Genomic DNA, 57671 nt, shown 5'->3' with positions numbered 1-57671 from the left:
AGATGTTTTATTTCATTGGATTTTAATTTTATTTCCCAGATCCCGTTTTTTAATTTTTTGAAACGATACATTGCTTTCTCTTTCCATTCAGAGAATGTCCCAATTAAATATATTTCGGTTGCATTAGGTGCCCATTCTCGTATGACCCATCCGTCGGATAATTTATGCAATCCGAAATAAAGATATCCAGTAGCAAAGTCTGAGAGCGTTTCAGCTCTTCGTATCAGGTCTTTTTCTTTATCGTTTGCTTGTTGATACCGACGTTCTATAACGCTGCTGTAGGGGGCCAGCCATGGATCATTTTTTATTAGATTGAGAAGCTTCATAGTACACAAGATTAAGTTGATAAGTAAAATCGTGAAAAGCTCTCGTATATTTACTTTTCACGATTTGTTGTTTATTTATTATTAAATCCGGACTTTTACAATGACCTTTCTGAATTTTCCTTCGGCAATACCGGGGGCATGTCCGTCTTCAGGGAAAAAAATAGCAAATTCTCCGGGAGAAACTTTGATGAAAGTCGTAGCTTCATCTTCGAAGAAAGTAATATCATTTTTTTCGTTATAAGGCTGTGATATTTTTTTTAAGTTTTTTCCTGCCTTCCACCCGATGGTTTCTGTCGTAGTTAGAGGCATTTGGATGTCAATATAGTGATTGTGGGTCTCTAATTTGGCTGCATCTTTACTTTTTCCTGTCGGTTCAGCTACCGAAATATAAAGATTGTCTCCATCCAGAACTATTTTCCCAGCTTCTTTTTTAGAAAAGTCTGTAGATTTAAGATAATCAAAGGCTTGTTTAAATAATGGATGCAATTGCTCTATTGAGGCTGAATTGCTTAAAGAATCTAAAATCATAATAATATTGTTTGAAAAATGTATTGAATCTTTATTGTAATATTGAGATATTTTCTTGCAATAAAAAATATCTCCATTCATTGCAAATTTAAAAAAAATAATTGTTATTTCTGTTATGATAAATGATTTAAAATACAAGAGTTTGTATTTCTTTTATAGAAAGAGTATCTCTTATTAAGAGATAATAACAAATAGCCGAGGTATATAGAATTTTTGGTATGTAAGTTAAGTTATTTGGGAGATTTGAAATAACTTTATAAATTCTTGTTTATTTGCATAAATAATGATTTTTGTTATTGTTTTTTTATCCAAGGTATGTTTATTAATTTGTCTGGCAAGTGTTTACTTCGTATACGCCATTCTTGAGGATATAGATTATTGGTTCTGTTTCCTATATTTTTTATCCACCCTAAAGGAATATTCTGATAGGTTACTAATATATGACCTCGAGGAATATTACCGGAGATTTGTATAGATTCTCTTTTTAGATAAGTAATTGCGGTAGAGTGACTTATTTCGATACAATAAAATGCGTTTCTATTGAGTTCGAGGGATGTGGCTAAAGCATGTTCGGGAATATAATCTTTACCTCTGAGATAACATAAAGGGATACCTGAGTGCAAAATATTTAGGCGAGAAGATAATAACCATAAATCATCTTTGTAGTGTAGAGGGAATGCTTGAATTCTATCAGAAGATGTCCATATATAAAAAGTTTCAGGGTGATTTATCCATGTTTTTATTTCTGGTAGAATAGATATTTTTGAGTCTTTTTCTGTTTTTTTTCTGTAATTATGCCTATCATAAGAGAAAGAGTTCTCATGTCTTTTTTCTGATGTTTCAGGTTTACGAACGACAGCCATAAAAAATCCTTCTCCTTTAGTCATATGAGGCATAAAACGGTATACGGGAAAATTTCCTTTAATAGCTTTTTTTATATACCAATCAGGAAGTGTTTCGACAGGTAGGATTTCAGCGGCATAGTTTTGATGTAAGAACTCAATCATTTCTTCATCCTCTTCTACATTATAAGTACATGTGCTATATATCAATAATCCTCCGGGACGTAAAGCTTCCCAGATATGACGTAAAATTTTTTTTTGGCGTTCAACACATTTTTGAACATTTGCAGTAGACCATTCATTTATGGCATCTGCATCTTTTCGAAACATACCTTCTCCAGAACATGGGACATCTGTTAATATTACATCAAAATAATTTTTAAAAAAACTGAAGTCTTCAGCGCTGTTATTGGTGACAATACAATGGCTGTTTCCCCATTTTATAACATTTTCTACTAAAACATGAGCACGATTTTTTAAAATTTCATTGCTAACTATTAAACTTCCTTCGGGTAATGTAGAGATGGCATCTGTCGTTTTTCCTCCTGGTGCAGCACATAAGTCAAGATAGCGAACAGGAGTTTTTATATATTGTTGAATGACATGTCCAAGAAACATAGATGAAGCTTCTTGTACATAGTATACTCCAGCATGAAAAAGAGGATCGAATGTAAAATTGGGGCGTTTATCTAAATAAAAACCATTTATTGACCATGGTACTTGTTTACTTTTATTTAAAATACCGGGAGCTTTTGATGGATTTAGTCGAACGCTTATAGGGCTCTCTTCATATAGGGCTCTTTCAAATGCGGGATATTCATCTTTTAGTAAATCTTGTGTTCGAGAGATGAAAGCTTTCGGTAAATTCATTTTGTTTCGTTATTTTTTAAACAAAAATACGATAAAAAGTGCAATAAAGAAAATAGCTGTGGTTTTGAACATGAACTTTGTAATAAAATATTGATATATAGGTTTGAAAATTCGTATATTTTATTAATCTTGTTTTATGATTTTTCAATTACTTATTTGAAAAACGGATTCACTGATTTTGCTATCTTGCCGTGTAGATGTTTATATTTAGTGAATCTATAAAAATTGAATACTCCCATAAATTCTTAACTTGCCGTTTATCTGTTATTTTGTTACTTTTGCAAGTAAATAAAAATACGCAAATGAGAATACAACTTCTTACATTTTTAATGTTGATATTTATCAACTATATAGTCGATTTATATATTTATTATAGAGTAATATGTGCGTGGTGCAACCGACGGTGGATGAAGTGGAGTTTTTGGACAACAAATGTCCTTATTTTAGGAATGGTATTGGTTTCTGTAAATGCCATTAAAAGCGGTTATAATGAGCGGTGGGACTATCTCTTGTTCTGGTTTTTGTTTCTCTATTTTGCTTTGTATATGCCTCGGCTTATCTTCTTTGTCATATCTTTATTTGATTATTTACCATTACTATTTAGGCATAAAATTACTCGGTGGGGTTCAAAAGTAGCTTTGGTAATATCTTTTATTGCATTTGTGACAATGTTGTCCGGTGCATTTTATGGGAGATTGCATCCTGTTATAAACGAAGTCGAAGTTGTATCCGATAAGTTGCCAGGAGCTTTTGATGGTTATCGTATAATTCAGATTTCAGATTTGCATTTAAGTAGTTTTGGTACCGATACGGCATTTGTATCACAGATTGTAAACCAAGTGAATGGATTACGTCCAGATATGATTGTTTTCACAGGAGATTTGGTATCTCGAAGAGCCGATGAGGCCGATGCTTTTACTACTGTATTATCACGTTTTCAAGCAGGAGATGGAGTTTGGTCAATCATGGGAAATCATGATTATGGTGATTATGTAAATTGGAATACTCCGGAGCAAAAAATAAAAAATTTATCGGATATTAAACGTATGCAAACCGATGCAGGATGGAAGATGCTTAATAATGCATCCACTTTTATTTTTAGGGGAAATGATTCTATTGCATTGATTGGTGTGGAAAATTGGGGTGAGCCGCCTTTCCCACAATATGGTAATCTTAAGGTAGCTTATACAAATCTTAATGATAATAATTATAAAATTCTGCTTACTCATAATCCTATTCATTGGGATAAGGAGGTTGTTCCTGAAACTAATATTGATTTATCTCTTTCCGGTCATACTCATGCTATGCAGATGAAAGTGAAAATTGGTCGTTGGCAAGTATCACCTTCATCTTTACGTTATCCGCGTTGGAGTGGCTTATATCGAGAGAGTAATCAGTATTTGTATGTGAATGAAGGGATTGGTTGTGTTTTCTATCCGATGAGAATAGGTGCAAGACCTGAGATTACAGTGCTAACTTTGAAAAGTAAATAGATACAAGATGAGGAGAATCGTATGTTTGATTCCTGTTATTTGTTTAACTTTAACTGTAATAATCGGAGGTTGTTGGCAGAAAAATGATAAGACCTCAACAAGTAGTTTGCGGATAGCTTTGTTGAAAGGGCCCTCTGCAATGGCTTTTATATCGTTGTCTGACAGCGGTAGATATCTGCAAGATAAATTATTAGATGTTGATTTGTATGATTCCCCGGCACAGATACAAGCATTGATGACTCAAGGAATGGTCGACATCGCGGTGCTACCTATGGCCTTAGCTGCTAACTTGTATAATAAAGGGGTGGACTATTCTTTATTAGGTTGTCCGGTGTGGGGAAACTTATTTTGGATATCGAAAAAAGGTACTCTATCGGCAGACAAGAAAGAGGTGTATATATTCGGACAAGGAAGTACTCCTGATTTGATTACTCGTTACCTTCAGTGTCAAGAATCATTGATTTCTGTAAAAAATTATCATATTGTATATACTTATAACACTCCTCAGGAGATTGTTCGAGGGTTATGGGGTGGGATAGTTACAGATGCAGTTTTACCAGAGCCTTTTGTCTCTATGTCATTGCATAAAGATAGTTCTTTGTATATACGCTATGATTTAGCGGAGTTATTTTCTCCAGGAGGCTTTCCTCAAACCGCAGTCCTTTTACGAAATGGGTTGAGAGATGATACAGTTCTTATACGTAGTCTCGACAGCTTATTTAAAGAATGTACAGTAAATATTAATGAGTATTCTCCCGATTTAGTAAATAGATTGGTCGAGAAAAAATTGATATCAGATACGGTTGGAGTAAAATCGTTGATACGACATTGTCGTATAATTTATAGACCGGCATCTTTTATATGTGAAGATATAGCAGATTTAATGAATTTACTATATCTTTACCAACCGAAGTCAATTGGAGGAAAAATTCCGGATAAGGAATTTATAATTTATCATTAGACCTGACCTTATGCGGATAAACGTTTTTAATAGGCGAATGCAAAACCACAAGGAAACGAATGTGCAGAATAGATACTGGCCATTGTCGTTTGGGGGATACTGCAAGCATGTTGCAATAGTGTTTTCGATTCTTACTTTGTTGGGCTTATGGGAAATCCTTGCTCTTTATTTAGATAATTCGTTGTTATTTCCTGGTATTCCCGATTTGTTCTCGGCAATTTCGGGATTATTTTTTTATTTTGATTTTTGGACAGATATATATGTTACTCTGATAAGAGGGATATCAGGTATGGTTATTGCTTTATTTATTTCTTTTGCATTAGCTTATCCGATGGCCCATAATCTGTTTTTTAAATCATATATTCAGCCTTTTCTTTCAATATTCCGAGCGACTCCTATCATATCTATTATACTGTTGTTGCTTATTTGGCTTCGCCCGGAGCAGATACCTTTTGTTATGGCATTGATAACGATGATTCCTATAGTCACAGAGAATTTGATTGCTGGCTATGAAAATTTTGATATACAAATACGAGAAATGATGGCGCTTTATCGTATACCTGTTATCATGCGTGTGAAATATTTTTATTATCCATCATTAAAACCATATTTGTTTAGTGGGCTTATTTCTGCTTCTGGATTGGGGTGGAAAGCTATTATTATAGGAGAGGTATTAGCACAACCACAATGGGGTATCGGTGTTTCTTTAAAAGAAGCTCATGGATTTATCGAGATACCAGTACTTATAGCATGGACGTTGGTTGCTGTATTTTTGAGTTATTGTATAGAACAAATATTGCGTTTTTTGAGTAAAAAGGAGTTTCCCTTTCATTTTTCTGGAGTTCCTGTTCGAAGTAATAAATTTGTTGCGTATGTGTCTTTTAAGAACGTTACGAAAGGATATGGTAATCATGTAGTATTTCGAAATTTGTCTTTAAAAATTCCTCGAGGAAAAATAACTTGTATAACAGGTCCTTCTGGTTGTGGAAAGACTACTTTGTTGCGTATGATTGCTGGTCTTGAAGCACCTCAATCTGGCATTATAGAAAGGCCGGGGAACAATGTTTCATATTTATTTCAGAAACCTGTTTTTGTGTCACAATTAACTGTATTGCAAAATATACTATGGCCATTGTCTAGATATATGAGTATAATGGAAGCTACGGATTTAGCTGTATCGGCTTTGGAACGTATGGGAATTGAAGATAAAGCCCATTGTATGCCGGAGACATTAAGTGGTGGAGAGCAGCAAAGAGTAGCATTGATACGAACTTTTTTATATCCTGCTTCTATAATTTTGTTGGACGAGCCTTTTACCGGGTTGAGTCAGACACTTAAAGAAGATATTATGAATATGATAAAAGTGTGGCATCAAGAACATGAAACGACACTTCTTTATGTGACACATCATGACGATGAAATCGGCATGGCACAGAATCATATAATACTAAATAACATGTGTGCAAAAGAATATGAGTATACTATTTAATAAAATTGTTTCTTCGGCTTTAAATATTTCCGAGAAACAAGTTGAAAATACAATTCGACTTCTTGATGAGGGGGCAACTATACCCTTTATTAGTCGTTACCGAAAGGAAGTAACTGGAGCTCTTGATGAGGTTCAGATTGGTAATATTAAAGAGCAGTATGACAAATTACGGGAACTGGAAAAAAGAAAGCAGACTATAATTACTACAATTGATGAGCAGGGCAAATTAACTCCTGATTTACGAACTCGTCTCGAAAATTCTTGGGATGCGATGGAGATTGAAGATATTTATTTGCCGTATAAACCTAAAAGGCGTACTCGTGCTGAGGTAGCTCGTGAAAAGGGTTTGGAGCCTTTGGCAAAAATCCTGATGATACAAACCGAGAATAATTTAGATATAAGGGCTCAAGCTTTTGTCAAAAATGATGTTGCTGATACGGAAGAAGCATTAAAAGGTGCTCGAGATATAATAGCTGAATGGATAAGCGAGAATGAACGTGCCCGTAACATGGTTCGCTCTATTTTTAGAAAAGGAGCTATTATATCTTCTCATGTGGTGAAAGGTAAAGAGGAAGAGGCTGCTAAATACCGTGATTATTTTGATTGGAGTGAACCTTTGCGTCGATGTTCCTCACATAGGCTATTGGCTGTCAGGAGGGGTGAATCTGAAGGGTTTCTGAAAGTTTCTATCGAACCGGATAGTGAACTTTGTATTGAGCGGCTCGAAGGTCTGTTCGTAAAGAATGCAACAGCATCCGCAGCACAAGTAAACGAGGCGGTGCGTGACGGATATAAACGTTTGCTTAAACCCTCGATAGAAACGGAGTTTGCCGCATTGTCGAAGGAACAGGCAGATGATGAGGCTATACGGGTATTTACCGAAAATCTTCGACAATTATTATTGGCTGCTCCGTTGGGACAGAAAAGGGTTATGGGTATTGATCCCGGATATAGAACCGGATGCAAATTAGTTTGCCTTGATGAACAAGGGAATCTTTTGCATAATGAGACAATTTACCCACATCCTCCTAAACAGGATGTGGTAGGGGCTTCTCGGAAAGTTACTAAATTGGTTGAGGCTTATAATATACAAGCTATTGCCATTGGGAATGGCACAGCCAGTCGAGAGACAGAACGATTTATAGCTAATTTGCGATATGACCGTAAATTACAGGTATTTATCGTTAGTGAAAATGGAGCATCTATTTATTCGGCATCAAAAGTTGCTCGAGAAGAATTTCCTAATTATGATGTTACCGTTAGGGGGGCGGTTTCTATCGGCCGTCGCTTAATGGATCCACTTGCTGAATTGGTGAAAATAGATCCTAAATCTATAGGAGTAGGACAGTATCAGCACGACGTTGACCAGATGAAATTGAAAAGAGCACTTGATCAAACAGTAGAAAATTGTGTCAATCAGGTGGGAGTAAATGTAAATACGGCTAGTAAGCATTTACTTACTTATGTTTCCGGGTTAGGACCGCAGTTGGCTCAGAATATTGTTGATTATCGTCAGAAGAATGGGGCATTTACTCAGAGAAAACAATTGATGAAAGTACCTCGTATGGGAGAAAAAGCTTTCGAACAATCAGCAGGTTTTTTGCGTATACCGGGAGCGGAAAACCCTTTAGATAATTCAGCAGTGCATCCGGAAAGTTATGCAGTTGTAGAACATATGGCAAAAGATTTGAACTGTACTGTACGTGAATTGATAGAGAATAAGGATTTAAAGAAAAAGCTTCATCTTGAAGATTATATGTCTGGTACAGTAGGGATGCTTACCATAAATGATATTATAAGTGAGCTTGATAAGCCGGGGAGAGATCCGCGGCAAACAGTAAAGGTGTTTGAATTTGATCCAACAGTGAGAACGATTGAGGATTTAAAGGACGGACAGGTATTGCCAGGTATAGTAACGAATATTACTAATTTTGGATGTTTTGTGGATATAGGTATCAAAGAAAATGGGTTGGTGCATATCTCTCAATTAGCCAATAAATATATTTCTGATCCCACAGAAATAATTTCTTTGCATCAGCATGTGACAGTCAAAGTAATTGGTATAGATTTAGAAAGAAAGAGAGTGCAATTGTCGATGAAAGATATATAAAAACAGATATGAACAAAGCGATTATAGGATTAGGATCAAATGTAAAAGGCGGATTGCTCTTGTTGAAAAAGAGTTGTATGGAGATAGCTGCTATGGCTGTATCTGCCCGTTTTTCATCTTGTTATGAAACAGTGCCTGTGAGCAGTATTCCTCAGCCTAATTATCAAAATTGTGTAGGAATTATTGAAACCGAATGGGATTATGACCGATTATATCAACATTTTAAAGCGATGGAAAAAGCTGCTGGTCGTTTCCCTCAATCAAAACTTTCCGGAGAGGTACCTCTTGATATCGATATTATTGTTTGGAATGATGAGGTCAAACGTCCTCGTGATATGGTCCAGGATTATATGCAAATAGGTTTGTTGGAATTGAAATAAGGTTGTTTATTTTCTTTTAAATCTGAATTTTTAAGTGATATTCTAAACTGTGATTTTTTATGAAATAGGAATAGTTTAAGAGTATGAATTGTTTTATTGTTTTTATATAAATAAGGTTGACAGATAATATATTCTTTTGTATTTTAATAATTTGAAAAAAAGTTCTTTTATTTAATTTATCATATCCAGTACGATTAGATGTAAAAATCCTATTTTTATCTATTTGTTTGTTCTTTGGATAGACGATTTAAAAAGATAAATATTTTAAGAAAATGAAAAATTAGTTTTGAAAATTATAATTTTTTATTTGGTAAAGTTGATGATTCCACAATCTTTCGAATAGATTTGTTTTTGAAACTGTCTTTTAATTTATGTATTTTTACCATTTTAAAAGATGCCGTAATGTTTCATTCATTTACAAAAAGAATTTCTCATATAGCTTTGCCGGAAAGGTTCACNTGCATAGAGGCTGCTAATGAATTGCAAGAATATATAAAATCACATATATTGTGGGCAGAGGAGTTGAATCGAGGTAAAATGTTTGGAGTATTAGTTGTACGAACAGATACTGGCGGAATTGGGTATTTGGCTTCATTTTCAGGAACTTTGGCGGGGAGTTATAGACATTCGTATTTTGTTCCTCCAATATATGATTTGTTACAACCAAATGGATTTTTTAAAATAGAAGAGGAAAAAATATCCACTATTAATGCTAAAATTGAGCAGATTAGGGCTGATGTTTATTATCAGGAGTACAAAAATTTATTGGAGAAAGAGAAAACTTATTCATTTCAATTATTGAATGATGCTAAAGTTTCTTTAATAGAAGCAAAAAAGAAGCGCGAAATTAGGCGAAGCGTCTATCCGGAAGAAGCAGAATTGCGGGAGATGGTACGCGAAAGTCAATATCAGAAAGCAGAATATAAAAGATTGGAAAGATATTGGAAAAAAAGAATCTCAGATTTATATGAGCGTGTAGATATATATGAAAAGGAAATAGAAAAACTTAAAGTAGAAAGGAAGAGACGGTCGGCAACTTTGCAGCAGCAACTATTTGCTCAGTTTAAAATACTCAATGCCCGGGGGGAAATAAAAGATTTATGTACTATTTTTGAAGAAGAAGTCCACAAAATTCCGCCAGCTGGAGCGGGGGAGTGTGCAGCACCTAAGTTATTGCAATATGCATATTTAAATCATTTGGAACCTGTTGCGATGGCAGAGTTTTGGTGGGGTGATTCTCCTAAAACTGAGATACGGCGTCATGGGTATTTTTATCCCTCGTGCAAAGGAAAATGTGGACCGATATTAAAATATATGTTACAAGGCTTGAATGTAGAGCCGAATCCCTTGTCGAATGTATGTGGAGTTGGAACTGAACTGGAAATCGTGTATGAAGATGAATATCTGCTTGTTATAAATAAACCCGAAGGATGGCTTTCTGTACCCGGAAAAAATAATGCAGACTCAGTTTTTCGACGGATACGAGAACGGTATCCCGCTGCGACGGGGCCCATGATTGTGCATCGGCTCGATATGTCGACTTCAGGGCTGTTACTTATTGCGAAGACCAAAGAAGTACACCAGAATTTACAAGCCCAGTTTAAAAAAAGAACGATAAAAAAGAGATATGTTGCTTTGTTGGATGGTATTGTTCCGTATGACGAAGGCATCATAAACTTACCTATATGTGTAAATCCCGACGATCGGCCGAGGCAAATGGTCAGTTGGGAATATGGGAAACCCGCAATAACGCGATACGAAGTTCTTGACCGTTCCCGAAATCGTACCCGTATCGCTTTTTATCCGGTAACCGGACGGACCCACCAATTGCGGGTACACGCAGCTCACTCCCAAGGTCTCAATTGTCCGATAGTAGGAGACCGCTTGTATGGCAGAGAATCTGACCGGTTATATTTACATGCCGAATATCTCGAATTCGAACATCCAATTTCTTCCGAAATAATTCGAGTGGAAAAATCTCCTTCATTTTAAGTTTTTACAATTGTTATATTTTGAAAATTATTTTATAAATTTGAGAATATCTGAATAATATTCAAAATAAGAAAATGAGATTCAAAATAACTTTACAAGTAAATAGTCGGGCATTCGGACGTTCATTACCATTGAATTATATGTATGAATTGTCATCTGCCGTGTATCGTATTCTTTCTAAATCGAATGTTGATTATTCTTCGTGGTTACATGGAAATGGTTTTGAAGCAGACCATAAGAGATTTAAGTTATTTACTTTTTCTCGGTTTGTTATACCTCGATATGAAATCGATAAAGAGAATCAGAGATTGAATATTTTATCGGATGAAATTGATTGGTATATAGCCTTTTTACCGGAAAAAAGCACACGTCAGTTTATTGAAGGTGTATTTCAATTTCAAAAAATGCAAGTTGGTGATAAACGAAGTATCGTAGAATTTATGGTTCGGAGTATAGAAATTCTTCCATCATTACAATATAAAGAGGAGATGTTTTTCGAAACACTTTCTCCTGTATGTATATCGCGTAGAGGAGCTGAAGTAAGGACAGAGTATTTGTCCCCCGATCATCAGGATTATGAACGTGCGATTATTACCGGAGTGTTGGCTCGTTATAAAGCTTATAATGGAGAGTCTTATACCGGGCCCCTGTTTTGTAATTTTAAATTGCTGAATACGCCTCGTTCAGTATTGGTGAAAATGAAATCCGATACACCTGAGCAGACCTTTGTCAGAGGATATAATTATAGGTTTAAGATACACTTACCCGAGCCCCTTATGCACATCGTTTACAATTGCGGGTTAGGGGAAAAAGGAAGTCTCGGCTTTGGTATGTTGAAGGAAATACCCCCAAAATTGAAATAAAATCGGGGGATTCTGTAAAGTAAGATTAAAATAGTCTCTTTTCTAACTTGATTCTATTACAAGTGAAATGTCGATTCTATAAAAAATACTTTAATCTTTTGCAAAAGTAGGAATATTATAAGCCGAATAGAAATTTTTATTATTAAAGTATATTATTTATATGTTTAAAAAAGAGTTTTATCGTATAGTAGATAGTTTATCGAAGAATATGTGAAAAAATCGATCTTGTGAGCTTTAGACAAGAAGTGGAATAAATATTTTTAGTATATTATAGAAATCAGATTTATAATAAAAACAATAGGAGATAAATTTTTATTAAATTTACATTTTAAATTTCTTATTATGCAAAAAATAGATTGGAATGAGATGTTTAAATATACTGGCGATCCCTTTGTAGATGCTGGTGGATTTGTTCTGCAAGAGTTGATGGAATGCTATCCGGATGCTGATATTATGACGTTGATTATGATGGTGACTGATATATATGTAAAACTTTGGGATGCAAAAATCAACACATTGTTTCTAAATTCGAAGATTACGCAACCTGCTTTTAAAGGTGAACGGAAAAAAGAGGAAGCTAGGCGATATTTCGAAAGTCTTTTAGATGAAACTTTATCGTATCGAATAGGGTGCTGTCGGATTATGGGGAATAATACGAAGTTGTTTCCAGTAGGAAGAGACCTGTCGGTTTTGACAGGGTCGGGAACCTTTGTGAATTTTCATCATGCTTTTCAAGAAGGCATAATGTTGTCTAAGGAAGCCATTATACGATACTATTTTCTTCCGTTGGGATGTGAATTGTTGCAAGGAAAAATAGCTGTAATTTGTAGTAATAATCCTAAAATTTCGGAATGGTATGCTAGAGATTGTTGTAGCAGAGTTTTGGCGGAGGTGGGACAGAATGTATCTACTGGGGTATTGAAAAGTTCTGCTCATTCGCTGGGAACGGCTGTTTTCCGGTATCTTGATTCTGTGTTGGCGAGATATACCGAAGATAATGGAATGAGTGATTCTGTTGCATTATATCATCTGACAAATTTCGGGGCGAGTCCGGAGGTACAGATCTATACTCTCCCTTTTCAGGCTTTCCGTTTTTATCAGAGAACGCAGAGTAGTCGATTTAGAGAACGTTGGAACATTTTTGTCGCAAGTCATTATTTCAATTCCGATTATAAAAAAGCGAAATACGATGATGAAAAAAATGTGTTTTGTGTCGAAAATAAGAAAGATAATATTTATATCGATGAAGAGAAATTCAAGTATTGGAGAAATGCCATATATGATAAATTATTGAAAGGAGCAAGTATTCTTGGTGATATCAGAAAATGGAGTGTGCACCACTTTTTCGATGTGGATTTATTGAATTTGTATTTAGTCAATTTACAAAATATGAAAAAAGAGACGATTGCGAAATTAGACAAGATTTCGAATTATATTCTGGAAAGTACGAGTGAATCCGGAATGAAAAAAGTAATAATTACGTTGAGTGGAACGAAAAGTGCGTATGTCCTGAGACGTTTTATTATCGGTACGATAAGAAAATATTATAATGAGGGACATGATCAACCTTTGGTAACTGTCGAAGAGTATGTTGATTATTTATTCCCGGATTCGAGTTCATGGATGGAGATTCGAGATGTATTATTGATATCGATATATCAGAAACTTCATGAAAGGAATTTACATATAGAGGTCGATATGGATGACTTCGATGATGAGCAGATAGAATATGAAAGTTAAATTTAATGTTATGTGTTATGGAAAATAATTTGAAAGTTCAAGGATTTTTTTTGATTGATGTAGATGTCGTTGCATTGAACAATGCCGGTAAAAATGTGATGTCGCATTTCGATAATGGAGTAGCAACGAAGAGCATTATTAAGAATGGACGTACTTATACGTATGTATCAGGGCAGGCTTTTCGATATTGGTGGCGCGAGGCTTTACAAAAGAATTATGGTTGGAGGCTGTCGCCTATTGTAAGAGAAAATAAAATTGCATATACTAATGCTAATCCTATAGAGTATCCCGACGATGATATATTCGGGTATATGAGGGCTGCTTCGGAAGAAGAGACAGACGAAAAAGGTAAGATAAAGAAAAAGAACATTACGGTAACGAGAGTGTCTCCTTTGAAAAATTCGGCAGTCGTTTCGGCATGTGCCGTAAGACCGGTAGAAAATTGGTCGAGTATGGCTCGGCAGGAAGGTGATTCTGTACCTTATGGAAAACAGGAATATAGTGCTGTGATGAAGGGCATGTTCAGTCTTGATTTGAATATGGTGGGGACGTTTTCGAATTATAATAAATCGGGTTATCAGAATCTTTCGGATAAGTTAAAGAAAGAGGCACTCGAAAAAGGGGCTGTAGAAATCAATGATATTTTCGATTCGGAGCGTAAATTGGTGAGGCTTCCTGTAAAAACTCGATTACAGAGAACATTGGATACGATAAGTGCTTTGAAAAATATTGTGGGAGGAGCTATGCAGACCAATAATATGGCAGATGTAACACCAAAATTTATTATTTTGGCAACGACGAGCACAGGTAATCATCCCTTCTCTCATATAGCGACAAGTTTTGGGGAAAAGGATGAAAAGGTAAAACTTAATATTTCAGCTTTGAAGGAAGTAATCGAAGAGTATCGTCGAAATTATGTGGGAAAAATATTTATTGGTAAACGAGCCGGTTTCTTTGATGATGATACGAATGAGTTGTCGGAATTACAAAAAGAATATTCTGATATAGTAGAATTCGGACCAGTGAATGCCATGATTGATGCTTATTGTGAACAATTAAAACAACAAATGAAGTAATGGAAGCTTACCGTATTTTGATAAGTTCGTGGACATCGAGTTTTAGATATCCGAATATTATTTCAGGATATCAGCCAACACTGCATGTTCCGCCGATTAGTACGGTTTTGGGAATTTTGAATGCTTGTGCTGGAAAATATATTCGGCATAAACATTTATCTTTAGGTTATTATTTTGAATATGGGGCGGAAGCCGTTGACCTTGAAACGATCTATCAGATAAAATTGAACGAAAGGAATGTTCCGGTCAATCAAGTGAAGTCTAATGTTATACCCCGTGAATTTCTGTTTGATAATAGGCTTTTTTTGTACTTGAAAGATAAAGAGTTAACCGATTTATTTCTATCACCTTATTATCCTATATTATTAGGGAGAAGCTCGGACCTTGCATCTGTGGATCGTATCGAAATAGTAGAGTTATCGGAAAAGACGAATGCCGATAAAATAAAGGGACAGATCATCCCGATTGCCGGAAACTTTTTGCCGGGTATGGTACAGGCTTTACCTAAATATTTTACCGATACATTTCCCCGAAGTAATATAGGTACGGAAGCGTATTCTGTAATATCGTATCGAAGTAAAGATATACCTACCGGTATAACTGCATATCGGGATATTATTGATGGAAACGAAGTTGATATTTATTTTCATCAACTTGATTTTGAAGATGATATATGAAATTTGATTCGAAAGAATTTTATCTTTTGGCGAAATCGGAACCCGAGATTCCTTTAATATGCCATATCGAAGATTGTTTGAATATTCTCGAACAGTTGATAACTGGGTTTCCCAATCTGCCGGTTGTTAAAAAGGATTTGTTTTGGCGAGTATTAGCGGCTTGTATTATATTTCACGATATGGGTAAAGCTCATGATGAATTTCAGAAATTGTTGCATAAAAGTCGAAATAAATGGTTGGGACAACGGCATGAACTCTTTTCGTCATATTTTATTTATCAGTCGAGTTTGGAGAAAGAATGGAAAGATAAGGTATGTTATGCCGTTGTCGGGCATCATAAAAGCGTGTCGGATTTAAATGAATTTGTTTCGGCAAATTATTTGTGGATGGAAGATCCTTCGTGGGCATGTGAAGGTGATCTTGATTTTCAATCTGAATGTGGAAAACTTTTGCAAGATGAAGTTTGGTATATATTAAAAAGGTATGGCTATTTTAAAGAGAATGAAGATTGTATAGATATCGGAAAATATTTGAAACAGGAGATGGGGAAACAACATCGGGTTGCGCATTCCGATTATTTTTTCATTTTATTGCTCGTCGGTTTTTTGAAACAGTGCGATCATTTAGCTTCAGCCGGTATTCGAAAAATATTGAATATTTATCCGGAAGATTTCGATTTTGTTTATAATAACGAATTGTATGACCATCAGAAAAAGGCTTTGTTATCGACTGGGAATGTCATTCTTTCTGCATCGACAGGTTCGGGCAAAACTGAAGCCGCTTTTCTTTGGTTGGTAAATCAACTTCATATAAGAGGACAGGGCAGAGTATTTTATATGCTCCCGTATACAGCATCGATCAATGCTATGTATGAAAGAGTTGATACAGCGATAGGGCATGACAAACATCGGGTAGGTATGTTACATGGTAAATTAATGCAATATATCGAACAAAGAATGTCATCGGATAATTCGGTAAATATAGAGGAAAAATCGAAGTTAATAGAAGATTTCAAAACCTTGGTAACACCCTTTAAGATTGTAACACCATTCCAATTATTGAAACATTTATTTGGGCTGAAGGGGTTTGAGAAGGGTATTGCTGAATGGTCGGGGGGATATTTTATTTTTGACGAAATTCATGCTTATGATTCGAAGACTTTTGCCCAGATTATAGCTCTTTTACAATTTGTAACTCGATATATGGATGTTCGTGTCTTTATTATGACTGCAACATTGCCTATGTTTATGCGTAAAATTTTGGCCGATTCTATAGGAAAACATATAAATATAGTTGCCGAAAAGTCTTTATATAGAAAATTTGAAAGACATCGGATAAAACTTCATGAGGGATTATTATCGGAATCTTTAGATTTAATACAAAGAGATATAGATCGAGGTAAAAAAGTGCTTGTCGTATGTAATACGGTAGAGCAATCTCAAAATGTATATCAAAATTTGTTTATACCGGTCAATCGGCGAAAATTATTGTTGCATGGAGCTTTTAATGCAAATGATAAAAATCGAAAAGAGATAGAATTGCAAAATGGGGATATACAGTTGTTGGTAGGTACACAGGCCATAGAAGTGAGCTTAGACATCGATTATGATGTGATCTATACCGAACCAGCACCATTGGATGCTCTGATTCAACGCTTTGGACGTGTGAATAGAAAACGACTAAAAGGATTATGTTTGTGTCATGTATTTAAAGAGCGAAATAAGAAAGATCTGTTTATCTATGATGAAAATGTTATCTGCCGAACATTGGATGCTCTGTATATAATCGAGCAAAGACATGATGGAATAATTCATGAAGACGAGTTGCAATCGTTGATAGATGAAGTATATCCGATGTGGGAAAAGAAACAACAAGATGATTATGATATGACATTGAAAACACTTACTTCGTTTATCGATAGGGCACTTTCACCTTTGGTATACGATGAAAAGAGCGAGAAGATGTTTTATCGACAATTCGATGGAATAAAGGTTCTACCGGTAGATTTGATAAAAGAATATCGAGCTTGTTTAGAACAAAAATCATTTATCGAGGCAGATGCACTTTTGGTATCGGTGAAGGAAAGTCGGCTTTGGGGACTTTTGAAAAGTGAAGATGCCTATGAAGATTCTTTCTATTTTGAAAATATAAAAAAATTAGGTTGTAAGAATGTCTATATTATAAAGAGAGTGTATGATAGTGAAATAGGCCTTCGAATGAATGAAATTAAGAATATAGATTCCGATCAGTTATGTCTTTGAATATATTTATATGATACAGATTACAGGGACACATTTTAATTATTATCAGATTTGCCATCGAAAGCTTTGGTTGTTTGCTAATGGTATAAATTTTGAACATACTTCGGATTTGGTATATGAAGGAAAACTGATACATGAAAGTTCGTATCCTCAGAGATCGTCGAAATATGAAGAAATAGAAATTGATGGCATTAAAGTTGATTTTTATGACACGGTGCACAATATTATCCATGAAATAAAAAAGTCTGATAAGATAGAGATTTCACATGAATGGCAACTAAAGTATTATTTGTATGTATTTGAGAGGAATGGAATCTTGGGATGTAGGGGTATGTTGGAGTACCCTGTATTGCGTAAAACGAAAGAGATCTATCTTAATGAAGAAGATCGAAAAAATATAGGTAAAATGGAAAAAGATATCGAATCGATAATATATTCTGATGTTTGTCCATCTATTATAAAAAAATCGATATGTAAAAATTGTAGTTATTATGATTTTTGTTTTATAGAGGAGATCGAACCATGAAAAAAACATTTTATTTATTTAATCCAGGAGAATTGGACAGGAAAGATAATACCTTGAAATTTACACCGATTGTTGGCTCAGAGAGTAATGAGGTTTCGATGCCCCGGTATTTACCGATAGAAGATATTAGCGAATTTTATGTGTTTGGTTCTTTACGGGCCAATAGTGCTTTATATAATTTTTTAGGGCAGAAAGATATAGCGGTACATTTCTTTGATTATTATGAAAATTATACTGGTTCATTTATGCCTCGCGATTCTTTATTGTCAGGGAAAATGCTGTTAGCTCAGACTTCAGCTTATCAAAATAAGAGTAAGCGTATGGTTATTGCTCAAAAGTTTATAGAAGGGGCGTGCTATAATATACTCAAGAATCTTCGTTATTACAGTCGGAGGGGATGTGACGTTGAAAAAATTATTAGTGATATTAAGGAATATTCTACTCGAATATCATCTGCTGTTTCTATAGAAGAGCTTATGGGAATAGAAGGAATGATACGCCAAACTTATTATGAAGCATTTAATTTGATTATAAATGATTTTGAGATGGGCCCTCGCTCGAAACGTCCACCATTAAATGAAGTAAATGCATTGATTTCTTTTGGAAATATGATGTGTTATACTTTGTGTTTAAGGGCTATTCATCAAACGCAACTGAATCCGACTATCAGTTATTTGCATACTCCGGGTGAACGTAGATATTCTTTAGCTTTAGACATCTCAGAGATTTTCAAACCGATTATTGTAGATAGGACTATTTTTAGAGTATTGAATAAACACGAGATTCAAGATAAACATTTCGAAAAGAAGTTAAATAAATGTTTATTAAATTTGTCTGGAAAGAAAATTTTTGTGAAAGCTTTTGAGGAGCGTTTGAACGAGACGATACAACATAGAGCATTGGGCCGAAAAGTTAGTTATCGACATTTAGTGAAATTGGAATGTTATAAGTTGTTGAAACATTTATTGGGAATGGAGATGTATAAACCATTTAAAATGTATTGGTAATGTATGTTATTTTGGTATATGACTTTGGAGAAAAACGAGTTGCAAAGATGTTGAAACTTTGTCGTAGATATCTAAACTGGGTACAGAACTCGGTTTTTGAAGGAGAAATATCGGATGTTCGATTGAAAGAGTTATTAATGTATATTAAAATGTTTATGAAAGTGAATGAGGATAGTATAATTATTTTTAAAACTGCATCACAAGTGTTTATGGAACGGCAAATTATCGGTCGACAATTAGGGAGTACAGATAATTTTCTGTAATTGAAGTTGTCGTTCTTGAGTAAATTTAATATTTTTTTGATATAACTATTATATCCGTTTCTTTTATCTTCCTTATTTTTAATAAGTTATTTATATTGTCGATGTCTGTATATTTTTATATAATCGTACATCGACAACTTTTCTTTGAAATATTTATTATATTTGCAGCTCTAACCCATTGGTTATAAACTGTGTCTTTATTGTTAATGATAGGGTTCTAATCTTACTTTATAGAATTGAAATTGCCATTAATGCTTCGTTTGAAAACAATGTCTGTTGTTCTAATCTTACTTTATAGAATTGAAATAACGTATCATCTAAACTGTCAGGATTATCAGCAAGTTCTAATCTTACTTTATAGAATTGAAATGAAGAATTTTTTAGAAGGCTTGATTCTGAATTTTATCGTTCTAATCTTACTTTATAGAATTGAAATTGAATCGGACTCTCGACGCTTCGATGAGTCGTGTCGGTTCTAATCTTACTTTATAGAATTGAAATATTATCTTATCATCATTTTCAAGAGTAGAAGCAAGTTCTAATCTTACTTTATAGAATTGAAATTTCAAAATCAAAGGATTATTTCTAATATCACGATAGTTCTAATCTTACTTTATAGAATTGAAATGCAGGAGTAAAAGATTTATCAGATTCCGATATATAAGTTCTAATCTTACTTTATAGAATTGAAATGCGACTTATTGTTGACCTGTTTACATGAAACATTGCTGGTTCTAATCTTACTATAAAAAATTGAAATCTTTTTCGTATAATATGTCCATATTATGTATTTTATGGTTCTAATTCTTTATTGTTATAAAAATAAAACCGGGATATTTCTATATAAAGATATCCCGGTTTCTATTATTATTTATTTGATTATCAGTTACTGATAACTATCTTTTTATCAATCTCTTACTTAGGACTTCTTTTTCAGTAGTAATTCGTACTAGATAATTTCCAGCTGTCAAATCTTGAATATTGATAGGTTCCTTAGACAAAGAGATGTTTATACTTTTCACTAATTGTCCATCAATATTGAAGATTTCTATTTGAGCATTGATTTCAGTATTTACGTAGAAATAATTAGTTGCAGGGTTAGGATATATTGAAATAATATCATTTGATGTATCCTCGACGCCTACAACCGGTTTTTCTTTTACGTTGACTGTAAACTCTGTTTCACAGAATTTTTCACCATACGTTTGATGGCTAACCGTTTGACGTAGCTTTATTTGAGCCTTTCCGAATTTGCTTTCTCCAAATGAAAGAACCAAATTGTCATTTTCGATAGTTGCAGAAACCAAATCTTCGTTATCATTGGTTTCTACAGTCGTCATGAATGTCAGGCCGTAAGTACTACTTCCCGGATAGCTGAATATATTTTTTATAGGTATTAGCATATCTTCTGCATCTTGTATGGCTTCAATATTTTTAGCAATGCTCACAGGCATATAGACTCTTGGTTTTATTGTTATTTCTACATCTCGTATTACTGAATAGCCTAAATGATCGATAGCTTCGATAGAAATGGTAGCAATGGAATCGGTTGCTACATCGCCTGTATATTGGGCTAATAGTTGTAGATTACCGTTTGTATTGTTATATGTATTATCTAAACTCAGCCAGTCAGAATGTTTGTCCAGATCACGAGTATAAATAGAAAAATTGTTTTCTCTGTCGGTAAACCATTGTTTGTTGATTGAGAGTTTAGACGCTGATGTTGCACGTTCATAGCAACTAAGATTCGATTTGCTGCTGCTTATCGTAGGTATATCATTGTCATTTATAGTTGATAATATACTCATCATTTGCGGATGGTTGCCGATGTTCTCGATTTCTTCTAATTTGTTGAATTGATTATCGAATATTGCCGCTTTCTGTTGAGTACCGTCTTCGCTACAATAAGCTACATAATATTTATTTTCTTCAGCATCATAAACAGAACCCATGGGGAATAAGTCGTATCCCAATTCCATGAATCTTCCATCTTCTATTTCTTTTGTAGTAATATTATATTTTACGAATGCATTACCGCTGACTAACATGATAAAGTCTCCAGATAATGGTGTCAAAGCAATAGGAGAGGCCAAGAACATCGGGTATTCCGTTACCCAACTGTCAGATGATATTGTTTTGTTCGAAATATCATAAGAGAATATATTATAATCAGAATTATCATTACATCTGCCGATGGCATAAATAATGTTGTCTTTTACTGTTATGACAGATACATTTAATGCTTTTTTCTCCAATTCTTGCAGAGAGATTTCAAAAGTATTTAAATCAATTGTTGCAAGATTACTTGATTTCATTGCTACATCATTGGTTATAACATATGCATTATTACCAACTACAGTCATAACTTTGGCAATGTCGTTTATAGACACTGTACCAACAAGTTTTAAATCTGTTTTATAATATATCTTCAAATCTGTATTGTCTCCGTTAGCATCGGTTACTAATAACATATTTTTATATAAAGCCAGTTGGTGTTTTGCTTTTGATTTTAATGATATGGAAGCGACAAGTTCCTCTGTTGTGATGTTGTAACGGGATATGGTGTTACCTGCAGATACGTATACGAAAGCACCGTCATTCAACATATTGCTGATAGAATCTGCTTGTATGTTGCCAAGTAGTGTTTTTGTTTCTTTAGTATTGACTTGGTATCCCATAATTGAGCTGTTTCCATTTCCGTTGTTATCGGTAAATAGAATATGTTTACTCATTCCTTCGTTGTCGGGAGCATATATGATAGGTATTTCTATCGTTTTTTCTTGTTTGTAGCATGTTATACGGAAACGAAGGACGTCATTACAATATTCTCCTGTGTTGAATGAGTATTTTAAGACATTTTTTTCTAAGGAAACTTGAACTTTTCCGTTAACGGCAGTTACTTCTTCCATATATACGGTAGCATCGTTTCCTGTAGTAAATAGCTCTGAATTAGAAAATTCTCCTTCAGGTTTGTCATATGCAATCCGAATAGGAGAGTTCACCGGTTTTATTTCCGGAATATCTTTTACAATGACAAGAATCGTATCTGATAGAGTTGGGTCACTCGTAGAACGGACGATAACTTTGGTTCTTCCAACTTTATTGGCAGTAAATGAACCATTTTTGATAGTTCCGATTTCAGGATTCGATGTTGTCCAATCAAAAGTTTCGTAAATATAGCGATTAGCAGTATTTCCGTTTAGGTTTTCATCTCGGCTATCTTCACACTGTGCATTAATAAAGATAGTTTCATTTACAATCATAGTTGTACTGTCGTTCGATACGGTGCTGGCATTACCTTCCAAATCGATAATTACTTTTTTCAGTTTTACGACACTTATTTGGATAGAGTCTTTGGCTATATCATCTTTTTGGCTGAAATATATCCATGTTTCCCCTTCTTTTGTCGCTGTAAATTTTCCGGTGTTATCGATGTTTCCGATAGTATTGTCAGATAACCACCATCGTTGAGTCCCTTCTTTTACTGGACGACCGTTTTTGAATAAAAATCCTTCATACTGACAAGTTTGCCCCTCGATTACTTGTAATTGAGTAATACCAATGTAATTGAGGTAATAGTCTTGTGGAACATAGTTGGGGTCTGGTGTGGTGATGGCTGCGCCTAAAACTTCGGTCGACCATTCGCCTAACCATCCGGCATTGGCACTTCCGGCGCAATAAACCTTTACGAAATCAACTTGGTCCAATTCTACGTGATTGCCATTTTTATCTACTGCCCAACTAAGGTCAAATCCATCTGTTGCATTTCCGTTTTCATCGTTATAATATGGGTTGTGAGCAACGGTAAGATCGGTTTTGTCATATCCTCGATTGTCGCAGTATCCGAAGGCCGGAGCTCGGTAAAATTCGATATAACTCGGTGAGCTCATGTCGATGGAGCTTCGTATAATATTTCCTGAAAATGTTACTTGCTCTCTTCCGCATTCGTATGTGTAGGGGTCAGGGTAATAAGATTGATTGTGGAACTGATTGGTTAAAACGGCACCGCTTTTTCCCTGATTAGTTGTCCAAGGTACAGTATAGCGTTTATTATAACTCGGATTGTAATAGGTCATTTCTACGTTACGTTTTGTTGTACTCAGCCAATAATCAGACCCAGCCAATTCATACCATTCTCCATCATCGGGAATGCCATTTCCATTTAAGTCTTTCATTACCTGTACAGCTCCAGGTTCAGACCATACTCCATATAAATTGGCAATAAAAGAGTTTCCTTTCAGAGTAAAATCTACACCGTATGGGTTACGGGGATCATTTTTTATAGGCTGGTCAAAACCTAGGATAACATAACCTCCGAATGCCCCTAGGCTTACCATACCACCCTGTGTTCCTAAAATAACAGTGGGGTCATCCATTGTATTGGTAAATTGTCCTGGAGCCGGTAAATATCCTAGTATTTTAGAAGCATAAGGATTTAAGTGTATATTTATTTTTGCTGTAGCTGAAGACGTTTCTCCTGTAGCTAAGGTAACGGTATATTTTAGTTGGTCAAAAGTGTAGTTTTCTGTTTCTGCATCGGGTACGTAATTGATTACGGGGTAGGACGTCTCTTTTACTACCGTTGCCGTGCCGTATTGGGGCTGTTCATCGATTGTAATACTGGCTGTTGTCTTGTCTGAATTATTCATCCATTGGTCATTTTTCAAGACATCTGCTGTTAGTTCGCTTTTAGGTTCTACGACAAAAGAGTCGTCTGTTGCCAAAACTTTTTTCAATGAAATATGTATGATATTTTCAACGGTTTCACTTTGGTAAGTTAATGTTACTTTTACATCAGCATCTCCGGCTTTATTAGGCATAAGCCATAAATATAATGTCTGGACTTTGCCGTAGTTATAATATTCATATTTATATAAATCGGTGATTTCCAAATCACTTGACTCTATTTTGACAATAACGCCCAAATCATCTAAATTAGCACTTTTGTCTATGCCGTCAGGATATTCAAATATGTCGGTCATAGATAAGTTTAATGTCACTTTTGAAGTCTTGGCAATGTTCGTAAATGAATAGTTTTTAGGAATGAATTGGTTCCCCGCAAATATGGAGGATACCATACATAGTAACATCAATGTCAACCATGTTTTTTTTCTGTAAAAATTTCTCATAATGTTTAGTTTGAATTAAAGTATGATTTTATGTATCTGATTTTTTATTTTTACTATATATATTTGTTTAGGAGATATTTCGGTGATAGTACAGCCTGAAGACAATGTATTTTTATATATCAATTGGCTTTGCATGTTGTATATCTCTACTTCGGTTGATGGTTCTATACCGAATATCTGTATGATTCCGTTCCGGGCAAATATGTGTATCGGGTCAGATTCTGTTTCTTGGATGTATGTTGCTGTAGAAACCTTGACTGCTAAATCTCGATCTTCACATTTCCCATTTGAATTGAAGCGCACGGTGATCGAAGTTTCCCCAGCTTGTAAGGGCGTAAGTATGAGTTTGTTATTTTTTATTTTTGCTGAAACAATATTTTCGTTTTTTATTTTGGTTACTCGTTTGATAATAGAGGTTATCGGTGTATCCTCATCTGTTGCCATGTTAGATAGGTCTATTTCCTGTGTTGTCCCATTTAATTCTACCGGTGAAAAATTTTTTATGACAGGAGCCTGATTATCAGGAAAAATAAACATTGCTGGATACCAGTATCCACTAATAGGTTCATATTCATTCAAGAGTTTGCCATTTTTATCCAATTGATAGTATAGAAAATAATTGTTTGAAATGAAGCTGACATATAATGCTGCATATATTTTGTCATCTGCCGGATTTATACGCATTCCGGCTCCATAGAAATAACGGTCTTCGGGAGTACTGTCGTAAATGAGTTCACAAGTACCCTTATCTATATTATATTTATACATGTGTGCTGTCGTAAACCAGGATGCTTGTCCTTGAGATGAGTCTTCATTGTAAATGAAATAAAGAATGTTTTCTTTAGCGCTTGCACATAAAGAACCGGCTGTCCATGCATACCATGTTTGGTTTATGCCTCCTCGTGGCAAGTCGATTTGTTTTGTTTCAAAGGTATATGGGTCTATTCTCAATAAAGCATTTCCTATCCATTCTTCACCGGCCGAACCGTATGGATAATGCAGGTATTCTTCATTCCTATTGGTGTTGAGACCAACCCATACATAACCATCTTTACTTTGAGTCATAGTACTAAAACATCCGGGAATAACCTGTTCTATTTTGTCTGTTTCAGGATTGATTACCAGAATACCTTTATCCTGTTGTATTGCCAGCACATGGTCTTGAGTGCGTATCATCATTCCTATCTGGTTTTCGTATAAGGCTCCTAATCCGGTAGATGGTGATTCATCGCCTGTAATTAGAGGATTTTCACTACCTTCGATAATACCGTTTAACATATAGGTGTTCAAATCTAATATGTAGATGCCATTTGAGGTGCCTATATAGCCTTTATTTTCGTCTACTCCGACAAAGCTTCTTCCATCGGCTATCGATTTCCCGTTCTTTTCTGCTATTATGGGTAAACGATATAATACCTGCATGTTTTTAGCATCCAAGATGACCAGTCTTCCACCTTGTTTTTCTTCTGCATTTTCTCCCGGATCTTGGTTTTGTTTGGAAATAACATACATTTTATTTCCATATATAACTCCGTATTGTGCGGTACAACCTAATGTTTGTATAATGCTCCCATCCATATTGGCAGGATTAGTCTGTACCAAATAATAATCTATAATTCCAGATTCTGGGTGCAAAAAGTTTATGGAGCTATTGTTATGTCCATACCAGTCTTCGTTCAGTACAAATACACCATCCGTATATGTCTGTCCGATGATAGGAGCACTTCCGGAGAGAAAAGCATAAATAAGTAAATTTTTCCATTTCATAAGCGATGAGTTTTATGGGTTGGGTAAAGCAGAAGAATCGTCTATATGCAAGTCTTCGGCTCTGGACAATTCGGTTGATGTTTCTCCTAACCAGCCACATTGTTGGTTTACGCCAGTATATACACGTATGAAGTCTATTCCGGGTAGGTGTACTTTATTCCCGTCGGAATCAACAGCCCAGTCTATATCGAAGCTGATTTTGTCGTTTTTTTCGTTTGGGTGGTTATCCACATATCCCCAATCGTATGTGTATAGAACATAATATGTCCCTTTTCCGCTTTCATCGACGGCATTATCTGCAAGTTTTGTCCCAGTGAATGATATCCGGTCTTGTTGTATCCATTTGGGATAATAGTCTTGTCGGTGATAACTGTTTTTGGCAATGTAACCAGATGTTCCGTCATTGGCTGTCCAAGGAATGTAGGTAGAGTCTGTGATAGGTGTTCCTTTGTCTGGGGTTGCGATATGGTCTGCTGCTGGGCGACTATAAGTGATTGTATAATGATGTTTTGTTTCAGGTTTATTATATTCACTTCCAGCCAACTCGTACCATTTATCGTCAGGGATTCCGTTACCGTTTCGGTCGAATGATACCATAACGATACCTGGCTCAGAACTACCTCCAGATTCAGGGGCATCCGGATTAGGATTAGCTACTGCATAAAAAGCATTTCCTAATATTTTGAAGTCTTTTTCCCCTGGAATATTGACGACAGTGTGGTCAAATCCGAACGTTATATATCCTCCATAACCTCCCAAAGACACTAATACATCGTTTTTCCCGGAAATACTTTCTTCTGCCTTTTGTCTCATGGTTTCTTCTGTGTCTCCCTCTTGATATAAAGGCAATTCGTTGACAAATTGTCCTGGAGCTGGACAATATTCATATACTTTCGAGATGTAGCGACTATAAGCGACACTTTCTTCCCAAACGGTAATATTTATTTTATGGTCAACTGGATTTTGAGAATCAGCAATGTGCAATTTTATCTGAAATTGTCCAGTGGTAGCACTTAGAAAAATATAATCTTGGTCGGTTGAAACAAGAGAGTCATTTCCCTTACTATCTTTCATACTCCATTCATATCGTTCACCTGGGAATTCAGGATGTAGAACCAGAGCTTTCATTCGCTCGATTGCATATACATTATCTATACCAAGGCTTACCATGGGTATGTCTTGTTGGCATGATAGCATCGAAATGAAAGTAAAGAGGATAAAGAGTATATTTTTTTTCATAATCAACGATTTAGAAATACCATATGTGCCGGTATGTCTCCGGCTCTTACACTCCATTTTTTTCGTCCGTTGCGACTATAACAGTGCAATGTTCCGCTCGATACATAATTTTTAGCGTCAGTAACATAAATGTCTCCATTTCTGGGGTCTATTTGTATGCCGTAAGGAATGGTGATATCTTTTTCTGTTCCATCAGTTATAAAGTGATCGGTGATTAGTTCTTTAGTTTTTACATTGATAATTCCGTATGAAACGGTATTTTCTTCAGATTCTTTATTCCATTCTACACTATAGAAATAGAGAGAATCACCATGTATAACCATTTCAGAACAGGGAATATCTAAGGTATCTTTTACCTCCATTTCTTTTGAATTTTTATTTTTTCTATCCAGAACAAAAAGACGAGAAGGTATAGAACTGTAATTTCCTCGAGATGAAACCCACAATTTTCCGTATTTATCTTTTCTGATACGGTGAAGATTTATTGCTACCGGAATTTTTTGGACTTGTTTCATTCCGTACATTTCGACAACAGAAACAGTAAAATCGTAATTCGGAGCCCGGTATCCTCCTGAGTTGGCGACATATATGTATTCACCTAAAATTTCCAGTTCGTCAGGTTGGTAACCGACAGTAACTTTTCCGGTTACTTTCAATGAAGTGGTATCGATTCTATAAACTGCACCTAATTGAGCATTTGGATCCATGGCTACAGGGCCGACATAAGCTGACACATAAGCTTTACCTTGTGCAAAACGAATATATCGACAGTTTGGAATATCAATTTGGCCGATTCGTATCAAGGTGTGAGCATCCATTACTTCTACTTTGTGAGAACAGTTGATGACGGCGTATAACTTACTTCCGTATATTTGTATGTCATTACCGACATCTCCCAGCTCTTTAATGACAGTTGGGTTGCGTTCAGCGTACATATTGCGTACATATAGGGTATTTTTAAAATCGACAAAATCGATAGATGCTTTATTGCTACCCATATTTCCTTCATTGAGTACATACATCCCTATAGGATTGCTGTCGGGATTCATCTCGAAGGGTAGAATATCATATTCAGTTGGTACTACTAACTCGTCTTTTCGACAAGCCGGCAGTAGAATGAGTAGAGTGAAAAATATAAATATTGATATGTGAAAATACTTTTTCATTATCATGCTGTGATTTTATAATTCGACTGATATCCCAAATCGATAATTACGTTTTGGCATCGGGTAATTCAGTATTACATCGTAATCTTGGCTTAAAAGGTTATTTACCTCAACAGAGGCTTTTAAGTGAGTTTTTTTTATTTTAAAAGTTTTTATTAACGATACGTCACTGGTATACCAAGGTTGTGTATAATTGTATCGAATATTTTCCTGCTGGTTATATCTGTGTCCTACATAGATGAAACTGTAGTTCAGATTCCATCCTTTCCAACTGAGCATCGCTATAGCCGAACCACTATGCCAAGGAATATAGGGTATTTGGTCCCGGTAATAATTATCTGCCGGATTGGTTATATCGATAGCTTTCTGATAGGTATATTGTAATTTGGCGGTTAGTTCTATTTTGTAGGGCAAACGGAAAATGGCCATGGTTTGGGCATCAATTCCACGAATATCTACTTCTCCCAAGTTTAGCATTGTCCAACGAAATTGTTGCCCTTTAGGATAGGCTACAATTTTATCTTTGACCCGGTTGTAATATATATCAGCTCCTATTCTAAAAAAAGAGAATGTGTGTTCTTTTCTATCTATATCATATAGAAGACCGAGATTATACTGTTTGGCTGTTTCCGGACGCAGATAGGCATTTCCCATATCGGTATAATACAAGTCGTTGAATGTTGGCATTCGGTAACTGTGTTTATAAAATGCTCGTATTATGAAATCTGCTTTTCGGATGGGTTTATATGATAAAAATATGGCAGGAGTTACTTTTTTCTTATTGGGAGCATTTTCTCTTTCCCGAGCTTCTTCATCTACGATAGTAGCTAAAGCTGCAGCCTGTACTTTTAAACAATTTTTGATGGAAAAAGCTGTTGCCGCGGAAATCCAGTGAGTGTTCCTGAATACTGACGTGTATTCGGAAAGACCATTCCATTGATAGTCATAGGCAACAGATACATCCCAATTGGATAATATACTGTATTTGTTGGCCCAAGATATATAACCTTCTCGCTGTTTGTATATGTTATCGACATGTATTAGTTTGTCGTCATTATTTACGTATCGGGTATAATCAAATGCGTATTTTAGATTTACTTTCGTACTTAATTTAGAGGTAATGTCATATTCAAACATCCCTTGTACGAACGAATTTCTATCCCAAAGTCGTTCTCCGCGCCTCCATACGTTATTGACAATAGCACCGGGAACGCCTCTTTCGGAAGTATAGTGATACATATAAGCTTTCCATCGTCCATTGGGGAAATATCCCTGTAATCCACCTTCGATTCGAACTGCATCTATATCCCCATTTTGACGAGTTGCCGTAGTATCATAAGCCAGTTCACCAGAGGGAGTTACTCTTCTATAGCGAAACTTATATTTACCACTTGCATTTATCCATTCGGCATTGAAACTGGCGCTTAAATTATTGTTTAATTTGTATTCAAATAAGACAGATGGATTAATATAATCGAAGGAACCAGCTTTCAAACCAGCTTTTAGGTTTGCTGTTTTTCCTTCTGCAAATTTGGGACGGCGAGTAGTTATGTAAATAGACCCGGCCGAACCGAATTCGCGTGCCGATTGGAATATTTCACTTTTTTGCCCGTTGTATAAAGATATTTCTTCAATATTTTCCAGTGAATATTTGCCTAAGTCTATTTGTCCGTTTTGTGCATTTCCTAGTTGTATTCCGTTATAGTAGACGCCCATATGATTGGTACCCATACTACGGATATTTACGGTTTTTATACCTCCTACACCTCCATAGTCTTTTAGTTGTATGCCTGAAAAGTAACGTAAAGCATCAGCGATAGATAGACTATTGAGATTTTCTAATTCTTTTCCGGTTAATTTTTGAGAAGGTATGACTTCATTATATCGGTTACCGGTTATAACGACTTCGTTGATGTGTTGTATTGAGTCTAATTTGTTTTGGGCGGAAAGTAGTGATACTTGTATATTTATAGATATACAGTATATTATACTACATATTTTTACGAATGAATTCATCCTGAGGTATGAACTGTTAACATAGTAAAACAATACAATAGCCCAAGAGGGATAAATGCAGTATGGTACGAAAGGATAGATGCCGGATCCTGCCGGAATACTAAACACGAATCAATTTGCTCTTTCCTCGAAAGCTATTGAAAAATATTAGCATGGCAGGTCTTCTGACTTGTTTCCGTTGGTAAACGCCTTCCCGAATTTTTTGATTCAGTGGCTATTGGTACATGCTTACAACGTTTGTATGAAACTTACAGCAGCGGGACTGTTCAGGATTTCCACCTGATTCCCTTTTAATCGATTCCTCTGAATAAAGGTCTCGAACCAATGCGAGGCAAAGGTATGAAGAATAATTAGAAATGCAATTTTTCATACATGAAAAATTGCATTTCTAATTTGTTATATTTCTATTTATGAAATAATTGTCAGTATTTGTTTTTAGAAAGATTTTTATCTTTATGGGTTGAGTTTTATTTCCATTCCTAATGCTACAATTAAGGCTGTTGCCAATATGGAGCATACCAGAAGCAATAGGAGATTTATATATTTGCCTTGGGGCTTTGTATCGGAGGAGGATTGCTTCAGGAAAAAATCTTTCAAAAAAAAGTATAGAGCCGGAATGGTTGCACCAGATAATAAAAAGTCTTCAGGAATATCGAAAGAGTATGTTTTAGAAACTCCAATAAATGACCAATGACATAGAAAGAGCACGATAAACATATTTATTTTACGTGAAAACATCAACATCAATCCTAAAGTGAATACTGCGACAGAACAAGGCATTACTGGAGAAGTCATAGCAGGAAATGACATGCCTCGTGCTAATGAAAATATTGGGTATATAAAAGGCAATATTAATAAAATAATGGACAATAGACGATGTTTGCCTGTACTTTCAAAAGTCGTGTATCCACTTATTGTATCCCATAACCAAATGATGGCCATTATACCCCAATAGAGAACCATAGCTATATTATAACTTCTTTCGGCACAAAATATGTAATAATAAATGAGAGAAATCCATAAATAAGTGGTGGTTAAATATATTTTCATCCCGGTTTTGATTATTCGGGAAGGTTTATATATCAGTAGAAGTGTTAATAATATACCGATAGTTATAAAAATTATCTGGTATATCCAGGTTGCCAAATTATAATTTGCTATTGTATTCCAAAAAATATTCATGAACGTCTTCTTTTTCGTATTACATTATGTCGGGTTAAGGAGAATGCTTTATGAGGCAAAAGGAAAATAGGTAGTGTAGCTCCTACAGCTAACATGAAAATGACTGAAGAAGTTACTATTCCATTAGAAAAGAACATTTCCATATATTTAGCCCTTTCTGCCGGAGTATCCATTGTTTGTAAAAACATTAGTAGAGAGAATACCATATTATAAGCAAATTTCCCGGGAATCATGGGTAATAAAGCAGGTATATAAAGAACAGTCATAGGACAATATATTTTTCCTCCCAACCATAAACTGCCAAATCCGATAATTACTGCTCCAAAAAGAGAAGCTGTCGCAATATCAAATCCTAAGAAAGTCATTAAGCAATAACGACAAGCATGGCCGATAGCTGCAAGGATGGCTATCGAGGGAAAAGCTCGCATAGGAGGGTCTGAGATTGCTCCGAAACCGATACCGGCAAGTGCCGCAAAAAAAGCATCTGAAAGTATATCTATAGCTATCATATCAAACTATCTTTAACTAATAATAAAGTAAACGAAAGCCCTATGGCAATACATACGACTAGGAGTAAAGCATCTATCAGGCGGGCACAACCAGTAAGAATATATCCTTCTACAATATCGATGACTCCATTAATAAGTGGGACACCAGGAATCAAATATAAGACACTGGTAGCTAAAGCTATTTCTGATGTTGTATTGAAAATCAGGGCGATAGAAGAGCATAGAGATGCTACAAAGGCTGACACGATGAAGATTATATAGTGGTTATATTTTTGTATCTGCATTTGTTGTTTCAGAAATAATCCTGTAATTGTTGCTGAAAACACGATACCCATGGAGCACCAGTCTCCGCCGAAAAGTTTACAAAATGAAGCATTGGCGAATCCCGCAAGGATAAGAACAAATAAAGGGTTCATCCGCGGGGCGGAGACAATTTCGTTATAGCGTTTCTTCAATTCAACCAAAGAAAGACGTTCATCATGGGCTTCCCAACTTAAAGCGCTTAATTCCGAGTTTCGTTCGAAACTGATAGGGTAAGCAGGTATATCGATGACTTCACTATAAGCTTCTTTCGTTTCTTCGTCATAAATAGTTAGAATAATGTTTTTTTGAAATACACTTATTTTTACAACTAAATCGAACGATTCGCCTATTCTTTTGGCACTACGTACTACACGGGATGTATGTACTCCATTTCCCATCATGTAGGCCGAATATTCGGCTATGAATTTGGCAACTTCTACCAAAGACTCATTAGCATTCATCTATATGAATTTTTGTTTCGTAATATTTTATTTAGCTTGTTTTAGTATTGGGATTATTCGGAAAACGACTGCAAAAGTATAAAATGTTTTTTAATAAAATTACTTGTTGATTATAATTAGCTGTAATTTTAATAGTAAATATTTCATTGTACATTTATTTTCAATCGTTTATAAGTCGTAGATTTATTTAGCATAATGGGTTTGATATTTATGGTACGTTTATTATTATCTGTCTACAATTAAAATGACGTTAAAAAGTCATGTACTATGAAGTAATTAACGTTTGACTGGTGAAGATAAAACAAAAGAGTGGTTATCTTTGTAATAAGAATAAAAAATGAGTCGATATGAAAACGATAAAAGATATTTTGCTTGGACGTACTTCTGTACGGCGTTATACACGAGACAAATTGAGTCAGGAAGAGTTGGAGTTTATTTATAAAGCTATTCAAAATACACCGACGAGCTATAATGGACAGCAGTTTTCTGTTATCTCTGTAACTGACCAGGATGAAAAAGTGTTATTATATGAGATAACTGGACAGAAGCAAATTAAGACTTGTGCTGCATTTTTGGTATTTTGTGCTGATTACAATAAAATAAGGGTAGCTGCCGATGCTATAGAATGTCCGTTCCCTGCTTTCCCTGATACAATGGATGGTATTATGGTTGGGGTTATTGATGCTGCCTTGGCTATGCAGACTGCTTACATATCAGCTATGTCGATAGGGTTAGGAGGATGTTGTATTGGTTATACTCGGACTTGCGATCCGGAGCGTATTGCAGAAGTACTACAGTTGCCGAAAGGCGTGTTTGTCGTTTGTGGATTGGCAATAGGATATCCTGCTGAATCTCCTGATTTGAAGCCTAAGCAACCGCTACCGTTGGTAATACATCAGAATCATTATAGGGATAATGATATGCGAGATGATTTATTGACTTATGATAAGACTATATCTACGTATAATCGTAATCGTAGTGGGGTAACGACAGATAATGACTGGATATCTCACATTGTAGGTTATTATAATGATGGCATGAAATATGATATTGAAGGTTATCTTAAGCATCAGGGATTTGAAATGAGAAAATAGTTTTCTTAATTTATTATTTGTTTGTTTTTTTGTTTTTGATTGGTTGGATAGTACGTCAGAAAAAAGAGATAAAATTTCAATTTGAAAGGAATTTTTTTAATATGCCTGTTGTATATTTAGTGATATTTTTTACTTTTATTCTTATTATTAAAAGTTCTCTAAAAAGAAAATTATTTGTATTTGGAAAATAAAAAAAGTTTTCCATTTTTAAAATTAAAAAATTGGTTATCAGTATTATAAATATATTTTAACATCAAAAAGTTTTCTAAAATAGAAATTTTATTGTGTAATAAAGAATAATTTTTTTTACCTTTACAACAGTTTTAGAACAAGAAAATATATAACCTTAGTTTCAAATAAAAATGATACAGACTGTTGTGAAGCGTGACGGACGCATTGTCGGTTTTAATGAGGAAAAGATTGTTGCAGCAATTCGTAAAGCAATGTTACATACCGAGAAGGGTGAGGATATGAGCCTTATCCGTCAAATAACCGACCGCATTGTTTGTCGGGGGGATGAACAAATGAGCGTAGAGGCTATACAAGATTGTGTAGAAAGAGAATTGATGAAGAGCAGTCGTAAAGATGTGGCCCAACGTTATATTGCTTATCGGAATCAAAGGAGTATTGCCCGAAAAGCAAAAACACGTGATATTTTTCTGGAAATTATTGAAACTAAGTCGAATGATGTTACCCGCGAAAACGCAAATATGAATGCCGATACCCCTGCCGGTATGATGATGAAGTTTGCAAGTGAGACGACCAAGCCATTCGTTGATGATTATTTGTTAAGCGATAGGGTAAAGTCTGCAGTTGCTGATAATTACATTCATATACATGACAAAGACTATTATCCTACTAAAAGTTTGACCTGTGTACAGCATCCGTTAGATAAAATTTTGAAAAATGGATTTTTTGCAGGACATGGGGAATCACGTCCGGCTAAACGTATCGAGACAGCAAGTATTTTAGCTTGTATTTCTATGGAAACAGCCCAAAATGAAATGCATGGAGGACAGGCGATTCCTGCTTTTGACTTTTATCTGGCACCATTTGTTCGTAAAAGTTTTGTTGAAGAGTTGAAAGTATTGGCTGATATAAATGCAACAAATTATGAGCATCTTTATAATGTACATTTAGATGATTATATTGTACGGGATTTGACGGGTTTGTGTGGAGAGGAGCGAGTTATTCAACATGCTGTGAATCGTACGGTCAGCCGTGTACACCAATCGATGGAAGCATTTATTCATAACATGAATACGATTCATTCGCGAGGGGGAAATCAGGTCGTTTTTTCTTCTATCAATTATGGTACCGATACTTCGGCTGAGGGACGTTGTATAATTCGAGAAGTATTATTGTCTACGTATGAAGGAGTTGGAAATGGAGCAACTGCAATTTTCCCAATACAAATATGGAAAAAGAAGAGGGGGGTAAGTTATTTGCCGGAAGATCGTAATTATGATTTGTATAAAATGGCTTGTAAAGTCAGTGCAAGACGCTTTTTCCCTAATTTTTTGAATCTTGATGCAACTTTTAACCAACACGAAGATTGGAAAGCTGAGGATCCTCTGCGTTATAAATATGAAGTGGCTACTATGGGTTGTCGTACTCGGGTCTTTGAGAATCGTTTTGGAGAGAAAACATCTATTGGTCGAGGAAATCTTTCATTTACGACTATTAATATCGTTCGCTTGGCTATAGAATGTATGAATGTTGTAAATAAGCAGGAGCGAATAGACAGATTTTTTGCCCGTCTTGATGAAATATTGGAGATTACAGCACAGCAATTGCATGAGCGATTTGAATTCCAGAAAACGGCATATGCTAAACAGTTCCCTTTGTTGATGTCTTCATTATGGAATGGGACTGAAAAACTAAGTCCGACTGATAATATATCATCAGTGATTAATCAAGGTACTTTAGGCATTGGATTTATCGGTTTAGCTGAGTGTCTTGTTGCGCTTACAGGAAAACATCATGGAGAAGATAAAGATTCGCAATTATTAGGACTACGCATTGTGACTTATATGAGAGATCAGGCAAACCGTTTTTCAGAGCAGTATCAGCATAATTATAGTGTATTAGCTACACCAGCAGAAGGTCTGTCTGGAAAATTTACAATGAGAGATCGTCGTACTTTCGGAATATTGCCAGGTATTACAGACCGTGATTACTATACAAATTCAAATCATGTGCCGGTATATTATAAATGTTCTGCTCGTCATAAGGCAGAGGTGGAGGCTCCTTATCATGACTTGACTCGTGGTGGACATATTTTTTATGTTGAAATAGATGGCGATGCTACACATAATCCTGATGCAATTATGGCTGTTGTTGATATGATGGATAAGTATAATATTGGATATGGATCGGTGAATCATACTCGTAATCGTTGTTTGGATTGTGGTTTTGAAGATGCTTCAGCTCATTTAGAAGAATGTCCGAAATGTGGTAGTAAAAACATAGACCGATTGCAACGTATAACGGGTTATCTGGTGGGAACTACTGATAGATGGAATCATGCTAAATTATCTGAATTAAATGATCGCGTCACGCATAATTGAGAAGTCTTAGATAAAAAGTATTGTCTCTGTTACTTCAATAAGGGATGATACTTTATAGTATAAGGTTTAAAAGGTATAGGGGATGGATAAAGAAATGTATGATTCGTTGGTGATAGTTGATATTCTCGAGGATACTGTAGTTGATGGGCCAGGTTTGCGGACGTCTATATATTCTGCCGGGTGTCCTCATTGTTGTCCAGGGTGTCATAATCCTGAGTCATGGGATATAGAACAAGGGAAAGTGGTTTCTTTAGATTATATTATGTCTGTTATTAAATCATCAGATTTTGCTGATGTGACTTTTAGTGGCGGAGATCCTTTGTATCAACCTGAAGCTTTTACTTGCCTTGCTCGGAGAATCAAAAAAGAAACAGGAAAAAATATTTGGTGCTATACGGGCTATCGTTATGAAGTTGTTTCTCGGACTCCCCGGTTAGCAGCTATATTGCCTTTTATTGATGTTTTGGTAGATGGTCCATTTATTCAAGGGCTTCGAGATGTATCTTTGTTATTTCGGGGGAGTAGTAATCAGCGTCTCATTGATGTTCAGACTTCTTTGGCTGAATCTCGTGTCGTAGAGTATGAATATCAACCGTTTTGTGTGTAATAAGCATATTTGGGGGAATATGTAGTAATGAGATTTTTTAATCTTGTTTTATAGAATTGAGAGTTATCTATTTCTCTACATCTTTTGTTTCAAAGTTTTTTGGTTTTGAATAAGAATAGTTATATTATTTCTTTTTTATTCGTATTTTTGTTATATGGATAAGATAGCAAATATGGAATTACGTACAGCTAACGTAACACGATATATAATGCCTTTACGTGAGGGTGGTTCCTTACCCGCATTGGCGGAAGCTGATGATGGTTTTAAATATGTATTGAAGTTTAGAGGAGCCGGTCATGGAACTAAAGCTCTTATTGCAGAATTGCTGGGAGCAGAATTGGCACGAGTGACAGGTTTGCGAGTTCCTGAACTTGTTTTTCTTAATTTGGATGAAGCTTTTGGCCGTACAGAAGGGGATGAAGAAATACAGGATTTGTTGCAGGCAAGTCGGGGTTTGAATTTAGGACTGCATTTTTTGTCTGGAGCTTTTACATTTGATTCGTTAGCTGATAATGTAAATTCAGAGCTCGCTTCAAAAATTGTATGGATAGATGCCTTGCTGACAAATATCGATCGTACAGTAAAGAATACGAATATGCTTATGTGGCATAAGGAGTTATGGTTAATAGATTTTGGTTCATCTCTATATTTTCATTATACTTGGGACAATTGGCCGACTCATGTTTTAAGTTCTTTTAAACAGGTCAGAGAACATGTATTGTTGCCACAAGCGGGATGTATTGACAAGATAGATATTCAAATGAAAGAGTGTCTTACTTCAGATAAGGTTAAAGCTATAGTAGAGCTTATTCCTGATGATTGGTTATGTTGGAGTGATGCGCAATTGACTTCAGAGGAAATAAGGGATGTATATTATCATTTTCTGACAGAGAGAATTGCTAATTCAGATATATTTGTAAAAGAAGCTTTGTATGCCAGAAAAACACTTGTATGAATATGCCATCATTCGGTTTGTGCCATGTATCGAAAGAGAGGAATTTATAAATGTAGGTATTATTCTTTTTTCGAAACGACAGAAGTATATTCGGGTTGCATATCATATTGATGAAGAAAAAATAGCTTTTTTTGCTCCGGATACCGATATAGAATCATTGTGCTGCCATTTACGCGTATTTGAAAGGATATGTAGTGGTGAAAAAGAAGGTGGGGTTATTGCTTCGTTTGATATTCCTGAGCGTTTTCGTTGGCTTACTGCAATGCGTAGTACTTCCATACAAACGTCACGACCTCATCCGGGATTCTCGATAGACCTTGATAAAACATTTGAATGCCTTTTTCGAGAATTAGTATTATAAAAAGATAAAATGGATTGTATGATTAGGACGGTAAAATTTCAAGATGCGAGAGCTATAGCAAATATTTACAACGAATATATCAAGCATAGCGTAATTTCATTTGAGACGGAACCTTTATCATTACAAGAAATGCAATCACGTATTGTAGAGATTTCGGCACATTTTCCGTACTATGTTTATGAGCAACAGGATGGAGAAATTTTAGGGTATTGCTATGCTCATTTATGGAAAGAACGGGATGCTTACAAGCATACATTGGAGACGACGGTATATTTATCTCCCGAACACAAAGGAAAAGGCATAGGTACGTCTCTGATGCAAAGATTGATTGGGGAGTGTTGCAGACAAGGTTATCATGCACTGATTGCATGTATTACGGAAGGAAATGAAGCAAGTATCTTGATGCATTCGAAATTAGGATTTAAACAGGTTTCTCATTTTGAAAAAGTCGGTTTTAAATTTGGCCGTTGGCTTGGGGTTGTAGATTATGAATTATTGTTAGTCCCTTAGTATAAAGAGGCTGTCTAAAAAGGCAAAACTGAATTGGCAAAAGTTACAAATTATAACAGAATAAATAAAGAGTGCCACTTTACACCTAATTTTCATAGGTAAAAGTGGCACTCTTTATTATAATCGAACCCTGTCAATTCTAAATTGAAAGTTTAAATTTAAACTTTCCGACTTTTTAGACAGCCTCTTTGGGTATGGATAAATGGCTTATTGAAAGAATTTTCTGTAGGATTTTTTATTGAAACTTCATCTTTAGAATTCTCATTGAATTGAGGACTGCAATCAAAGCAACTCCGACATCAGCGAATACAGCAGCCCATAATGTTGCAAAACCAAAAGCTCCGGCTAATAATATAAGTGATTTGGCTCCGATAGCCCCTACAATATTTTGCATTATGATGCGTTTTGTTGCGTAACCGATAGATATAGCTGTCGCAACCTTTGACGGTTGGTCTGTTTGTATGACTACATCGGCTGTTTCAATAGCGGCATCTGATCCTAATCCTCCCATTGCTATACCGACATCACTTAATGCCAATACGGGGGCATCGTTCATTCCATCACCGACGAATGCGACAGATTTATTGGGTTCAGTTGTCATTTGTTCTAAATAATGAACTTTATCTTCAGGTAATAAATCTCCAAATGCTTTATCTATTCCTAACAGAGAAGCAAAATTATTTACAATTTCCTTTTTGTCACCAGATAATAATCGAATATCGGAAATACCAAGTTTTCGAATATTTTTTATTGCTTTGCAAGCATCATTTTTCAATGTATCAGATAACAATAAGTGACCTACGTATTTCTCGTTGACAGCACAAAGAACAATTGTAGATGTACAGTTTTGAATTTCTTGGGGCAAATTGATTTGGTATTTTTTCATCAAACGGGCATTTCCGACAAGGATTTTTTTTCCGTTTATTTCAGCTTCAATTCCCAATCCACTTAATTCATGTATTGAGTTTTCGTTTGATATTTCGATTCCTTGCTTTTTTGCATAATGGACTATAGCTTGGGCTATAGGATGATTGCTTTTTTGCTCTACTGATGAAATAAAGTAAAGCAGTTGTTCTTGAGTTATTCCTTCATGTGCTACGGAGATTACTTCGAAACTGCCTGTTGTTAATGTTCCTGTTTTGTCAAAAGCTATGGCATTGATATGGGTAATAGCATTCAAAAAATTTCCGCCTTTAAATAATATTCCATTTCGAGAGGCGGCACCGATTCCTCCGAAATAACCTAATGGAACACTAATGACCAAAGCGCAAGGACAAGATATGACAAGAAATACCAGCCCTCGATATAACCAATCATTAAAGATATAATGAAATGATGGATTTATGATAGAAATAAGAGCAGGGATAATAATGATAAGGAGAGCTGACAAGACGACAACAGGAGTGTAGATTCGTGCAAATTTGCGGATAAATAGTTCAGCGGGAGCTTTTCGTTCTGAAGCATTTTGGACTAATTCTAATATACGGGCTAAAGAACTATTTTCGTATGTTTTTGAAACCTGGATGTGGACAGCCTGTCCAGAGATAATCATTCCAGCAAGAACTTCTTCATTTTTAGATATGGTCCGAGGGACACTTTCCCCTGTCAACGCTGAAGTATCGAAAATCGCCTGAGAATCTTTCAATATACCGTCTAGTGGGATACGTCCTCCAGGTTTTATTTCAATGATTTCTCCGATTTTTACTTCACGAGGTGAGACGGTGTGGTACCTACCGTTACGAAAGACTTCAACTTGTTCGGGTCGTACGTCAAGTAGTTGCCGGATATTTCGTGTTGCTCGGTCGACGGCCTTATCTTGCAATATTTCTCCGATTGTATAAAATAACATGACAGCTACAGCTTCGGGATATTCTCCGATAGCAAATGCGCCAACAGAGGCAATAACCATCAATGAAAATTCATTAAATAAGTCTTTTGTCAAAAAACTTTTCCATGCTTCTTTCATTACAGGAAAACCTACCGGTAAGAAGCTACATAAAAACCATATAAATTGAATATTTGTATTTTGGAACCAAGTAGATTGATGTTGTAATATTATCCCTGTTATTAAAAGAGAAAACGAAATAATAGGGAGTATAAAAATTGTATATTCGTGTGAGTCTTCATGGTGCTTGCTGTGGCAGCAGGAATGCATGTGTTCACAGTGGTGTTGCATTGTTTCCATAATCTTTCTGTTTTTTGATTTGATACAAAGATATAGTTTGGAATATGCAACTTTGTTGCAAATATATTGCGTGCAGGTAGCATGTAATAAGCTGCGGTCCTCGAAAGAGTCGGCTTTAATAAATGTACCCTTACCACAAATATATGGTAAGGGTAAATTTATTTTTCGAAAGCTGTTAATCGTTTCTTGTATCTTACCGTTTTGAGTTGCAAGAAGGGCAGATACCTTTAACGGTATAGTTGATACTATCCATGACGAAACCTTGAGGGAGTTGTACTATGGGAATATGTATGTTGTCCAGACAGAATGTATGCCGGCACTCTTCACAAAAAAAATGTATATGTCGGTTTTGTATCGGGCAATTGCTTTCACTGGTACATATTTCATATTTAGTAGATCCACTTCCGTCTTCGAATGCGTGAATAGCGTGATGTTCAAGGAGTACTGATAAAGTCCGAGAGATAGTAGATTTATCGAGTGTGTCGATTAAAGTTTCTAATTCAAGAAGAGATACCGGACTTTCCTGCTTGGACAGTTCTTTGAAAACTATGATGCGAGCTGCCGTTGGTTTTATACCCCTGTTCTTTAATTTGTCTACACATTGATCTGTTGACATGGCTAATAATTTAGACAATTTATACGTTTGATTTTGTATAAATTTGATACAAATATACAGGATTTTTTATGCAACTTGGTTGCATATTTTTTTATTAACATATTACGTTGGACAGATGGAAATAGAAGTGTGCCATCATAGTTTCCAACCGGCTGTTTTTTCCTGAATTGTCCAAAGTTTGCAATATAGTCCATTTTTATTTATCAAGTCATTATGTGTACCTTGTTCAACAATCAGACCTTTATCCAATACGATGATTTTATCTGCATTTTTGATAGTTTTTAAGCGATGGGCAATAACTATAACGGTTCGTCCTGTAATGAGGGAATTTATAGCATTTTGCACGTCAACTTCATTTTCAGGGTCAAGAGAGGCAGTTGCTTCGTCCAGTAGTACAATTTCCGCATTTTTTAAGATAGCCCTTGCAATGGATATCCTTTGTTTTTCTCCTCCGGATAAGGTACACCCTCCTTCACCAACCATCGTATCATAACCATTGGGAAGCTTTAAGATGAATTCATGGCAACAGGCCTTTTTAGCAGCAGCTATTATTTCTTCATCAGTTGCATCGGGTTTACTAAATCGAAGATTATTTTTGATTGTATCTTTGAACAAATAAACATCCTGAAAAACCATGGAGATATGTTTCATTAGAGATTCTGGGTCAATATTTGACATAGGGATTCCATTAAACAATACTTTCCCTTGTTGAGGGTCGTAAAACCGGGCACATAACTTCATCAATGTACTTTTCCCACTACCAGAAGGTCCTACTAAAGCTGTTAATGTCCCTTGATGCATAGATGTATTGATGTCGTGAAGAACCTCTTTCTTCTGATATTTAAATGATACGTGTTCGAAAATTATATCTCCACATTGGGGAGCTTCTTTGTTTCCTGTCATTTCTGGTTCATTCATCAATTGAAGAATACGGCCTCCTGCAATAGAGAAATAACGAAATTCAGCGAAGTTAGTTAAGGCTGAAGTTAGTGGATCAAATACTCTTGATCCTACGATAAGGAATAAAACGAAGGTCAGTATTGAAATATCTCCGCCGATGAGCAGGTATGTGCCACATAGTATCATTAGAGTCAGGCCAGAGCGAATCACAGTAACAGAAAATAGTATGAATGGACCGAGGATAGCTTCTTGTCGGATACAGGCACGCCGCAATTGAGAAAAGGCATCTTTGAGTCGAATGAATTTGTCGCCTACCAAATTATAGGCCTTCATAACACGAATGCCTTGTAAATATTCTTCTAACCGATTACCAGCATTGATTTTAGCTTCAATTTGTTTATTACTTAGTTTTTGTTGTACTTTTGTACTTATCAAGAGGATACCTATAGCCAGAGGTAAGGCAATAAACATGGCTATAGCCATACGCCAATCTATCCAAAGTAAAGTGAAAAAAGCTAATATTGGCATAACTAATGCTCCCATTAACTGTGGTAAATGATGGGAAATACCTGTTTCCGCCATGGCAAAGTCTGTTATTAACATGGACGATAAATCCCCCGGATCATGACGAGAAAAAAATCCTAAGGACAGTTTTCTGAGATGCTCTGCCAGACTAATGCGTCCTTCTGCGCTCATTTCATACGCTCCACGAAAATTGGCTCGATAGGAGGCACGTTCTGCTATAGCCATAATAATCATATATAGGACTAATATAATGAATATAGACCATAACCGAGTTATGTCAAGAGATGTATTGGTCCCGTCGAAAGCTCGGAATATGACATTTACAGCTTCTATGGAAAGACAAAACGGAATAATGTTGACCAAGTTAGCGAGCATAGTATAACCCACTGGTTTATAGAGTCGTTCGGTATGACCTACCGAAATATTTTTTATTGCATTCATGATTTTTAGTTTATTTTTGATTGTTATTTAATTGCCAAGCGAAAGCTTCAGTATAGGCATTCCACATTTTTTTATAAACTCCTTCTATTGTACTTAGTGTTTCATGGCGCCCCTGTTGTACCAATGTACCATCTTTTAATACTAAGATTTGTTGTGCAGATATAATGGATGATAATCTGTGTGCAATAATAATAACGGTCTTATCTTTTATTAAATGTTGTAATGCCTGCTGCATTTTGTATTCGTTTTCAGGGTCAGCAAAAGCTGTTGCTTCGTCAAGAACCAGTATTGGAGCATTTTTCAGTATAGCTCTTGCAACACATACTCGTTGGGCTTCTCCTCCAGATAGGTATACACCTGTATCTCCAATAGTTGTATTATATCCATTGGGCAGATTTTGGATAAAGTCATGGCACTGGGCGGCTTGTGCTGCAGCGATGACTTCTTCTTGAGTGGCATCGGGACGCCCTACTCGAATATTTTCATATAAAGTGTCGAAAAACAAAAATGTATCTTGAAAAACAAAGGAGACCATGTTCATTAATTGGCGAGTTTCGATATTTTTGATATTGATACCTCCGATAGATATTTCTCCTTGAGAAATAATATCCCAAAAACGGGGTATTAAGTTGGCAATTGTTGATTTTCCAGAGCCTGAAGGACCTACTAAAGCAGTTATTTCTCCATGTTTCGCAACGAATGAAATATTTTTCAGGGCTTCTGTTCTGGTACCCTCTTTTATGTTTTTATATGCGAAACTTACATTTTTGAATTCTATATCATAAGATGTTGGTATTTTAGGATATGGAGTTTCTGAAACAACCTTTTCAGCAAAGATATTATCAATGCGATTGACGCCTTCGTTTATTTCTTTTGTGCCAGACCCTAAAAATGTAAGTTTGTAAATCGGTGATGCTACACCGGGTCCCATAATAATAAAAAAAAGCCAAACGGTGGCTAAAGCTATGTTTTCAGGATTGCCACTTAGTAGTAGTAATCCAGCTGGTATAATGAATGTGACAAGAGAATTAAGTAGTACTGTAAATGTAATCATTCCTGGTTGATAAGTATCGCATACTTTCAGGGCGTATCTTTTGTAGGTTTCGATTTCTTCATTGAACTGGCAAAAGGAACGGACACTTTGTCCAAAGATTTTAACTATTGGCATTCCTCTTACATATTGGACAGCAGAAGCACTCATTTGTTCTTGGGTATCGAAATATGTTTTCATAAATTCATTTGCCTTCTTCCCAAAGAATGTAGCGAATTGTAGCCCTATACTTAGTATAATACAAGTGAGACAAATGGTAGCCATCCAGCCGTTAAGCGAGAAAAAAATGAAGAACATTAATATTACAGTAGCTGTTACGTTTACTAAATCAGGAATGGTATGTGCAATAAAAGTTTCTATTTTTTCAATATTTTGTTCCATTGTTTTTTTTATGGCCCCTGTTGAGGAACTGTTCAGATAGCCTAACGAAAGTTTTCCGAGATGTTCCGCAAGTTTTATACGTAGTCCGTAAAGAATACGGAAGGCTGCAACATGGGAAAACATTAGAGAAGCATAGAGAAGGATTAAACCTATTATTAGGCCAATAAATGCGATCCACCCCCAATGTATCAATATATTACTGTCTATATGATTCAAATCGGTATTATAATATAGTAATTTACTCAGTATTTGATACACTGCCAGATATGGTATAAGCATGCATGCAGCGCTTCCCGCTGATAATATACCAGATAGAATCAATAAACCTTTACGTTCGCCGGCGATTTCGAAAAGCCGGGCAATTCCTGTTTTCTTTTTCATTATTTTTTTATTTTATACCCTAATATAGAACTGAATTTGCAAGTAAATTTCGGAAACATCCGGAAGATATAACCGGATACTCCCCAACGTTTTTTGGCATAATTCTGATATAACCATTGTCCTGTTATTTCGAGTTGAGGAACCCATTTTTCTACTATTTTCCCATTGGAAATTCCGCTTCGTATTTGAGCCTCATTTTTGCGTAAGGAATCTGGTTTTAATTTGGTTTTTACCATCATCGGGCCACATACATCGAAATAAATTTCTCCGCCAGGAAAGCGATTAGCCAGATTTTTTAGAATATCTATAACTTGTTTTTCGTAAAAATACATCATAACACCTTCCATAGTGAAAATAAAATGGCTGTCGGGATGTTTTTCCTTTAATTTATCCATCCAGTTATTTTCCAAAATTGAGCCCTCTATATAAAAATCATTTTTGGGTTCTGGGATAAAATGTTTTCGTATGGCTATTACTTCAGGAAGGTCGATTTCGTAAAAAATACAATTTTTTCGTTCTTTTATTCTTTGGTAGCGAGTATCTAAACCACATCCGATATTTACGGTTATGGGGTGTTCTTCTTTCAAAATAAATTCTTGAACTTTTTGGTCGAATAAGCGTCCTCGGATAACACATCCCAAGGCACTCATCCAAGCATTGTCAAATTTTGAATAATCATAGTCAATATTATTTACCAAACTCTCGGCAAGAGGGTCTGATATGATGATGTCTTGACTTTTGCGTTTGCTTTCCTTTGCCCGCATGTAAAGAGGAATGAGTAATGTCTCTGCAACTACATTTTGGAATTCAAATTTTTCTTTCATTTATATATATTTTTAGTTTGTCAAAAATGAACGATGTTCTATTTTGTTCAAAAAAAAAGAGAACTTATATTTTCATAAGCTCTCTCCATCCTATTACTTCGAATTGTATATATTCTTTTATAATTTGTTCTGTATCTCCAGGACTTATTTTATGCATAATAATTTCCTCAAACAGTGTGAACATCCATACGGTATGTAAGTGGATTGAGAAATCTGATATATCAATATTTAGTTGAGGATGTTTGGCTTTCATATTTTGAAGATAGTCTTTTACTAAAAGTGTAGAACGGTTGGTAAAGTCTTCTTTGTAATTTTCTAAGGAGGAACCTAGTGAACAAAAAAATAAAATTTTCAACAAATTACGATGTTGATGTATTATGTATATATATTCTTGGATAACGTAAAGGAGATATGAGTCAGAATATAACTCTAAAATGTCGGCACTACTATGACCATGATGTTCGTGGAGCATCTTATCAAATGCATAAGTTACCGGTCTTACAATCTGGCAAAATATTTCGTCTTTGTTTTTAAAATAATTATAAATATTGCTAAGTACGACATTTGATTTTGCTGCAATTTCTCTCATGGAAGTTTTTGAATATCCTTTTTCCAAAAATATATTTTCTGCAGCTTTAAGAATATTGTTTCGTATGTTGTCTTTGGGTATTTGCATTAAAAAAGGAGTTTAAATCTTTTTTATAATACAAAGTTATGGTTGGCAAAAAGAGTAAACAATACCCAAAAATGGGGATTTTAAGTTTTATATATGAGAGATAAACGATTTGGTGAGGATATTATGGATAAACAAAAATCATAGAGAGTATTTACTCTCTATGATTTTTGTTTTTTTAATTATTTTTTTAAGCTAAAAATCCCAATAAAATTCCGGCAGCAACGGCCGACCCAATAACTCCGGCTACGTTTGGGCCCATAGCATGCATAAGAAGATAATTTGTCGGGTCATATTCTAAACCGATAACTTGGGATATACGCGCCGAGTCAGGAACTGCTGATACACCAGAATTTCCAATTAGAGGATTGATTTTATTACCCTTTTTCAAGAATAGATTGAAAAATTTAACGAACAGAACTCCTGCGGCAGTAGCAATAATAAAGGAAATTGCCCCTAAAATGAAGATTTTTACCGAGTTGGCTGTTAGGAATTGAGAGGCTTGTGTGGATGCACCTACTGTAAGTCCTAACAAAATGGTAATGACATCGATTAATGGACCACGGGCTGTTTCTGCTAAACGACGAGTTACTCCGCTTTCTTTTAATAGATTTCCGAAGAATAACATACCTAAAAGAGGAAGACCGGATGGAACAAGGAAACAGGTCAATAACAATCCGGCAATCGGAAAGATAACTTTTTCTGTATGGGATACTACACGAGGTGGTTTCATACGGATAAGCCTCTCTTTTTTAGTGGTTAGTAGCCGCATAATAGGTGGTTGTATTACGGGAACTAAAGCCATATATGAATAGGCTGAGATGGCAATTGCTCCCATTAGATTAGGCGCCAACTTTGAAGATAAAAATATAGCTGTAGGACCATCGGCTCCTCCAATAATACCAATGGCACCTGCTTGGTTAGGTTCAAATCCCATAGCTAAAGCAATAGCATAAGCTCCAAAGATACCGAATTGGGCTGCTGCACCAATGAGCATTAGTTTAGGATTGGAAATAAGAGCGGAGAAGTCCGTCATAGCTCCAATGCCTAAAAAAATCAGAGGGGGATACCAGCCCTGAGTTACTCCTTGGTATAATATGTTGAGGACAGACCCTTGTTCATATATTCCTAATTGTAATCCAGCATCTTTAAATGGTATATTGCCTATCAGTATACCGAATCCAATGGGAATAAGCAGCATCGGTTCAAATTCTTTAGCAATAGCAAGATAAATGAAAATGATACCACATATAATCATGATGAGGTTCCCTATTTCGAAATTTGCAAATCCCGTATAGGTAAGAAACTCTTCTATATTTCCACTTAGGAATTGAATAAATTCATTTTCCATACGCTTATTCTATAATTAGTAAATCGGCACCTTCGAGAACTGAATCACCCTTATTAACCTTGATTTCTATCACTTTCCCATCACGGTCGGCATTGATGACATTCTCCATTTTCATGGCTTCCAGTATCATGACTTTCTGACCGCGTTTTACAGTGTCTCCAACTTTAACGCTAACTTCCAATATTACACCGGGAAGAGGTGTCCGGACAGCTCCTGCAGCACTGGGTGAAGAGGGGCGACTGACTACTGGTTCTCCGGTTGGAGTAGTAGGAGCAGCTTGAGGACGTTTTAATGGACGTATTTGTTTTTTAGCAGGTTTATCTAATTCAACTTTATAAGGGGTTCCGTTTACCTCAACTTCGGCAATATTATCTACAACGCTGTTTACTGAAACTTTATAGAGATTACCGTTTATTTTAAATTTATAGTCTTTCATGTTGCATATTTTATATTTGACACTCTAAAAATATCTTCTGCTTGTAGAGAGTATCTTAGTTATTCAAATTATCTCTTTTTTATTTGAGGAACTTCACGTAAGCCGTATATTTTTGAGCTCCAAGGAGAGTAATTACGAGTAACTCTATGGATAGTCAACACAGTTTCTTCATAATCATGATCTCCGCCTTGATGTTCATTTAATGCCATTGTGATTGCGGCTAATACAGCTCCTGGTATTTCGGATTCTTCTCTTGCATCTTTTATTTTGCCTGAAATACCTTGAGCCTTCATAGCTCGTTTAGTACTTAATCTGACTGAGATTTTTCCAATTACCCGGAAAACGAGATAAAGCAATATTAGAGCTAAAAAAACTACAGACATTGCTGTTACAGCCATACCTATACCGTTAGGGTCATGTTCTGCAAATTTGTCAACTTTCGGATTGTTATTAATAACAAAATTCGAAGCTTCAGGAGTTGGATGTGGTAGAATTTTCAAATCTCTTGCTCCGTCTTGTGGTGCACCGAAACTTTGATCGGCTTCCAGCACCGGAACAGTAACTTCGTCTATTAAGTTTTTACCGCTTGCGTCGTAAAGAGCTATATAATTTTCTTTATCTGGGTCGAGGCTGAAATTAGTGTGGAATGTACCGTGGTGAGGATAAGAATCTGCCCAAAGTAAAACGACTTGTCGAGGACCTATTTGAGTCCTTAGGTCTCCTTTTGAAATCATATATTTTTTGGGATTGTTCTTATCGTTGGTAATAAAGCATCCAGCCATTTGTACCGTCCCAGCAGAATTATTATATATTTCGATCCAAGCACCTCGATTTCCGAATGGATCCATGTAATTTGAGACATTGTTTGTCAAGACCTCATTGATACGAAGTGCTGATGTCGATTGTGCATAAGTCCCACTGGCCAGCCCGATACTCAGTATTATACTTCCTATTATTTTCCTTATCATAATTTATGTTTTTAATAGGTTATAATGGCAGATTATCGTGTTTTTTTGCCGGATTAGAAAGCTTTTTGGTTTGTAGCTGTTGCAGAGCACGGATAATACGGAATCGAGTGTTACGTGGTTCTATAACATCATCTATGTATCCGTAACGAGCAGCATTGTAAGGATTGGCAAAAGCTTTCTTATATTCTGCTTCTTTCTCGGCTGCGGTAGATTTAGGATCCTCTGAAGCTGCGACTTCTTTAGCAAAGATAATTTCAACGGCTCCAGCAGGTCCCATGACTGCAATTTCAGCAGTTGGCCACGCGTAATTAATATCTCCTCGAAGGTGTTTGGAACTCATAACGCAATACGCACCACCATAAGACTTACGTAAAGTTATCGTTACTTTTGGCACAGTAGCTTCACCATAGGCATATAAGAGTTTTGCTCCATGCAAGATTACTCCTCCATATTCTTGACCGGTTCCTGGTAGGAATCCTGGAACATCGACTAAGGTGACTAAGGGTATATTGAATGCATCACAAAAACGCACGAAACGAGCAGCTTTGCGGGATGCATTAATGTCGAGAACTCCGGCCATTTTACAAGGCTGGTTGGCAACAATACCGACAGCCTGTCCATTAAAGCGAGCGAAACCTACGATAATATTTTGTGCATAATCTTTATGCACTTCAAGAAATTCGCCATTATCGATAATTCCTCCGATAACTTCATACATGTCATATGCTTTGTTCGGATCATCAGGAATTATATCGTTTAGTCCGTCTTCCAAACGGTCTATAGGATCTTCGCATGACATAAGGGGAGGTTCTTCCATATTATTTTGAGGTAAGAAACTAAGGAGATGACGAATGAGATTTAGTCCATCTTCTTCAGTGTCTACAGCAAAATGAGCTACTCCAGATTTTGTAGAATGTATGCTGGCTCCTCCCAGTTGTTCTTGGGTAACATCTTCTCCGGTAACGGTTTTTACGACTTTAGGTCCGGTCAGGAACATGTAACTGGTTCCGCGAGTCATGATATTAAAGTCGGTCAGAGCAGGTGAATATACTGACCCTCCGGCACATGGCCCGAAAATACCAGATATTTGGGGTATGACCCCAGATGCCAAAATGTTACGTTGAAAAATTTCTGCATAACCGGCAAGGGCATTTACTCCTTCTTGTATGCGAGCTCCACCAGAATCGTTAATACCAATAACTGGAGCACCCATTTTCATTGCTTGGTCCATCAGTTTGCATATTTTCATAGCAAAAGTTTCAGACAAAGAACCTCCGAATACAGTAAAGTCTTGGGCGAATACATATACTAAGCGACCGTCTATGGTACCAGTTCCCGTAACAACGCCGTCTCCCAGATAACTGTCTTTGTCGATACCAAAGTTTGTACAACGATGACGGACGAACATATCTATTTCTTCGAACGAACCTTCGTCAAGCAACATGGCAATACGTTCACGAGCTGTATATTTGCCTTTTTTGTGTTGAGATTCGATTCTTTTTTCTCCCCCTCCTAAACGGGCTTGTTCGCGAAGTGCGATGAGTTCTTTTACTTTTTCAAGTTGATTACTCATGGTATTTATGTTTTAGTTTATTTTTTATTCGGGTCTTCACATAATTCTGTCAACACACTGCAAGTTGATTTAGGATGGAGAAAAGCAATATTCAGGCCTTCTGCACCTTTTCGAGGAGCTTTGTCAATTAGACGCACACCTTTGCTTTCAGCTTCAGCTAAAGCGTCAGCAACATTATCAGTTGCAAATGCTATATGGTGGATACCTTCTCCACGTTTTTCAATAAATTTGGCTATGGTACTTTCTTCACTGGTTGGCTCAAGGAGTTCTATTTTAGTTTGTCCTATTTTAAAAAATGCTGTTTTTACTTTTTGGTCAGCAACTTCTTCGACAGAATAGCACTTTAGGCCTAAAACTTGCTCATAATATGGAAGTGATTCTTCGATGCTTTTTACGGCAATGCCTAAATGCTCGATGTGTGTTAAATTCATAATGTATGCATTTTTATGGTTAAACAATAAAAATAGGGTGGTACTCATTTTCTTAACCACCCTTTCGCTACAAATATAAAATATTTCATTTGAATAGAGAAATTTTTCTTTAAATAAATTGTTATATCACTAAGTGAGTGTTTATCTGATGTTTATTGGCTTTATTGAGAGTTTTCTGCCAAATAGACAGTAAAATCTGACAATCTTAAATTTTGTAACAAATGAAAGCTGACAAAAATTTCTATTTTTTACGAATATTGATTTGGCATACAATTTGAGTAATAAGAAGTGTCTGTTCGATACGAGGAAATAAAATTCAGAGATAGGGCAGATAAAAAAATAAAGAAATTAAACATTAAAAAATATAGAACAATGGGAAAAATTATTGGAATTGACTTAGGAACAACCAATTCTTGTGTGGCTGTAATGGAAGGGACAGAACCGGTTGTTATTGCGAATAGTGAAGGTCGTCGTACGACTCCTTCTATCGTAGCATTTGTTGATGGTGGTGAGCGTAAGGTGGGTGATCCTGCTAAGCGTCAGGCTATTACCAATCCTACGCGTACCATATTCTCTATCAAGCGTTTTATGGGGGAAACTTATGACCAAGTGCAAGGTGAATTGGCTCGTGTGCCTTATAAAGTAGTAAAGAGTGATAACAATACTCCACGTATAGATATTGATGGACGATTATATTCTCCTCAAGAAATTTCAGCAATGATTCTTCAGAAAATGAAAAAAACTGCTGAAGATTATATCGGGCAGGAAGTAACGGATGCCGTCATTACAGTTCCGGCTTACTTTAACGATTCACAACGTCAAGCTACTAAAGAAGCAGGAGAGATTGCAGGGTTAAATGTAAGACGTATTGTCAATGAGCCTACGGCTGCAGCTTTGGCGTATGGATTGGACAAATCGAATAAAGATATGAAAATAGCTGTATTTGATTTGGGTGGTGGAACATTCGATATATCTATTCTGGAATTAGGAGATGGTGTCTTTGAAGTAAAATCTACCAATGGAGATACTCATTTAGGAGGTGATGATTTTGACCATGTAATTATCGACTGGCTGGCTGACGAGTTTAAGAATGATGAAGGTGTCGATTTACGTCAAGATCCTATGGCTTTACAACGTCTGAAAGAAGCTGCAGAAAAAGCTAAAATCGAGTTGTCAAGTGCCACATCTACCGAAATTAATTTACCGTATATTATGCCGGTAAATGGGGTTCCTAAACATTTGGTAAAAACTTTGACGCGTGCTAAATTTGAACAGTTAGCTGATAAATTGATTCAGGCTACGATAGAACCTTGCCGTCAAGCATTGAAAGATGCAGGGCTGAGTGCTTCAGATATTAATGAAGTTATTTTGGTGGGTGGTTCTACTCGTATTCCGGCTATTCAAGCTATAGTTGAAAAATTCTTTGGAAAGGCTCCATCAAAAGGTGTTAATCCAGATGAGGTTGTTGCTGTAGGTGCTGCGATACAAGGGGCAGTATTAAGCGGTGATGTGAAAGATGTGTTATTACTTGATGTTACTCCATTATCTTTAGGTATCGAAACTTTGGGAGGCGTAATGACAAAATTGATTGATGCTAATACGACCATTCCTACTCGTAAGTCGGAAGTATTCTCTACGGCAGTAGATAATCAGCCTTCAGTAGAAATACATGTATTGCAAGGTGAACGCCCTATGGCAAAAGATAATAAAACTATTGGTCGGTTCCATTTGGATGGCATTCCTGCTGCAATGCGTGGAGTACCTCAAATTGAGGTTACATTTGATATCGATGCTAATGGTATATTGAATGTATCTGCTAAGGATAAAGGTACTGGCAAAGAACAAAGTATACGTATAGAAGCTTCGAGCGGTTTGACCGACGCAGAAATCAAACGGATGAAGGAAGAAGCTGCTGCTAATGCAGATAATGATGCTAAAGAGAAAGAACGTATCGATAAATTGAATCACGCAGACTCGTTGATTTTCCAGACTGAAAAGCAGCTAAATGAAATGGGTGATAAGATTCCAGCAGATAAGAAGAGTGCTATTGAAGGAGCTTTAGCTAAGTTGAAGGAGGCTCATAAAGCTCAAGATATTGCAGGCATTGATGCTGCTTCTACCGAATTGAATTCTGTATTGCAGGCTGCTGCCCAGGATTTGTATAATGCTCAGGCTAATGCTCAACAACAAACAGGAACGAATGCTCAACAAGGTGGAGCTCAGCAGTCTGGGAATAACAATAATGGAGGAGACGATCAGGTAACTGATGTTGATTTTGAGGAGGTAAAATAAATTTTAAATTTAATATAGGGAACAGCGTGTAACTTAAATAGTTATACGCTGTTTTTTTATTTTCAGATTCTAATCTAATACTTTGCAGAACTGCTTTATGTGGAGAAATTTGATCCTGCCGAAACCTTTATAGAGGCTTTGGATGAATATGTTGAATATTATAATAGAAAGAGAATCAAAGTACAATTAAAAGAAAAGAGTTCGGTACAATATTGAACTCTCTCTATATATAACTGGGTAATGTTTAACCTATCTAACTTTTCGGGGGCACTTCAAAATGAGACAGTCTTATAAGTAAGGTTGCAAGTTGGGTTGTAAAATACATTATTTAGTCTTATTTTTTACTAGTGAAAAGGGAAAATAAGGGGACCTTTGAAGAAAGGTTCAATTTATAAATTTTTCATTTTTGGAATTTTATTTTGAGAGAATTTCTTTTATGTCTATGCTTTTGTCGGATACTTTTTTTACTGATTTTTATTGTAAATTTGTATCATTATAAATTTCTGATGATGATGTATATCCTATTGAAAGGTGGTACAAGAATATGGTCAGCTTCCCCAAATATTGAGAAGTTATGAAAAAATTGAAGGTTTGTTTGTTGTTGTTGGCTATTACAATTATATCCGTAGCACAGACATCTACAATTGAGACTCTCGCAGACACATTTGAGCGTGATACGCTAAATTATTCGTTGCGATTTGCCGGCCGACATCTTGTTGGTACACCCGTTTTGTCTGATAGTGCCGATGTGGCACATTTGAGCCATAAGGCTTTTTGGAGAGCGACAGCAGAGACTGTAGGTATGAATATCGGATTGTGGGCGTTTGATCGCTATGCCCTTAAAGGGCATTATGCTTATATATCATGGAACTCGATAAAGGAAAACTTCCGGCATGGTTTTGAATGGGACAATGATCATTTGGCTACAAATATGTTTGGTCATCCCTATCACGGTTCGATCTACTTTAATGCTGGACGAAGCAATGGTTTCAACTTCTGGCAGTCGGAACTGTTTGCCATTGGAGGAAGTGCCATGTGGGAGATGTTTATGGAATGTGAGTACCCTTCGACCAATGATATAATTGCAACACCCGTAGGTGGGGCGGCACTTGGCGAAATATTTTATCGAATGTCTGACCTCATTATCAACGATCGTTCATCAGGTGGTGAGCGTTTTGGTCGTGAACTGGCAACTTTTCTTGTCGACCCGATGCGAGGATTCACACGTATAGTGACGGGGCGTGCATGGGAACGTCGCTCTACTTCGGGACGACGTTTCGGTATACCGCCAATAAGCATCGACTTGTCGCTTGGAGGCAGATATATTACTCTATGGGACAATGATGAAGGCTCGCGAGCAGGAGTGACAGCCAAGATAAAAGTTGAATACGGTGACCGATATGTCGAGAATGCTCGGGTACCGTACGACTATTTCTCTTTTCTTTTGGAACTTCAGGGAATGAGGACCCAGCCTTTGCTCAGTCGCGTGGAGATAATGGGACGGCTATTGTCAAAGGAGCTCGTTAATTGGAAGAACCTGAATGTGAACATTGGACTTTATCAGCATTTCGACTTCTTTGATTCCGATACGATACGGCCCGAGCGATATATCTCGCACTTGTTTCCTTGTGCCGTACCCTATAAATTAGGCTCTCCTGCTACGGTCGGTGGAGGTGTTATGGCAAGATTCAAACCTTCACCTACTGTGGCATTCGATGGGTATCTTCACCTCAACGGAATTATTCTTGGTGGGATGTTGACGGATTTTTACCGCGATTACAACCGTAATTACAATTGGGGTTCAGGATTCTCAATCAAGGCGGCTCTCGGCTGGCAGTTGACCAATGATCGCGTATCGGTTTGTCTCGCCAATCAATTCTATAGGCTCTATACGTGGAAAGGATACGATCAAAATGTGGATTGGTCGCTGACACCAGAGGGTGCACCAGTCGATGTGCAAGGTGACAAGGCTAACTCAAGTTTCAACCATTTTGAGGTGGCCGTAAACTGCAGGCTTTGGCGTAACCTTTATCTCACCACTGGTTTCGATATGTATATCAGACATAGTAATTACGATAACCTGACTGTCGACAACACCGTCGGTCCCCGAATCGTAAGTAAACAACTCGGCACCAGCCTAATGCTTACCTATAAGCTGTAGGAGGTGAAATATCAATAACTGAATAAAAAAATTCTTACTAAATTTGGCATATGTAAACTTTTGTAATAACGATAAAAAATAATTGTGATACGGCCCTTTGTAACAATCTTCTTGTCGTGTCTCTTACTCTTGTGTTTGAGAGAGAAGGTCAGTAATACTATCTAAGATTTGCTTATCATCCACCATCGCTTGAAACTAGTTTTTCAAATGGGATAGGAGGAGGTGTTCCATTCTTTATTATCTACTTACAAGTTAGTAATGACCTGAAGTAATACAAAAAACGTTTTAGTTCTATACCTCGTTTTTCCAAATACCGATTTTGGTGATTAGTACCTACATGAAAGTAATGATGAACACCTCGCTTGGTATTAAAGAAGTGGATCTCATCACTAAGTAGCACGTTCCTTAATTGCATGTTATCTATATATACTATCGACTTTTCAACCATTCGAGCATTGTTGGATTTGTCTTGCGGTAAAGTTGTAAAGTCTTACGTATATCCCAGCCTACTGCATCGAAACCTTCGTCTGTCATAATTTCGATAACATCTCTGTTAAAATTGACGGTAAGATACCAATTAAGTGGATGTACATAGATAAAGCGTACATCCCAATCGGAATCAGGGGAAGAGAATCCCCATGCCCTGTTACCTGACTCTGCAGCGTAGAGTATTTTGACATTATATTGCACCTTTATCTTCTGTAGATGCTTAAGAATTTCTTCTCTTGTCATGCTCTTTAACGTTTAGTCTCCTTTTACCACCGCAAGAGGAGCAAGTTCTATAATAGGTTTTATCAAATCATTTTCAAATGCAATTACAGCCTCAATATCTTTGTAAGCACTTGGGGCTTCATCAAGTCCACTCTTACGCATACCATGGATTATACCTTGCTCATCCATACGACGGCACTCTTCTGAGAGGTCGAGAGTCTTGAAAGCAACTGAACGACTCATCTTTCTTCCAGCACCATGTGAGCAACTCATGAATGATTCTGGATTACCAAGACCTTCTACGATGTAAGACTTTGTACCCATCGAACCAGGAATAATACCAATCTCACCCTTAAATGCTCGTGTAGCACCCTTTCGATGAACAATTACATTCTTACCAAAGTGATTCTCCCAAGCGGCATAGTTGTGAGCGATGTTTATTATTGGTTCAAAGTTTACATTTGTGCAATTATCCATAAAACCTTGCTGAACTTGTTC

46 protein-coding genes, 1 pseudogene, 1 CRISPR repeat array and 1 riboswitch (2 of these 49 running past the window's edge) are annotated in these 57671 nt (G+C 36.1%); of the genes and pseudogenes, 23 read left to right on the top strand and 24 right to left on the bottom strand.

Features of this window, described 5'->3' with window-relative positions; genetic code table 11:
- The 3 genes from BN2628_RS06660 to BN2628_RS06650 form a co-directional block, all read right to left on the bottom strand.
- Positions 1 to 326, bottom strand: partial view of an alpha amylase C-terminal domain-containing protein gene (locus tag BN2628_RS06660; protein WP_044229500.1) — the 5' end (the start) only. 1702 nt of this gene lie to the left of the window's left edge; only the first 326 of its 2028 coding nucleotides appear in the window; its start codon is at positions 324 to 326; its stop codon lies off the left edge, out of view.
- 81 nt (positions 327 to 407) lie between these two features.
- Positions 408 to 854 (bottom strand): NanQ anomerase/TabA/YiaL family protein, encoded by a 447-nt coding sequence (locus BN2628_RS06655; protein WP_044229577.1) that lies wholly within the window; start codon positions 852 to 854, stop codon positions 408 to 410.
- A gap of 293 nt (positions 855 to 1147) precedes the next feature.
- Positions 1148 to 2566, bottom strand: coding sequence for a methyltransferase RsmF C-terminal domain-like protein (locus tag BN2628_RS06650; protein ID WP_044229502.1), 1419 nt, complete (start codon positions 2564 to 2566; stop codon positions 1148 to 1150).
- Positions 2567 to 2868: 302 nt separating this feature from the next.
- Here BN2628_RS06650 and BN2628_RS06645 point away from each other — a divergent pair, with 302 nt between their 5' ends.
- From BN2628_RS06645 to cas2, 14 genes are all read left to right on the top strand, one after another.
- Positions 2869 to 4059, top strand: a complete 1191-nt coding sequence (locus BN2628_RS06645) for a metallophosphoesterase (RefSeq protein ID WP_044229579.1) — start codon at positions 2869 to 2871, stop codon at positions 4057 to 4059.
- A gap of 7 nt (positions 4060 to 4066) precedes the next feature.
- On the top strand, positions 4067 to 5020 hold the full coding sequence (locus tag BN2628_RS06640) for a substrate-binding domain-containing protein (RefSeq protein WP_052431541.1): 954 nt from the start codon (positions 4067 to 4069) through the stop codon (positions 5018 to 5020).
- A 37-nt stretch (positions 5021 to 5057) separates the two neighbouring features.
- Positions 5058 to 6509, top strand: a complete 1452-nt coding sequence (locus BN2628_RS06635; protein ID WP_055096571.1) for an ATP-binding cassette domain-containing protein — start codon at positions 5058 to 5060, stop codon at positions 6507 to 6509.
- Entirely contained in the window at positions 6493 to 8619 is a 2127-nt protein-coding gene (locus BN2628_RS06630; RefSeq protein WP_044229505.1) for a Tex family protein, read from the top strand. Before BN2628_RS06635 ends, BN2628_RS06630 begins: the two co-directional genes overlap by 17 nt.
- A gap of 8 nt (positions 8620 to 8627) precedes the next feature.
- Positions 8628 to 8999 (top strand): 2-amino-4-hydroxy-6-hydroxymethyldihydropteridine diphosphokinase, encoded by a 372-nt coding sequence (locus BN2628_RS06625; protein ID WP_052431543.1) that lies wholly within the window; start codon positions 8628 to 8630, stop codon positions 8997 to 8999.
- A 402-nt stretch (positions 9000 to 9401) separates the two neighbouring features.
- A complete protein-coding gene (locus tag BN2628_RS06620) occupies positions 9402 to 10991 on the top strand; it encodes an RluA family pseudouridine synthase (RefSeq protein WP_055096569.1) in 1590 nt (529 codons plus the stop codon).
- Positions 10992 to 11065: 74 nt separating this feature from the next.
- On the top strand, positions 11066 to 11854 hold the full coding sequence (gene cas6 / locus BN2628_RS06615; protein WP_044229508.1) for a CRISPR-associated endoribonuclease Cas6: 789 nt from the start codon (positions 11066 to 11068) through the stop codon (positions 11852 to 11854).
- 342 nt (positions 11855 to 12196) lie between these two features.
- Positions 12197 to 13594, top strand: a complete 1398-nt coding sequence (locus tag BN2628_RS06610; protein ID WP_044229511.1) for a hypothetical protein — start codon at positions 12197 to 12199, stop codon at positions 13592 to 13594.
- 17 nt (positions 13595 to 13611) lie between these two features.
- Positions 13612 to 14670, top strand: a complete 1059-nt coding sequence (cas7i, locus tag BN2628_RS06605) for a type I-B CRISPR-associated protein Cas7/Cst2/DevR (RefSeq protein ID WP_044229592.1) — start codon at positions 13612 to 13614, stop codon at positions 14668 to 14670.
- Positions 14670 to 15347, top strand: a complete 678-nt coding sequence (gene cas5b, locus BN2628_RS06600; RefSeq protein ID WP_044229513.1) for a type I-B CRISPR-associated protein Cas5b — start codon at positions 14670 to 14672, stop codon at positions 15345 to 15347. The genes cas7i and cas5b overlap by 1 nt, the downstream gene beginning before the upstream one ends.
- The gene (locus BN2628_RS06595; RefSeq protein ID WP_044229515.1) at positions 15344 to 17608 is read left to right on the top strand and encodes a CRISPR-associated helicase/endonuclease Cas3; all 2265 of its coding nucleotides are present in this window, start codon (positions 15344 to 15346) and stop codon (positions 17606 to 17608) included. Before cas5b ends, BN2628_RS06595 begins: the two co-directional genes overlap by 4 nt.
- Before the next feature lie 13 nt (positions 17609 to 17621).
- The gene (gene cas4, locus BN2628_RS06590; protein WP_044229594.1) at positions 17622 to 18134 is read left to right on the top strand and encodes a CRISPR-associated protein Cas4; all 513 of its coding nucleotides are present in this window, start codon (positions 17622 to 17624) and stop codon (positions 18132 to 18134) included.
- Entirely contained in the window at positions 18131 to 19141 is a 1011-nt protein-coding gene (gene cas1b / locus BN2628_RS06585; RefSeq protein ID WP_044229519.1) for a type I-B CRISPR-associated endonuclease Cas1b, read from the top strand. The genes cas4 and cas1b overlap by 4 nt, the downstream gene beginning before the upstream one ends.
- Complete coding sequence (gene cas2, locus BN2628_RS06580; RefSeq protein WP_044229523.1) at positions 19141 to 19404, top strand: CRISPR-associated endonuclease Cas2; 264 nt, start codon at positions 19141 to 19143, stop codon at positions 19402 to 19404. Before cas1b ends, cas2 begins: the two co-directional genes overlap by 1 nt.
- 214 nt (positions 19405 to 19618) lie before the next feature.
- Positions 19619 to 20164: direct repeats of the CRISPR family, unit length 29 nt; unit sequence GTTCTAATCTTACTTTATAGAATTGAAAT.
- 136 nt (positions 20165 to 20300) lie between these two features.
- On the opposite strand, the gene BN2628_RS06575 is transcribed toward cas2, so the two are convergent.
- From BN2628_RS06575 to BN2628_RS06540, 8 genes are all read right to left on the bottom strand, one after another.
- The gene (locus tag BN2628_RS06575; protein WP_055096567.1) at positions 20301 to 24533 is read right to left on the bottom strand and encodes a T9SS type A sorting domain-containing protein; all 4233 of its coding nucleotides are present in this window, start codon (positions 24531 to 24533) and stop codon (positions 20301 to 20303) included.
- Between the two features lie 15 nt (positions 24534 to 24548).
- The gene (locus BN2628_RS06570; protein ID WP_055096565.1) at positions 24549 to 26300 is read right to left on the bottom strand and encodes a DUF5074 domain-containing protein; all 1752 of its coding nucleotides are present in this window, start codon (positions 26298 to 26300) and stop codon (positions 24549 to 24551) included.
- Positions 26301 to 26312: 12 nt separating this feature from the next.
- Entirely contained in the window at positions 26313 to 27539 is a 1227-nt protein-coding gene (locus BN2628_RS06565) for a hypothetical protein (RefSeq protein ID WP_055096563.1), read from the bottom strand.
- Between the two features lie 2 nt (positions 27540 to 27541).
- Complete coding sequence (locus tag BN2628_RS06560) at positions 27542 to 28705, bottom strand: YncE family protein (RefSeq protein ID WP_055097125.1); 1164 nt, start codon at positions 28703 to 28705, stop codon at positions 27542 to 27544.
- Positions 28706 to 28720: 15 nt separating this feature from the next.
- Complete coding sequence (locus BN2628_RS06555) at positions 28721 to 30721, bottom strand: TonB-dependent receptor (protein ID WP_021931501.1); 2001 nt, start codon at positions 30719 to 30721, stop codon at positions 28721 to 28723.
- A gap of 136 nt (positions 30722 to 30857) precedes the next feature.
- Positions 30858 to 31062, bottom strand: a riboswitch (cobalamin riboswitch).
- A gap of 112 nt (positions 31063 to 31174) precedes the next feature.
- On the bottom strand, positions 31175 to 31903 hold the full coding sequence (locus BN2628_RS06550) for a DUF6064 family protein (protein WP_021931502.1): 729 nt from the start codon (positions 31901 to 31903) through the stop codon (positions 31175 to 31177).
- Entirely contained in the window at positions 31900 to 32412 is a 513-nt protein-coding gene (locus tag BN2628_RS06545; protein WP_055096561.1) for a threonine/serine exporter family protein, read from the bottom strand. The genes BN2628_RS06550 and BN2628_RS06545 overlap by 4 nt, the downstream gene beginning before the upstream one ends.
- Positions 32409 to 33176, bottom strand: a complete 768-nt coding sequence (locus tag BN2628_RS06540; RefSeq protein WP_055096558.1) for a threonine/serine exporter family protein — start codon at positions 33174 to 33176, stop codon at positions 32409 to 32411. Before BN2628_RS06540 ends, BN2628_RS06545 begins: the two co-directional genes overlap by 4 nt.
- A 347-nt stretch (positions 33177 to 33523) precedes the next feature.
- Between BN2628_RS06540 and BN2628_RS06535 the strand changes: the two genes are divergently transcribed.
- The 6 genes from BN2628_RS06535 to BN2628_RS06510 all read left to right on the top strand — a co-directional run bounded on the left by BN2628_RS06535 (position 33524) and on the right by BN2628_RS06510 (position 39273).
- Positions 33524 to 34270 (top strand): nitroreductase family protein, encoded by a 747-nt coding sequence (locus BN2628_RS06535; protein WP_055096556.1) that lies wholly within the window; start codon positions 33524 to 33526, stop codon positions 34268 to 34270.
- A gap of 362 nt (positions 34271 to 34632) precedes the next feature.
- Positions 34633 to 36840 (top strand): anaerobic ribonucleoside triphosphate reductase, encoded by a 2208-nt coding sequence (locus BN2628_RS06530; protein WP_055096554.1) that lies wholly within the window; start codon positions 34633 to 34635, stop codon positions 36838 to 36840.
- Between the two features lie 82 nt (positions 36841 to 36922).
- Entirely contained in the window at positions 36923 to 37447 is a 525-nt protein-coding gene (nrdG, locus tag BN2628_RS06525) for an anaerobic ribonucleoside-triphosphate reductase activating protein (protein WP_021931507.1), read from the top strand.
- A gap of 172 nt (positions 37448 to 37619) precedes the next feature.
- Positions 37620 to 38402 carry a HipA family kinase gene (locus tag BN2628_RS06520; protein ID WP_055097121.1) on the top strand — a complete coding sequence of 261 codons (783 nt, stop codon included), beginning with the start codon at positions 37620 to 37622 and terminating at the stop codon, positions 38400 to 38402.
- Entirely contained in the window at positions 38380 to 38763 is a 384-nt protein-coding gene (locus tag BN2628_RS06515) for a DUF3037 domain-containing protein (protein WP_021931509.1), read from the top strand. Before BN2628_RS06520 ends, BN2628_RS06515 begins: the two co-directional genes overlap by 23 nt.
- 18 nt (positions 38764 to 38781) lie before the next feature.
- A complete protein-coding gene (locus tag BN2628_RS06510; protein WP_055097119.1) occupies positions 38782 to 39273 on the top strand; it encodes a GNAT family N-acetyltransferase in 492 nt (163 codons plus the stop codon).
- Positions 39274 to 39508: 235 nt separating this feature from the next.
- Here the strand turns inward: BN2628_RS06510 and BN2628_RS06505 are convergent, their stop codons facing one another.
- From BN2628_RS06505 to mce, 11 genes are all read right to left on the bottom strand, one after another.
- Complete coding sequence (locus BN2628_RS06505; RefSeq protein WP_055096552.1) at positions 39509 to 41458, bottom strand: heavy metal translocating P-type ATPase; 1950 nt, start codon at positions 41456 to 41458, stop codon at positions 39509 to 39511.
- A 193-nt stretch (positions 41459 to 41651) separates the two neighbouring features.
- Positions 41652 to 42074: a Fur family transcriptional regulator gene (locus BN2628_RS06500; RefSeq protein WP_021931512.1), complete on the bottom strand. Its 423-nt coding sequence runs from the start codon at positions 42072 to 42074 to the stop codon at positions 41652 to 41654.
- A gap of 135 nt (positions 42075 to 42209) precedes the next feature.
- Positions 42210 to 43940 carry an ABC transporter ATP-binding protein gene (locus BN2628_RS06495; protein ID WP_021931514.1) on the bottom strand — a complete coding sequence of 577 codons (1731 nt, stop codon included), beginning with the start codon at positions 43938 to 43940 and terminating at the stop codon, positions 42210 to 42212.
- A gap of 10 nt (positions 43941 to 43950) precedes the next feature.
- Positions 43951 to 45753: an ABC transporter ATP-binding protein gene (locus BN2628_RS06490; protein WP_021931515.1), complete on the bottom strand. Its 1803-nt coding sequence runs from the start codon at positions 45751 to 45753 to the stop codon at positions 43951 to 43953.
- On the bottom strand, positions 45753 to 46577 hold the full coding sequence (locus BN2628_RS06485; protein WP_021931516.1) for a class I SAM-dependent methyltransferase: 825 nt from the start codon (positions 46575 to 46577) through the stop codon (positions 45753 to 45755). The genes BN2628_RS06490 and BN2628_RS06485 overlap by 1 nt, the downstream gene beginning before the upstream one ends.
- A gap of 64 nt (positions 46578 to 46641) precedes the next feature.
- A complete protein-coding gene (locus tag BN2628_RS06480; protein WP_021931517.1) occupies positions 46642 to 47253 on the bottom strand; it encodes a TetR/AcrR family transcriptional regulator in 612 nt (203 codons plus the stop codon).
- A gap of 187 nt (positions 47254 to 47440) precedes the next feature.
- A complete protein-coding gene (locus BN2628_RS06475) occupies positions 47441 to 48601 on the bottom strand; it encodes a sodium ion-translocating decarboxylase subunit beta (RefSeq protein WP_021931518.1) in 1161 nt (386 codons plus the stop codon).
- 4 nt (positions 48602 to 48605) lie between these two features.
- Positions 48606 to 49037: a biotin/lipoyl-containing protein gene (locus BN2628_RS06470; protein WP_021931519.1), complete on the bottom strand. Its 432-nt coding sequence runs from the start codon at positions 49035 to 49037 to the stop codon at positions 48606 to 48608.
- A gap of 68 nt (positions 49038 to 49105) precedes the next feature.
- A complete protein-coding gene (locus tag BN2628_RS06465; RefSeq protein WP_021931520.1) occupies positions 49106 to 50005 on the bottom strand; it encodes an OadG family transporter subunit in 900 nt (299 codons plus the stop codon).
- Between the two features lie 19 nt (positions 50006 to 50024).
- Complete coding sequence (locus BN2628_RS06460; RefSeq protein ID WP_021931521.1) at positions 50025 to 51578, bottom strand: acyl-CoA carboxylase subunit beta; 1554 nt, start codon at positions 51576 to 51578, stop codon at positions 50025 to 50027.
- A gap of 17 nt (positions 51579 to 51595) precedes the next feature.
- The gene (gene mce, locus BN2628_RS06455) at positions 51596 to 52009 is read right to left on the bottom strand and encodes a methylmalonyl-CoA epimerase (RefSeq protein ID WP_021931522.1); all 414 of its coding nucleotides are present in this window, start codon (positions 52007 to 52009) and stop codon (positions 51596 to 51598) included.
- Positions 52010 to 52381: 372 nt separating this feature from the next.
- On the opposite strand from mce, the gene dnaK reads away from it, so the two are divergent.
- The 3 genes from dnaK (at position 52382) to BN2628_RS06445 (ending at position 56462) form a co-directional block, all read left to right on the top strand.
- On the top strand, positions 52382 to 54301 hold the full coding sequence (gene dnaK / locus BN2628_RS06450; protein ID WP_021931523.1) for a molecular chaperone DnaK: 1920 nt from the start codon (positions 52382 to 52384) through the stop codon (positions 54299 to 54301).
- 99 nt (positions 54302 to 54400) lie between these two features.
- The gene (locus tag BN2628_RS17785; RefSeq protein ID WP_157256284.1) at positions 54401 to 54517 is read left to right on the top strand and encodes an IS3 family transposase; all 117 of its coding nucleotides are present in this window, start codon (positions 54401 to 54403) and stop codon (positions 54515 to 54517) included.
- Positions 54518 to 54875: 358 nt separating this feature from the next.
- On the top strand, positions 54876 to 56462 hold the full coding sequence (locus BN2628_RS06445) for a DUF3943 domain-containing protein (protein WP_055096550.1): 1587 nt from the start codon (positions 54876 to 54878) through the stop codon (positions 56460 to 56462).
- Between the two features lie 241 nt (positions 56463 to 56703).
- Here the strand turns inward: BN2628_RS06445 and BN2628_RS17780 are convergent.
- Both BN2628_RS17780 and BN2628_RS06435 read right to left on the bottom strand, forming a co-directional pair.
- Positions 56704 to 57194 (bottom strand): annotated as a pseudogene (locus BN2628_RS17780) (DNA polymerase beta superfamily protein).
- Positions 57195 to 57206: 12 nt separating this feature from the next.
- On the bottom strand, positions 57207 to 57671 hold the 3' portion of the coding sequence (locus BN2628_RS06435; RefSeq protein ID WP_021931526.1) for an RtcB family protein. 705 nt of this gene lie beyond the right edge of the window; 465 of the gene's 1170 nt are visible here — the last part of the coding sequence; its start codon lies off the right edge, out of view — the gene reads right to left on this strand; the stop codon is at positions 57207 to 57209.

The organism is Gabonia massiliensis (assembly GCF_001403595.1).
Taxonomy (GTDB): domain Bacteria; phylum Bacteroidota; class Bacteroidia; order Bacteroidales; family Coprobacteraceae; genus Coprobacter; species Coprobacter secundus.
This window is presented reverse-complemented; position numbering and strand designations above follow the sequence as displayed.

Bases quoted from the DNA above. Each gene is read 5' to 3' on its own strand.
- BN2628_RS06655 (WP_044229577.1), bottom strand. From the start codon at position 854: ATGATTTTAGATTCTTTAAGCAATTCAGCCTCAATAGAGCAATTGCAT.
- BN2628_RS06650 (WP_044229502.1), bottom strand. From the start codon at position 2,566: ATGAATTTACCGAAAGCTTTCATCTCTCGAACACAAGATTTACTAAAA.
- BN2628_RS06645 (WP_044229579.1), top strand. From the start codon at position 2,869: ATGAGAATACAACTTCTTACATTTTTAATGTTGATATTTATCAACTAT.
- BN2628_RS06640 (WP_052431541.1), top strand. From the start codon at position 4,067: ATGAGGAGAATCGTATGTTTGATTCCTGTTATTTGTTTAACTTTAACT.
- BN2628_RS06635 (WP_055096571.1), top strand. From the start codon at position 5,058: ATGCAAAACCACAAGGAAACGAATGTGCAGAATAGATACTGGCCATTG.
- BN2628_RS06630 (WP_044229505.1), top strand. From the start codon at position 6,493: ATGAGTATACTATTTAATAAAATTGTTTCTTCGGCTTTAAATATTTCC.
- BN2628_RS06625 (WP_052431543.1), top strand. From the start codon at position 8,628: ATGAACAAAGCGATTATAGGATTAGGATCAAATGTAAAAGGCGGATTG.
- cas6 (WP_044229508.1), top strand. From the start codon at position 11,066: ATGAGATTCAAAATAACTTTACAAGTAAATAGTCGGGCATTCGGACGT.
- BN2628_RS06610 (WP_044229511.1), top strand. From the start codon at position 12,197: ATGCAAAAAATAGATTGGAATGAGATGTTTAAATATACTGGCGATCCC.
- cas7i (WP_044229592.1), top strand. From the start codon at position 13,612: ATGGAAAATAATTTGAAAGTTCAAGGATTTTTTTTGATTGATGTAGAT.
- cas5b (WP_044229513.1), top strand. From the start codon at position 14,670: ATGGAAGCTTACCGTATTTTGATAAGTTCGTGGACATCGAGTTTTAGA.
- BN2628_RS06595 (WP_044229515.1), top strand. From the start codon at position 15,344: ATGAAATTTGATTCGAAAGAATTTTATCTTTTGGCGAAATCGGAACCC.
- cas1b (WP_044229519.1), top strand. From the start codon at position 18,131: ATGAAAAAAACATTTTATTTATTTAATCCAGGAGAATTGGACAGGAAA.
- cas2 (WP_044229523.1), top strand. From the start codon at position 19,141: ATGTATGTTATTTTGGTATATGACTTTGGAGAAAAACGAGTTGCAAAG.
- BN2628_RS06575 (WP_055096567.1), bottom strand. From the start codon at position 24,533: ATGAGAAATTTTTACAGAAAAAAAACATGGTTGACATTGATGTTACTA.
- BN2628_RS06570 (WP_055096565.1), bottom strand. From the start codon at position 26,300: ATGAAATGGAAAAATTTACTTATTTATGCTTTTCTCTCCGGAAGTGCT.
- BN2628_RS06565 (WP_055096563.1), bottom strand. From the start codon at position 27,539: ATGAAAAAAAATATACTCTTTATCCTCTTTACTTTCATTTCGATGCTA.
- BN2628_RS06560 (WP_055097125.1), bottom strand. From the start codon at position 28,705: ATGAAAAAGTATTTTCACATATCAATATTTATATTTTTCACTCTACTC.
- BN2628_RS06555 (WP_021931501.1), bottom strand. From the start codon at position 30,721: ATGAATTCATTCGTAAAAATATGTAGTATAATATACTGTATATCTATA.
- BN2628_RS06550 (WP_021931502.1), bottom strand. From the start codon at position 31,903: ATGAATATTTTTTGGAATACAATAGCAAATTATAATTTGGCAACCTGG.
- BN2628_RS06545 (WP_055096561.1), bottom strand. From the start codon at position 32,412: ATGATAGCTATAGATATACTTTCAGATGCTTTTTTTGCGGCACTTGCC.
- BN2628_RS06540 (WP_055096558.1), bottom strand. From the start codon at position 33,176: ATGAATGCTAATGAGTCTTTGGTAGAAGTTGCCAAATTCATAGCCGAA.
- BN2628_RS06535 (WP_055096556.1), top strand. From the start codon at position 33,524: ATGAAAACGATAAAAGATATTTTGCTTGGACGTACTTCTGTACGGCGT.
- BN2628_RS06530 (WP_055096554.1), top strand. From the start codon at position 34,633: ATGATACAGACTGTTGTGAAGCGTGACGGACGCATTGTCGGTTTTAAT.
- nrdG (WP_021931507.1), top strand. From the start codon at position 36,923: ATGGATAAAGAAATGTATGATTCGTTGGTGATAGTTGATATTCTCGAG.
- BN2628_RS06520 (WP_055097121.1), top strand. From the start codon at position 37,620: ATGGAATTACGTACAGCTAACGTAACACGATATATAATGCCTTTACGT.
- BN2628_RS06515 (WP_021931509.1), top strand. From the start codon at position 38,380: ATGCCAGAAAAACACTTGTATGAATATGCCATCATTCGGTTTGTGCCA.
- BN2628_RS06510 (WP_055097119.1), top strand. From the start codon at position 38,782: ATGATTAGGACGGTAAAATTTCAAGATGCGAGAGCTATAGCAAATATT.
- BN2628_RS06505 (WP_055096552.1), bottom strand. From the start codon at position 41,458: ATGGAAACAATGCAACACCACTGTGAACACATGCATTCCTGCTGCCAC.
- BN2628_RS06500 (WP_021931512.1), bottom strand. From the start codon at position 42,074: ATGTCAACAGATCAATGTGTAGACAAATTAAAGAACAGGGGTATAAAA.
- BN2628_RS06495 (WP_021931514.1), bottom strand. From the start codon at position 43,940: ATGAATGCAATAAAAAATATTTCGGTAGGTCATACCGAACGACTCTAT.
- BN2628_RS06490 (WP_021931515.1), bottom strand. From the start codon at position 45,753: ATGAAAAAGAAAACAGGAATTGCCCGGCTTTTCGAAATCGCCGGCGAA.
- BN2628_RS06485 (WP_021931516.1), bottom strand. From the start codon at position 46,577: ATGAAAGAAAAATTTGAATTCCAAAATGTAGTTGCAGAGACATTACTC.
- BN2628_RS06480 (WP_021931517.1), bottom strand. From the start codon at position 47,253: ATGCAAATACCCAAAGACAACATACGAAACAATATTCTTAAAGCTGCA.
- BN2628_RS06475 (WP_021931518.1), bottom strand. From the start codon at position 48,601: ATGGAAAATGAATTTATTCAATTCCTAAGTGGAAATATAGAAGAGTTT.
- BN2628_RS06470 (WP_021931519.1), bottom strand. From the start codon at position 49,037: ATGAAAGACTATAAATTTAAAATAAACGGTAATCTCTATAAAGTTTCA.
- BN2628_RS06465 (WP_021931520.1), bottom strand. From the start codon at position 50,005: ATGATAAGGAAAATAATAGGAAGTATAATACTGAGTATCGGGCTGGCC.
- BN2628_RS06460 (WP_021931521.1), bottom strand. From the start codon at position 51,578: ATGAGTAATCAACTTGAAAAAGTAAAAGAACTCATCGCACTTCGCGAA.
- mce (WP_021931522.1), bottom strand. From the start codon at position 52,009: ATGAATTTAACACACATCGAGCATTTAGGCATTGCCGTAAAAAGCATC.
- dnaK (WP_021931523.1), top strand. From the start codon at position 52,382: ATGGGAAAAATTATTGGAATTGACTTAGGAACAACCAATTCTTGTGTG.
- BN2628_RS06445 (WP_055096550.1), top strand. From the start codon at position 54,876: ATGAAAAAATTGAAGGTTTGTTTGTTGTTGTTGGCTATTACAATTATA.